Raw genomic sequence first — 57,671 nt, 5'->3', positions numbered from 1 at the left:
ATGACTCCAACTTCGTCGACTTCAAGAACGACTGGGATGCCGCCACCGTGTGCGGCTGGATCGCCGTCGAAGACCAACCCGTGGGCGTGCTTGGCAACAACGGACCGATCACCCCGCGCGGCGCGGCCAAAGCGGCCCAGTTCATTCAATTGTGTGACCAGAGTAATCGGCCGTTGCTGTTTCTGCACAACACCACCGGCTTCATGGTCGGCACCGACGCCGAGCACAACGGCGTGATCAAACACGGATCGAAAATGCTTCAGGCGGTGGCCAATGCCCGGGTGCCGAAAATTTCCATCGTCATCGGCGGCTCCTACGGCGCCGGCAACTACGCCATGTGCGGCCGGGGTCTGGATCCGCGTTTTATTTTCGCCTGGCCCAATTCCCGGGTGGCGGTGATGGGCGGCCAGCAGGCCGGCATGGTGCTGCGCATCGTCGCCGAGGCCAAACAACGGGCCAACGGTATCGAGCCGGATGAGAACGTGCTGGAGATGCTGCAGCAAAGCACCGCGCAGAAACTGGACGCGCAATCCACCGCGCTGTACGGCACCGCCCATCTGTGGGACGACGGCATCATTGACCCACGCGATACCCGCCGGGTGCTGGCCTATGTTCTGGATATCTGCCGTCAGGCCGAACACCGGAAGTTGAATGCCAATACCTTTGGCGTGGCACGACTATGAATGAAGTTGACAGTTGATAGTGGACAGTTGACAGCGAAAGACAAAAACACACAACGACTCAAGAATCAGTCTGGACGTCAGTCAAATCGAATAGAACACGAAGCAGGAGTGTGTCATGAAGTTTACGCAAGAACATGAAGAACTGCGCCGCACGGTACGTCAATTCGTCGACAAGGAAATCAATCCGCATGTGAAGGAATGGGAAGCGGCCGGCCGTTTTCCGATTCATGAGGTGTTCAAGAAAATGGGCGATCTCGGCCTGCTCGGGGTCACCAAGCCGGTGGAGTACGGCGGCATGGGGCTGGACTATTCCTACGGCATGGTGATGAGCGAGGAGATGGGCACGGTGCATTGCGGCGGTGTGCCGCTGGCGGTGGGCGTGCAGACCGACATGGCGACGCCGGCCCTGGCCCGCTTCGGTTCCGACCAGTTGCGCCGGGACTATCTGGCTCCCGCCATCGCCGGTGACATGGTCGCCTCCATCGCCGTTTCCGAGCCACAGGCCGGTTCCGATGTGGCGGCGGTGAAAACCACGGCGAAAAAAGACGGCGACGATTACGTCATCAACGGCACCAAGATGTGGATCACCAATTCGCCCAGCGCCGACTTTTTCTGTCTGCTGGCGAACACCTCCGATGACAAGCCGCACATCAACAAATCCCTGATCGTGGTTCCCAAGGACGCCGCCGGCATCACCGTGGATAAACCGCTCGACAAACTGGGCATGCGCTCCTCGGAAACCGCCCAGGTGTTCTTCGATAACGTGCGCGTGCCGCAACGCAATCTGATCGGCCAGGAAGGCATGGGCTTCATGATGCAGATGATGCAGTTCCAGGAAGAGCGCCTGTTCGCCGCGTCCAACAGCCTCAAGGGCATGGAACACGTGATCAACGAAACCATCGAGTACGCCCGCGAGCGCAAGGTGTTCGGCATGAGTCTGCTGGACAATCAGACCGTGCACTTCCGGCTGGCCGAACTGCAAACCGAAGTGGAAGCGCTGCGCGCCCTCACCTACCGCGCCTGTGACCTCTACATCAACGGCCAGGACGTGTTGCAACTGGCGTCCATGGCGAAACTGAAAGTGGGCCGGCTGGCCCGGGAGGTGGCGGACGCCTGCCTGCAGTTCTGGGGCGGCAACGGCTTCATGTGGGACAACCCGGCCAGCCAGCTCTACCGCGATGGCCGGCTCGGTTCCATCGGCGGCGGCGCCGACGAAATCATGCTCGGTATCATCTGCAAGACCATGAACACGTTGCCGGGCAAGAAACGCTGATAGGGACACGCTGGCACGCCATGCTTATTCAGCGATACACCCGCCTGAAGGGCTTTCTTACTCGGCAAATCAAGTGGGCACTCTCTTTGTTTGGCCGTTTTTTTCGCGTGTTGCGTGTAAGCGTGATGCGTGTAAGCGAATACAATACCGAACGAGACCAACCATGACGCTACCTGAAACCGAAACGATCACTCTCAACCGGGACGGCTCCACCCTCTCCGTCACGCTGAACCGGCCGCAAAGCCGCAACGCCATGAGCCTGACCATGGTTGATGAACTGATGGCGGTCTTCGACTGGGTGGAAGCCAATCCGGATGTCCGTGCCGTGGTGTTGCGTGGCGCCGGCGGCCATTTCTGCGCCGGCGGCGACATCAAGGACATGGCCGGCGCCCGTCAGCAGGCGGCGGCCGGTGACGATCAGGCGTTCTTCACGCTGAACCGGCGTTTCGGCGCCATGGTCAGCCGCGCGGAACGGTTGCCGGCGGTGCTGGTGTGCATGCTGGAAGGCGCGGTGCTCGGCGGCGGTTTTGGTCTGGCCTGCGTCTCCGACGTGGCGCTGGCCGCCGGTGATGCCCGCTTCGGGCTGCCGGAAACCGGCCTGGGCGTGATCCCGGCGCAAATCGCCCCATTCGTGGTGCGCCGCATCGGCCTGACCCAGGCCCGCCGGCTGGCGCTCACCGGTGGCCGCTTCGATGGTCACGGCGCCCAGGCGCTCGGGGTGGTGCACGAGGTGGCCGATTCCACCGAGGAGCTGGAGCAACGGTTGCGGCAGGTGCTGGAACAAATCCGCCGGTGCGCGCCCCACGCCAACCGGGTGACCAAGCAATTGGTACTGAGCGTGGACGAGCAGCCGCTGGATGCGGTGCTCGATCAGGCCGCCCGGGACTTCGCCGACGCCGTCACCAGCGAGGAAGGCCAGGAAGGCACACTGGCCTTCGTACAGAAACGCGCACCGGATTGGACGTGATGCCGGACGAGCGGTTCACAGGGCCTGCAATTCGCTTGCACGCCTACACGCAACACGCTTTCACGCCATACTTGCAGCGAATACGGGCCTGGAAACGACACACTGCTCGGCAGCGCCGGGCAACCACAAGTCTTTGCCCCAGTATGTCTTTTTATGTGTTGCGTGTTGCGTGTTGCGTGCAAGCGAATTACCAGACACCAGCGCTCCTCTCCATACCAGAAAGAACCGCGATGACATAAAGCAAAGGAAACCAACGCCATGAGCTTCGACAAAATTCTGATCGCCAACCGTGGCGAAATCGCCTGCCGCGTCATCGCCAGTGCCCGGGCCCTGGGTTATCGCACGGTGGCGGTGTATTCCGAGGCGGACCGCGATGCCCGCCATGTACGGCTGGCGGATGAAGCACTTTGTATCGGGCCGGCCAATGCCACCGCTTCCTACCTCAACATCGACGCGCTGCTCGACGCCTGCCGCCGCAGCGGCGCCGACGCGGTCCACCCGGGCTACGGTTTCCTTTCCGAAAACGGCGACTTCGCCCAGGCCTGCGAGGACGCCGGCATCACCTTTATCGGCCCGCCAGTGGCCGCGATCCGGCTGATGGGCTCGAAACGGCTGTCGAAAATCGCCATGGAAGAGGCCGGGGTGCCCTGCGTGCCCGGTTATCAGGGCGAGGACCAGAGTGACGACACGCTGCTGCGAGAAGCGCGGCGTATCGGCCTGCCACTGATGATCAAGGCCAGCGCCGGCGGTGGCGGACGCGGCATGCGCGTGGTCACCGACGAGGCGGAGATCCCGGCGCAACTGAACAGCGCCCGTCAGGAAGCCCGTAACAGCTTCGGCAACGACGAGCTGATCCTGGAGCGGGCGGTGAGCACGCCGCGCCACGTGGAAATTCAGGTTTTCGGCGATCACCATGGCAATGTCGTTCACCTCGGCGAGCGGGATTGCTCGGTGCAGCGCCGCCATCAGAAAGTGGTGGAGGAAGCCCCCTCCCCGGCCCTGGATCAGACTCTGCGGCAGCGCATGGGCGAGGCGGCGGTCAACGCCGCCCGGGCCTGCGGCTATGTGGGCGCGGGCACGGTGGAATTCCTGCTCGGCGCCGACGGTGATTTCTATTTTCTGGAGATGAACACCCGTCTGCAGGTGGAACATCCGGTCACCGAGCTGGTCACCGGCCAGGATCTGGTGGCCTGGCAACTGAAAGTGGCCGCCGGCGAAGCGCTGCCGCTGACCCAGGATCAGGTCGCTCTGAACGGCCACGCCATGGAGGTCCGCCTCTATGCGGAGGATCCCGCCCAGGGCTACCTGCCGCAAACCGGCCCGATACGACGCTGGCGCCCGGCCAGCGGAGAAGGGGTCCGGGTGGATCATGGCCTGCGTGAAGGTGACCAGGTGGGCAGCCACTACGACCCGATGCTGGCCAAGATCATTGCCCACGGCGCCACCCGGGACGAGGCCCGGCGCCGGCTGCTGCGCGCGGTGGAGGACACCGTGCTGAGCGGGGTCAACGACAACCGGGCCTTTCTCGCCGCTATTTTACGCCACCCGGTGTTCGCCGCCGGCGACGCCACCACCGCCTTTATTGGCGCCGATTTCGCCGACGCCCCCAGTCTCACGCCGGCGCAACCCGGCGATGCCTTGTGGTCGGTGGCGGCGCTGCTGTTCGCCCGGCAACAGGATCGCCGCCGGAGCGGCCCGGGCCGCGGCTGGCAATCCAGCGCCCTGGGCGCGCAGCCACTGACACTGGGCTGTGGCGAGCACAGCCGGACGCTCACTCTTCAGGGCCCCCGTGTCGGCGGTGACGTACCGGTGGTACTGGAGGATGTGGACGACGACTCCGTCATCGCCGAAGTGGATGGCATCCGCCGCCGCTTTCAATGGTGTCGACATGGTGATCAGCTGTGGCTGCAACACGGCACCGACAAAGCGCTGTTTCAGGACCTGACCCACCAGCCCGCCGCCGGTCGGGACGGCCCCGGTTCCGGTCGGCTGAGCGCGCCCATGGACGGCGCCGTGGTGAGCCTGTCCGCCAGCGTCGGCGAGCAGGTGCGGCGCGGTCAGGTGCTGGCCGTCATGGAGGCGATGAAAATGGAGCATGTGCTCAAGGCCGATTGCGACGGCACCGTGACCGAGGTGGCGGTGGCGGTGGGCGATCAGGTACGGCGCCAGCAGCTGCTGGTGGTGCTGGAAGCGGACGTGGTCCCGACCTGATGGCGTTGCCCCCCGGCGGCCGGGCAAATGCTCTGGCCTTGGGGCTGTGTTTGAATGGCGGCTGGCGTGGGGTTTCATTGCCGGGACCGGCGATGTTTTAACCAATCAAGACGGTGACCGATGGGTCCGTTCGATCACCGCTTGCCCGCCTCCGGGGCGCCGGTTATGGTAGCGCCCATCGGTGGTCAACTTACGATTGTTCGCCGCGAATATTTGGTCATCTCCGGGTCACGACGCGCCCTTCCTCCGTTGTCGGGGGCGGTGGCGGCATGCCTTCGGAGAAGCCCTTTTCAGCCCTTTGCTGGTAGTGGACTCCCGGCGCGACCCGGGTATTTCAAGAACATAGAGAATCAGAGAGTGGAGATGCCATGAGCAGCGCCGACGTCATTACGTTGCCGAAGATTCTGTCGAAGGTTCCCGAGATCGTTGCCAATCTGCCCGGGCTGTTGAAGGGCTCCAAGATGAGCAAGATCACCGACACCACCAAACCGCTGGGTCTGGGTGTCGAATTCGAGGCCGCCACCGCCGCCAACCCCAACGGCATCGCCGTTATCCATCAGGACACCGAACTCACCTACCGGCAATTCAACGCCTGGGCCAACCGCATCGCCGACTACTTCGCCTCCATCGGGCTGAAGAAAGGCGACACCGTGGTGGTGGATATCGAGAACCGCCCGGAACTGGTGGCCACGGTGCTGGCCTGCGCCAAACTGGGTATCTGCGCCGCCCTGGTGAACACCTCCCAGCGTGGCAAAGTGCTCACCCACAGCATCAATCTGGTGGAACCCAAGGCCGCCATCATCGGCGGGGAACTGATCGAAGCCGTCGAGGAAGTCCGCGGCGATCTGGATCTGAAGACCAACTTCTTCTACCTGGCCGACACCGACACACTGCAAAACCCGGGAGAAGCCCCCGAGGGCTACAAGAACCTGGCCACCGAGATCCAGAACTGCTCCAGCGAGAACCCGGCCGGCACCAACCAGAGCCGCCTCAGGGATCCGCTGTTCTACATCTACACCTCCGGCACCACCGGTCTGCCGAAGGCAGTGGTCTTCAACCATGGCCGCTGGCAAAAAGCGTTCGGGGCGTTCGGCTATTCCGCCGTGCGCCTGGACAAGGACGACCGCCTGTATTGCACCCTGCCGTTCTACCATGCCACCGGCATGGTCATCTGCTGGGCCTCGGTGATCGCCGCCCGCGGCGGCCTGGTGCTGGCGCGCCGCTTCTCCGCCAGCCGCTTCTGGGACGATATCCGTCAACATAACTGCACCGCGTTCGGTTATGTCGGCGAGTTGTGCCGTTACCTGCACGAGCAGCCCCGCAAAGCCGACGACGGCAACAACCGCGTGCACACCATCGTTGGCAACGGCCTGCGACCGAGTATCTGGAAGGATTTCAAGGAGCGTTTCGGTATTGAACGCGTGGAAGAGTTCTACGCCTCCTCCGAGGGCAACGTGGCTTTCACCAACGTGTTCAACTTCGACAACACCGTGGGTTTTTCCCCGGTGAGTTACGCCATCGTCAAGTACGACAAGGAAGCGGATCAGCCGGTGCGCGACGCCAAGGGTTTCATGATCAAGGTGAGCAAGGGCGAGTCCGGCCTGATGCTCGGTGAGATCACCGACAAGACCCCGTTCGACGGCTACACCGACAAGGAAAAAACCGAAAAGGCGATCTTCCGCGACGTGTTCAAGAAAGGCGACGCCTGGTTCAACACCGGCGATATGATGCGGGACATTGGCTTCCGTCATGCCCAGTTCGTCGACCGTCTCGGTGACACCTTCCGCTGGAAAGGGGAAAACGTCTCCACCACCGAAGTGGAACAGATCCTGGATGGCGCCGAGGTGGTCGTCGAGTCGGTGGTTTACGGTGTGGAAATCCCCGGCACCAATGGCCGCGCCGGCATGGCCGAGCTGCGCCTGGACCGTCCTCATGATGATGTGGACTTCCAAGCCCTGTTCGACTACCTCAAACGTGAGTTGCCGCCCTACGCCATTCCGGTATTCCTGCGCATCACCGATCACGGCGTGGAAACCACCGGCACCTTCAAGCACCAGAAAAACAAGCTGAAGGACGAGAAATACGATCTCAACAAGCACGACGATCCGGTCTACGTGCTGCTGCCCGGCGAGAGCGGCTACCAGCGTCTCAGCGAAGAAGTGCAGAAGGGCATCGACGGCGGCGAGTATCGTTTCTGAGCGAAATTCGCTTGCAGGGCAAACTCCTACAGCAGCTTCGTAGCATGACCTGTAGGAGCCAGCCCTGCTGGCGAACCCGGTGCAGCAGCCCTACTCCACCTCATCCCGCAACTGCCGTTTCAGTATCTTGCCCACCGGGTTGCGGGGGATCGCATCGACCATGCGCAGCGCCTCCGGCAGCTTGTAGAGGCTCATGCCGGATTCGCGCAGGAAGCCGGTAATATCGTCAAGGGTTGGCGGCGACGCCGGTTCCCGCGCCACCACGCAGACACACACCCGCTCCCCCATCACTTCGTCCGGTTGCGGAATCACCGCCGCGTCCAGCACCGCCGGGTGCGCCTGCACCGCGTTCTCCACTTCCGCGCTGGAAATATTGAAGCCGCCCCGGATCACCATGTCCTTTTTGCGATCATGGAAACCGACATGGGCGTCATCCCGGATCACGAACAAATCACCGGTGCGGAAATAGCCATCGGCGGTGAATGCTTTTTCGGTTAGATCCGGCCGCTTGAAATAGCCGGCGAACAGGCTCGGCGCCCGATAGCACAGTTCGCCGATGTCTCCCGGCCCGCTCACCTCCCGGTCCTCGTCATCGAGCAGCTTGACGCTTACCCCGTCCACACCGGACGGCCAGTGGCAACCGGGCTTGCCCCAGAACGGCAGGTGATCCACCCGCCGCTCCAGTTCCGGCACATCCGCCGGCCCGGCGATCAGACAGGTGCCCTCGTTCTGCCCCCAGATATTGATGATCTCGATACCCCAGCGACGCTTGAATTCTTGTAACGTCCACAGTGACGGCGGCGCCGAACCAGTGGTGATGGCGCGCACCGAGGACAGATCAATCCGATCCACGTCCGGCAGCTTGGCGATCATGTTCAGTACCGCCGGCACCAGAATGGTGAAGTGAATGTCCTGCTCGGAAAGTTGCTCCAACAGCACCGGCATGGTCAGCGGGTGATGCAGAACCAGGGTGCCGGCGGAAACCAGCCAGGATACGTAAGACGCCCAGGGCGGTCATGTTGACCAGCGGCGCCACACACAATTGCCGGTCTCCTTCCCGCAGCCCGGCGGTCCGCATCAGCGGCCCGATATGGGAGAACCAGCTGTTGTGGCTCATCGGGCACCCCTTGGGCCGCGACTCGGTCCCGGAAGTCCAGCACAGAGTGAAGATATCATTGGCGTCCACCGTCACTGGCGGTAACGGCCCCACCGGCCCTTCGGCGATGGCGGTCAGTTCGGCCAGGGACAGACACTGCTCGAAACCCAGCGCCCTGCCCATGGCAATATAGTCAAAGCCCTTGGCGTGATCGGCGGCAATATACAAGCGTGCACCGGTGAGCTCCGCCACATAGCCCACATCGGTGGCTCGCCATTGCAACGGCAGCGCGGTGAGGACACCGCCGGCGCGGGCCACCGCCAGGTAGAGCATGGCCAGTTCCCAGATATTGGGGAGCTGGGCCACCACGATGTCGTCCTTTTCCAACCCGCGCCGGATCAGTTCTGCGGCAGTGGCGTCCACCGCCTGGCCAAACTCCCGATAGCTCAGCGAACGGGCCGGCGTGCCGACCAGATCCGGCCGGTCAGGCGGATCCACCACCGCTTCCCGGTCCGGGTTGGCGTCGCGGTTATGTTCGAACTGGTCCAATAAGGTGCGTTGGCCCCAACGCCCCTCGCCGATGTAGTGATCAATCCACTGCCGGGAATGCAAAATCATGACTTGTCCTTGTTATGGCCTGACCTGCCCCATTAAACCCCTTGCCGGCACCGCTACCATCGTCGGATCGAACGAGCTCCATGGGACAGAACCGTTATCGCGATCCAGCGGCCGGCCCGGAGCGCTTTCATAATCGTCCATTCCGACGACGTTAATTGCCGCCGCCCACCGACAGGATGAAAGACCCATTTCGGGTTATATAAGAAGGAGAACATTCCCATGTCGGTATTTCGTTCACGGGGCGCGGCTTCCCGTCGCGGCCCCGCATTCTCTGTCCTGCTTGCCGCTCTCGCTGCCCTGCTGTTCAACTCCGGGGCCAGCGCGGAACAGCTGCGTTTCGCCACCGGGTCCGCCCCCAACTCCATCGGCGGCCTGTCGGCGGAGCAGTTCGCCAAGTCCCTGAAGGAGCACTCCGGTGGCGACCTCACCGCCAAGGTTTATATGATGTCCCTGCTCAGCTTCGCGGAGATGTCCGGCGGGGTGGAAAAAGGCATGACCGACATCGGCTCCATGATCTATCCCTATTTCCCGTCCGAGTATCCGCGCACCAACCTGGTGGCCGAGTTGACCATGCTCACCGACCTGATGGGCGCTCCGAAATCCCTGTCCAACCTCGCCTACGCCGGCGCGGTCAGCGAGTTCGTGTTCGAGCACTGCCCGGAATGTGTCGCGGAATGGGAAGCACACGACCATGTTTTCAGCGGCGGTTCGGCGGCGTCCCCCTACTATTTTCTCTGCAACAAGCCCGTGGATACGCTCAAGGATCTCAGCGATAAGCGGGTCCGCGTGGGCGGCGCGCAATGGGCCCGGGCCGCCGAAGCGCTGGGCGCCACGCCGGTGACCATGTCGGTGAACGAGATTTACGAGGGCCTGAGCCAGGGCGCCGTCGACTGCACCATGCAGGCCGCCGCCGAACTGATCAGCTTCAACCTGATGGAAGTCACCACCGACATCACGCTGGGCGCCCCTCTTGGCATCTACGGAGGCCTGTCCCTGAGCACCAACCGCAAAGTCTGGCAGGGGCTCACCGAGGCGCAACGCAAAGCGCTGCTGCATGCCGCGGCCGACTCCAACGCGCACACCACCTGGGGTTACCGGATAGATGACGAGCGCGCGCTCAAGGAAGCCAAGGAAAAAGGCATCGCCATGCACGAAGCCGACGACGCCATGGTCACCACCGCCGAGCAGTTCATCGAAAAGGACATGGAGACCATCGCCGCCAACTACCAGAAGAAATACGGCGTGGACGACGCCGCGGAGATGATCGCCACCTTCCGTCCTCTGCTGGAAAAATGGATGACACTGGTCAAGGACGTGGACGGCAGCGAGGCGCTGGCGGACCTGTACTGGAACGAAATCTACTCGAAAGTGGACGTCAGCCAGTACGGGCTGTAACCACCCTTACTGCCCTGCTTCCCCTCGCACGGCCCGCTGAAAGCGGGCCGTGCTTTGTGCGTCCAGGCGCAAGTCGGCGTCGGCGAAGGCATCGTCTTCCGGCAACAACAGCGCCACCCCCGCCCCCTTATCCACGGACACGGTCAGGTCCTCGCCACGCAGGTCCAGCAAATGACCACCCCGGCGCCGCTCCCGGTCAATGAAGTGAAAGTGATAGCCGGCACCGCTGACCGCGGCCAGGTAATCCGGCAACCGGAACCCCACCAGAGTACCCGTCACATCAGCCAGCTCATACACGTTCTGCTCGGCTACCACCTGATCAATGGGCCGATACGGCGGCTTTTGCCGGGGCACGCTGCGTAATTTCAGAGCTTGGAAACGCCCGTCCAGCCGCACGGCGTAAACGCCGTTGGCCGATGGCAGCCGGGCGTCCAGAGCACGGGCCAGGTGCGCCATTCCCCGCACTTGCGACAAAGTGAAACGCTGATCCCGGGTAAACCGCTTGACCGTCAGGAACGGGGTTTGCTCCTGCTCCGCCACCGCCCTGATCCGGCCTTCCAGGTCGGCCTGGTACGCCTTGCCGCCCAACACGATGACCTCGCCGTCCACCGGGCTAAGAGCGCCGAGGCCAAAGTCCCCCAATGCCAGCATCCGGCTGAAGCGAGTGCCGCCCTCCAGGACACCGGCACTCAACGCGGCGGTCGGCGCCAACTGATAGACCAGATCTTCCGGCGCCAATTCCGCCCGGGGGCCCGTTGCCAACCCTATCGACAGTAGAAAAATGCCCGCCGCTTTTCTCATCCGTTTCTCCTCGAGGTTCATGAGCCCCCCAGACTAGGCGGCGGCGGAACCATGAAACAGCCCCGGTGCCTCAAGGCATTCTTGCCGGAGGCTCATCAATCCTGGTGATCACTTCCCCACCGAGGAGGTTACGACGCCGCTGTAGGAGCTTGCCTGCAAGCGAATGGGGCTTCTTTCGGGCTCCAGACATTCGCTTGCAGGGCAAGCTCCTACAGAGGCTGCGTAGCCATTCTTGATTCAAATCCCGAGGATCACAGCAGCATCAGGGCGTCGGCTCGAACCCCACCACCTTGCCGCGCAATGCCAGATCCCAGGACGGCGGCCCCGGCAAGGATTCCGCCAGGAAGTCCACCACCGCCCGCACCTTGCGCGACAGTTGCCGCGCCGACGGGTAAACCGCATGCACCGCCGAGGGCTCGAATTCGTACTCCGGCAAGACCCGCACCAGATCACCGGAGAGCAACGCATCGGCGATCGAGAACGTCACCCCCATGGCGATGCCCAAGCCGGCCTTGGCGGCCTCGGTCAGCACCTCGCCGTTATTACAGACCACGGGCCCCGCCACCGGTACCGACACCGTGCCCTCGGGCCCCTGCAGCCGCCAATGGCGCGGCTTCTCCAGCGCGGTGAAGATCAGGCATTGGTGATCGCTCAGTTCCTTCGGCTCACGGGGCACGCCATAGCGGCGAATATAGGCCGGGCTGGCCACCAGCAACCGTCGGTTGGCGCACAGCCGGCGGGCCACCAGACGGGAATCCTCCAGTGCGCCGATGCGAATGGCCAGGTCCACGCCGCCGTCTATGAGATCGATGAAGCGATCACTCAATTCCAATTCAATCGACAGCTCCGGATAGCGATCACGCAGCGGTTTCAGCAACGGCACGATGTGCTGCCGCCCGAACACCACCGGTGCGTTGACACGAATAACGCCGTTTGGATGCCGGCTGGCGGCGGTAACCTCGCTTTCCGTCTGTTGCAGTTCTTGCAGAACACGCTGGCCGCGCCGGAACAACACGGCACCGGATTCGGTCAGCGACAACCGCCGGGTGGACCGCTGCAACAGGCGCACCGCCAACCGCTCCTCCAGGCGGGATACCACGCGGCTGACGCCGGAAGGGGTCATGCCGTGCTCCTGCGCGGCACGGGCAAAACTGCCCAGTTTGACGACACTGACGAAGACACTGATTTCCATGGTTTCCAGGGACATGAAGACCGCCTTGCCAAGCATGCATTAATGACTCGGAGTCAAAAATACCATGCGATTGGCCCCATTTATCCCCGCTTTGCCGGAGGGCAAGGTGGGGATCACCCTTTTTCACCAGCAGGTGCGCGCCTTTATCGACAAAACACTGGATCACTATGGCCGTCTGGACATGGGCTACAACAACGCCGGCGAGGTGCTGTTCAAACCGCGGCACCAATTGACGCTGGAGGATTGGGAACATACTCATTTGCCTGAGTTACCCACAGCTTCTGTGGATAAGCCGGTGCATAACCGGTGCGAGAAGACTCACATCCCAGACAGTACGCCGGTACCTGTTCGTTGGTGTGATTTTGACCGTCCCAACGGCGGGAAAATCGGGGTCCTGGAACGACCATGCCGGTTTTCCACAGTTCCTGTGGATAACCCTGTTGAGAAAGTGAGGAAAACAACCCATGACAGCTTAATAAGGGGAGGTTGCGCAATTTGACGTTTTTTTGACCAATTAAAGAAAATCTTTATTTTTCAGTTAGTTATGGCGTCAACTTTAAGCAATTTAGACCTTTTGGGAAGTTTTGTTACCGACTTTCACATCCCACCGGGTGCTGTGCACAGTTTCGGGCCGATTTGTCGATGTCAATAGTGAACAGACGCCAAGGTCCGGATTTTGGCCTTCTGCCCTGTTCCAGGTCATTCCTGTGGATGAATAGCGTTATTTTTCATAGTCCGATGCGCCCCTGTGGAGCACGCCGGACGAATCTGTGGATAACTTTGTGAATAAGCTGGCAATAGGCGGGGGAAAAGCAAGGGCGCGGCTGTCCCAGAGTCGTGGGGCAGCCGATTTACACGTCGATTCGCTGCCAAGGCAGCATCCCACGGAAACGGAGCACGATTTATTCCGGGTCCCGGGGTTTGGATTCGGACTCCGGCTCCTCGTCTTCCATCCGTTCCAGGGCATCGGTCAACTCCTGGACCCGGCGTTGCAACGCCTCCACTTCCCGCTTGTTGGGGATACCCAGCCGCGACAGCGCCTTGCTCAGACGGTCATCAAAGGCTTTCTCCATGCGGTCCATGGTCTCGCCGGTGTGATGACGCACCCGTTCCTTGATGTCCTCCACTCGCGGGGCCTTCTCACGGGTGTGCTTTTCCACCTGGCGGCCGGCTTCCACCAGCGCATCGAAGAAACCACTGCCCTCTTCCTCGGCACGGGCAAAAGCGCCAAGCCCCGCCAGCCAGATCTGATGGGTGTACTTGCGCAGATCCCGGGAGGCACCGGTGAGGGTGCGCAAAGGGCCGCGTTCGTCTTTTTTATCCTGGTTATTGTCCTGGGGTTGATCGGACATGATGCTTCTCCCGAAAGCGGGCGCCGTCCTGGTCATCGTCGGCGCGCTGTGAAAAACGCCCTATAGTATAAGGGAAAGCACTTGCAAAGACGGGGGGAATTGTCCTACAGCCGGGCGGGCATCAGGCGTCCGGATCGGCGTCGTCTTCCCGGCCGCGACGCCCCACCACCAGACCGCCCACGCCCCGGGCCAGATCCTTGGCCAGTCCGCTGACGCGACGGCGCAGACGCTCTTCCAGGCGGTCCGCCGCCTGCTCCAGACGGTGGTCGATATGGCGCTCCAGGGCCGGCCAGAGGCGGTACTTCACCGCCAGCCCCACCACGCTCAGAGTGATCAGGGAAGAAATCAGCGCGCAGCCCACCAGCAGCATGGCCAGGGTCGCCGGGGTCAGGCTCAGGGACGCCATGGTCAGGCCACTCCAAACACGAAGATCAGTTGCGCCAGTCCGGCCATGGCGCCGAGGAAGCCCCCCACCAGGATCAGGATCCACTCATCCTCCTGGAAGGCCGGGCGCAACAGGTCCTGGAACTCCAAGGAACTGAGCGCCTGCATGCGGTCGCACATCAGCCGCTCGATAATGGAGCTGCGCTCGCGGTTGAAGTTGTCGTCCTCGAACGGCTCCACCGCCAGATCCACGGCTTTGTCCTCCACCGCGCGCTTGAGATCGGCATAGCCACCCGGCCCCACCGTCAACTGCGCCGCGGTGCGCACCACGCCGCCGCTGAGCAGCGGCTTGAGATGACGCTTGATCAACGCCTTGGTGCGGTCACCACGTGGCCCGTTGACCACCTGATACATAATATTGCGCAGCGTCACCAGTTCTTCCGTGGTGAGCTTGGCGAACGACTCCGCCACATCCTTCTGCCGCTTCAGGAACAGTCCCTGAAACCGGAACGGCCCCACCCGCACCGGGTTCAGCGGCCGGAAGATCACGTTCAGCGCCAGCCAGTTGGTGGCGATACCGACAATAAAACCGAACAGCGGCAACACCCAGTTGCCGGGCACGAAAATAAACACCGGCACCTGGATCAGACCGAACAGAAAACCGAAATAGAAGCCGGAATTGGTGACGAAGCGGAACTCGGGCTCGCCCACCTCCTTGAACATCTGCACCATCAGCGCCTTATCCTCGCGCATGCGGCTGACGATCATGTGCTTCATGTCCACCAGGCTATCCAGGTTGCGGCTGATGTCCTCGACCACATTGTCCATCACCGCCGGAATGGCCCGCCGGGCGCGGCTGTAAACACGGCGGCGCACCACCAGTGGCAGGTTCTCCCAGAGCACGGAATTGCGCTCGGTCATCACCTCATCAACGTATTCCTCCATCCGCGCCTGGATGCTTTTGGTCAGGTGGGCGGCGATTTTCTCCGGTTCCATCTCGCGGAAGAATTCGTCCAGGCTGCCGAGCTTCTGCAGGGTTTTCTCCACCACGATGCCGGCCATCTTTTCCACCTTGGACGGAATGATGCCCTGCCAGCCGAAGATCGGACGGATACCGATGAACTCAAGGGGATAGAAGGTCATCTGCACGGCCGCCCAGTTGGTGACCCAACCGACCGCCCCGGCGATGAACGGAATACTGAATAACTTCCAGAAGTCCGGGTGGGAAAAAAAAGAATCCAGCATCTGGGTAAAGACTCCCCTGGCATCGGTCACCAATGGCACGGCAGGCGCCAGTCTGGAGTACTCTAACGATCAAGCTTCGCGACGAACAGTTTGTGTAACCGCCGCACCGAGTCAAAACAGCCAATGTGATATGCGTAGAGCCCGTTTAGGGTCTCTTAACCTGCCTAGTATAGGCACGAGGGTGGTCCCGGATAACCATCATCGCGTAATTTTTGGCAACTCCACCGGCAAAAGGCCATACTTTGGCGATAGCTTTCCCATTCACACGATCAGGCACACACCACAAGGACAGGCATGCCCGCTTCACCCACCACCACCGGCCTTTCCGGGCTGCTCCTCTACGGCACCCTGGAAACCCTGCTCAATCAGGTGCTCACCGCCCACAGCCGCGGCCGTGATCAGCTGGCGGCGCTGGACGGCACCGTGGTGCGCCTGCGCGGCGATCAGCCGCACTGGGTGTTGTATGTGCTGATCTACGCCGACGGCATCGAGTTGCTCACCGATTACGAAGGCCAGGTGGATGTTCGCATCCGCGCCCCTCTCGGCGCCCTGCTCCACTGGCTGCTGGCCCCCAACAGCAGCAGCGAGGAACTGCGCATCACCGGCCCCGAGGATCTCCTGCTGCGGCTGGAGCAGATGATCAGCGAGTTCAGTCTGTGGCCGCTGGTGCGTAACTGGCTCGATGATCACGTGCGCCTGCACGACCTGCTCGCCCTGCTGCGCCGGGAGGACCCGGCCTGGCTGGAACGCCTGGCCACCCTACCCACCCAGGTTGGCGAACTGGCCACTCAATTGGCGGAGCAGCGGCTGCTACAGGAAGACCTGTTGGGGGAGCTCCGGCAGATGCGCCTGGAATTGCGCCGCTCACGCCGGCTGGACCTGGCTTTTCTGCTGGTCGGCCTGGGCCTGATCAGCGCCGCTTTCATGCGCGTCCAAGGCGACTGGCACGGCCTCTGGCAAACCCTCTCCCACGACTACCTGGCCCTGACCCTGCTCAGCCTGGGCCTGGCGTTGCTGCTGGGAAGACTGTGGACAAGCAAAAGCAGTTGACAGTTGATAGTGGACAGTTGACAGCGCAAACAAAAAAATCGCGGAACAGCCTGATCTTTAGCCGCTGTGGGAAGCGTGCTTGCAAGCGAATGGGGTGGCTCAGGCGTTTAGCAATATTCGCTTGCAAGCACGCTTCCCACAGCAGTTCAGCCCCTTGTTTTCGCTGTCAACTGTCCACTGTCCACTATCAACTGTCTTCATCTTTCTTTCTTGCCAAAGAACTTCCCCAGCCGCTCCCCCACGATCTCGCTGCCGGAGCGGGCCAGGCTGCGACTGGTTTCCTCCAGGATTTCCCGAGTGGGCAGGTTGCGCAGGCCGTCGGCGAGGCCGCGCTTGACCGCCGCTTCCACGCTTTCGCCGATCACCTCGGCGGCCTGGCGCGCCTGTTTTTCCATATCTTTTTCCAGGGTCCGGCGCAGTTTCGGCTGAAAATAGAAATGCCCCCACAGGGACACCACGATCAGCGTCAGGGCGGAACTGGACAACGCAACGACAACAACAGACAACATGGCAACCTCGCACCCCGGGTGAATGGCGCCATGATACTCCTGTGTTCCACCGCTGACATGGCTGCCGGGACGGCCCGGCAGATGCCAACGGTCAGGGCGCGCGGCGGGCGATCATCACCGCCCGGCGCGGTGCCGGCAGCCCCTCGCGGGTGCGGGACGGGTCGTCCGGGTCGAGGAAATCGGGCAGAGACTGAAAGCGCATCCACTCGGTGGCGCGCTGCTCGTCGGTGGTGGTGACGCACTCATCGACACAGCGCACCTGATCGAAGCCGCTGCGTCGCAGCCAGGTCGACAACTGGGCGGTGCTGGGCAGAAAAAACACGTTGCGCATGGCGGCATAGCGGCCTTCGGGGATCAACACGGTGCGCTCATCGCCTTCCACCACCAGGGTTTCCAGCACCAGTTCGCCGCCGGGGCGCAACGCATCACGCAACTCCAGCAGGTGATCCAGTGGCGAGCGGCGGTGGTACAGCACGCCCATGGAGAACACCGTGTCGAAGGCTTCCAGAGCCGCTGGCAATTCCTCCATCCGCAATGGCGCGAACGAGAACGGCGCCGCCGGTGCGTAACGGCGCACCGCCAGATACTGCACCAGGAACAAAATGGTGGGATCGATGCCGAGCACCCAGTCGGCGCCGGCGCCGATCATGCGCCATCCGTGGTAGCCACTGCCACAACCCACATCCAGCACGCGCCGGCCACGCAGATCGCTGAGATGCGGCGCCACCCGTTGCCATTTCCAGTCCGACCGCCATTCGGTGTCGATGTGCTCGCCAAAGAAACAAAAGGGACCTTTGCGCCAGGGGATCAGCCCCGTGAGTCCCTGGCGCAGGGTCTCCGTGTCCCCGGCCGCGCCGGGTGCGCCGATGATCACCGTATCCCTGGCAAAGTCACAGGGCGCCGGCCCCGGCGGCAACCGCTCCAGAGCCGCCAGCCAGCGCGGCAAATCCCCGTGCGGGCGTTCGACCAGACGCTCCCGGCTGAGCGCCCGCATCGGCGCCGCCGCGTCACCAAGGTGCTGCTGCAGGGCCGCGCCCAACGCCGTCAGATAGCGCTCCATCAACGTACCGCCACCAGCGACATGAAGTTGAAGCAGCGGAACCAGACCCGCACCTCGCGGTAGCCGGCCCGGCGCAGCCGGTCCTCATGGGCGGCCAGCGTTTCCGGCAACAGCACTTCCTCGATGGCGCTGCGCTTCTGGCTGATTTCCAGATCCGAATAGCCGTTGTTGCGTTTGAACGCATGATGCCACTCGCTTTGCAGGGCGTTCTCGGCGGCGTCCTCGAAGCGGATTTTCTCCGACAGCACCAGAATGCCGCCCTCGCGGGTGGCATCGGCGAGACGTTGAATCAGCGCGTCGCGTTGTTCCAGGGGAATGAATTGCAGAGTGAAATTGAGCACCGCCACCGAGGTGGGTTCGAAGTCCATCCGTGCCACATCCGCCTGACGCAGAAGGACCCGGTCCTGCAAACCCTCGCCCCGCAACAGATCCCGCGCCTTCTCGATCATCGCCGGGGAGTTGTCCACCGCCACCAGAGTGCCTTTGTCCGGCGGCGTCAGGGCCGCCATGGCCAGAGTCGCGGCCCCCAGGGAACACCCCAGATCATAGAGGCAGGTATCCGGCTGGGCGTAGCGCGCCGCCAGTACCCCGATCATGTCGATGTTGGTGGCGTAACCGGGCACCGAGCGCTTGATCATGTCGGGGAACACACGCACCACCCGCTCATCGAAGGAAAACCGTTCGATGCGTTCGCGCTGCTGGGCGTAGATGTCGTCTCGTTGCTCGGTCATGGGGCGCTCCCGGTTGTGCTCGGCCCGGCCATTCGGGGAGCGCATTATGACGGATCAATGGGGCCGCTCCAATGGCGGATCGGCCCCGCTTTTGGCCCGAGAGGACGCGGCAAAGCCGGCCGCAATGGGCATCATGGGCCCATCGAATCCACCGGAGTCCCGAGATGACCGTGACCCTTGACCAGCCGCTGCCCCTGCCCTGTGGCGCGACCCTGAAGAACCGCCTGGGCAAGTCGGCGATGAGCGAAACCCTGGGCACCCCGGGCAACCGGGTGACGCCGCGCCTGGTACGGCTGTACCGCGAATGGGCCCGGGGCGGCACCGGCCTGCTGGTCACCGGCAACGTCATGGTGGACCGTCGCGCCATCGGCGAGCCCTGCAACGTGGTGCTGGAAAACAACCGTGACAAACGGCTGCTGGAACGTTGGGCACTGGCCGGGCGCGAGCAGAATACGCACATCTGGATGCAGCTCAATCATCCCGGCAAACAGGCCCCGAAGGCGCTCAATCGCGGCGCGGTGGCTCCCTCGGCGGTGCCGTTCAGCGACCCCAAACTGGGTCGTTTCTTCCATCTGCCGCGGGCTTTGACGCAACCCGAAATCGCCGACATCGTGCGCCGCTTTGGCGAATCCGCCGCCCTCGCCCGTGACGCCGGTTTCACTGGCGTGCAGATTCACGGCGCCCACGGTTACCTGGTCAGTCAGTTTCTGTCACCGCTGTCCAATCAGCGTGAAGACGAATACGGCGGCAACGCCGAGAATCGCCGTCGCTTTGTTCTTGAGGTGTACGATGCCATTCGCGCGCGGGTCGGCGACGACTTCCCGGTATCCATCAAGCTCAACTCCGCCGATTTCCAGCAAGGCGGCTTCGAGGAAGGCGAATCGCTGCAAGTGGTGGAGGCGCTGGCACGACAGGGCATGGATCTGATCGAGATTTCCGGCGGCACTTATGAGTCGCCGCGCATGGCCGGTCAGGGCGTGAAGGAGTCCACCCGCCGCCGCGAGGCCTATTTCCTCGATTACGCCGAACAGGTGCGGCAACGGGTGACGGTGCCGCTGATGGTCACCGGCGGTTTCCGCACGCTGGAGGGAATGAACAGCGCCCTGGCCGACGGCGCCACCGACATGGTCGGGCTGGCCCGCCCTCTGGTGGTGGAACCGGATTTGAGCCGGCGCCTGCTGGATGGCCGCGCCCGCGACTGCCGGGTGAAGCCGATCCGCACCGGTGTACGCATGGTGGACGAAGCGGCCATGATGGAAGTGTCCTGGTACACCCTGCAACTGGGGCGTATCGCCCGTGGCAAGGCGCCGCTGCCAGACGCCGGCGGCCTCAGTTCGCTGCTGAAAGTGGCCGGCGTGGTAGGCTGGCGCCGACTGCGAATGGGGCGGCTTAGAGCCTGAGCATCGATTCGCTGGCCGAACTACGAAGCCGCTGTGGGAAGCTTGCCTGCAAGCGAATGTCCCGCGTCGGGTGCCAATTCGCCAGCAGGCTGGCTCCCACAGATCATGCTACGAAGCCCCTGTGGGAGCTTCGTAGTGCCCAGGCTCACGAGCCGCGATACCGGCGTCAAGGCCGGTCTGTCAGGCCGGAAGACACACCACCCAGGTAGTGTTGTAATGCCGATTGTAGCGCGCTCAACGTCAGCGGTTTGATCAGCTGGCCGTCCATGCCGGCGTCCCGCAGCCGGTCCGCGTATTCCGGCAGAATATGGGCGCTCAGCGCCAGGATCACCGTTGGCGGCCAGCCTTGTTCCCGTTCCAGCTCCCGCATCCGGCGGGCACTGGTGAAGCCGTCCATCACCGGCATGTCCAGGTCCATCAATACCAGCCGGAAGCCGCCGGCGGCGGTGGTGAAGGCCTGCAACGCCTGGGCACCGTCATCGGCCAGATGCGGCGCCGGCACGCCCAGCCGCTGCAGATAGCCCCGCGTCACCATCTGATTGACCGGATTGTCCTCCGCCACCAGCACCCGCAGCCCCCGCCCTTCCTCTCCGGACGCACGGGATGACAAGGGTGCCGCCGCACCATCCCGATCACACAGCAGCTCCTGCAGCTCACTGACACTGAGCACCGAGCGGCGCACCAGGGTTACGTCGTCCCGCATGCTGAGATCATCGCTTTGCCGCATGCCGCACAACACCACCACCTGGAGACCGGCACCGCTGCGCCGGATCGCCTGCAGAGCACTGTCCAGTTGCGCGCTGTCGCGTACCCCGTTGATCAGCAGCGGTGTGTCCCTATCCACCGGCAATGCCGACAACGACGCCAGCGAATCCAGTATCCGTACCGACTGGAAGCGCGGGTCCCCTTTCAACAGCGCCGCCAGATTCCCGCTGCGATCCCACATCAGCGCCGGCCGCATGGGGATTTCCGCCATTGGCACCGGCAGCGCCGAGATCGGCAGGCGGATGCGAAAGCGGAACCGGGAGCCCTTGCCCAGAGCACTGCGCACATGAATCTCGCCGCCCATCAGCCGTACCAGTTCCTGGCTGATGGAAAGCCCCAGGCCGGTGCCGCCGAATTGTCGCGTCACCGCAGCGCTGGCCTGGGAAAAGTGCCGGAATAACCGCTTCTGCTCCTCGCGGCTCATGCCCATGCCACTGTCGCTGACGGCGAATTCCAGCAACACTTGGTCATCACCGTGCTCGAGACAGCGGGCGGAGACGCGGATCCAGCCCTGGCGGGTAAATTTGACCGCGTTGGACAGCAGATTGGTGAATACCTGACGCAACCGGGGCGCATCCCCGATCACCAGGGAGGGCATGGCCGGGTCCACGTCCACCAGAATCAGATTGCCGTTGTCACTGGCCGGTAGACTGAACATACGCGCGCAATCGCTCAGTTCCGCCGCCGGGTCGAACGGCCCCGGTTCCAGCTCCAGCTTGCCGGCTTCCAGTTTGGCGTAGTCGAGCACGTCGTTGATCAGCGTGGTCAAGGTGCGGCCGGCGTTCTCGATCAGGCCAATGTACTCCCGTTGGCGTGGCGACGGATTGGTCTCCCGCAACAGTTCCGCCAATCCGAGCACACCGTTGAGCGGCGTGCGGATTTCGTGACTCATGCGTGCCAGAAACCGGCTTTTGGCGCGCAGCTCCGCCCGCCCGCGGATGGCCCTGGTGGTGAAATGCAGAAATACCCCGCTCAACAACAGCACCACCAGATACAGCAGGGCGATGCCGCCCATGGTCCAGAGCGTGTCGTAACGGGCGTTTCGGTGAGCCTGCAATACCAGCCGGCGGGCCAGATCCACGGTGAGCCCGGCGAATTCATGCACCTGCCGCTGCCGCTCGCCGCCCTGCTCCAGAGCTTCACGCCAAGGCACGGTGACGCGGGGCGTGGCCACCAGTTGTTGATCCACCCACTGTAAATAGCTCATCAAGGAATCGCGTAGCGGCCGCCACTGCTGCCGTAACGCGGCGTCCTCGGCACGGGCCGCCAGCGCCTGTACCTGCCCGTCCAGCAACAGAATCTGTTCTTCCAGTTTGAGGCGGGCGGATTCCAGGCGAAGCGCATCAGCGCCGCTCAGATAGCCGCCGCGCAAACTGGTGTACATGGCGATGGAGCGGATCAGACCGACGTGCAGTGTCAATTCACGCAAGCCGTTGAGCGGCAGCGATAACGCTTCGCTGGGTTGCGGCCGGGTGCCGGTGGACAGATCAGACATATACAGCACCGCCGCCAGGGTGGCGTACAGGCGCTCATTGATGTGCTCGACATTATCGAAAGGCCCGGCCACATCTTCCACCGACATGCCGGTGCGCACCGGCGAGTCGCGCCATTCCCGGCGCAATATGCCGCCCTGATCCAACAGCCCCGGCGACGGCAGCGCCACCAGCGCATCCAAGAACGCGGTGATCCGCTGATCGGTCCGCTCGCGGGCGCCGCGGTAGCGAATGTTCAACTCGGCGGATTCCAGATGGACCATGCCCACCGCCAGATCCCGGACTTCCTCCAATACCGGCGCCACCGCCAGACCGGCCTCGAAAGCGCGAAGATCACCGAGCATGCGTTGGTAGTTATCGTGTACCGCCAGGCGGTGTTGCAGAATCAACAGCGCCAACAACACGAATGGCACCGTGATCAACGCCGCCATCAACGCAATAGCGGGAAAGGCTGTTCTTTTACTGGCCAACCGCTTCTCCCATCCAGGGCCAACCGGTGCTCCGCTCTTCCCGAGCCGTTCCATTGTGCCATCCATCACCGGCGATGACGACGCATCGCCGCACACTGTGCGCCCGCGGGCAGTCGCGGCGGGAACGACTATGTCATCATAGGCGCTTCAGCCATAACGACGGAACCACCGTGCCCGTGAGGATTCTTTTTTTTACTTTCCTGTTGTTCGGCCTGGGATTGAGCGGTTGCCAGAACATTACCCGCACTTCGTCGCCACCCCGTTTGCTGGCCGACGACCCGAACTGGGACGTGCACCGCTTCCACACGCCGGACACCCTGGCCGGCCTGGAAGCCGATGGCGAGATTACCGCGCCACGGCGGCGCCAGTGGCGTTACCGTCTGCCGGCCCCGGCCCGCGAACGCGTTACCGTGGCGGTGGCGCCGATGCCGGGAGGCTGGGAGCGGATGTCGCCACAACGGGCAGTGTCCGGCCGCTACGGTCAACTGCGGCAACGGCGCCTGGACCACCTGATGCAACGCCCGGATCTGTCGCTCACCGTGGATGAGGAACGGCTGTTCGATCTGGAAGGCCATGCCACCGCCAGCAGCCGCTGGCATTGGCTGGACAACAACGGCAACCGTCGTGACCAGGCGCTGCTGCTGATGCACATGGGCGACCACTTTTTGCTGTTCGAGGGCTATTCGCGGGACCAGAACAGCCGCTGGCTGTTGTTATTGCTGAAGCGGGCTCAGGCGGAATTTCGCGCCGCGCAGAGCAGCGAACGGGATTAACCCATCGCCACCATCAATAACAACGGCAGAGTCACGAATGATAACGCAGTGGAACACATGACCATGGCCGCCACCTGTTCCGGGCCCTGGCGGTACGTCTGCGCCAATAGGTAATTGAACACCGCCACCGGCATGGTGGATTGGATCAACACGACGCCGCGCACCATGCCTTCGGTGCCAGTCACTTCACAGATCAGCCAGCCCAGCGCAAATCCTGTTCCCAGTCGTAATACGGCAAAAGCGGCGCCGGGGCCAAGGTCGTTGACTCGCAGTTGCGACAGGGACACGCCCAGCGTGATCAACATCATCGGAATCACCAGATCGCCAATCAGACTGACGCTGTTGAACAGCCACTCCGGTAAGTGGATGCGAAAAATCACCATGATCAGAGCGATCACCACTGATATCAGAATCGGGTGCATGAACAGCTTGCGCGATATCCCCTGGCCGCTGACCACCGCCAGCCCGAAAGAGAATTGCAGTACCGACGACAGCATCATCCAGGCCAGCGCCAGGGCCAGACCATGGTCACCAAAAGCCAGCAAACACAGCGGCAGCCCCATATTGCCAGTGTTGGGAAATAACATTGCCGGCAGGAACACCCGTGGCGAGCGGCCACTGATACGAATCACCGCCAGGGCGATCAGCGCGGTACCGATGAACACCGCCGCGTAGAGCCCGGCCATTTCCATCAGCGCCGTCAGCGACAGTCCGGTTTTACCCAACGTAGCGACGATCAAGCACGGCGTGGCCACGGTGGTCACCAGCGTGCTGACCATGGCAATGTCGTAGGGACGTCCGCTACGCCCCCAGAAATAACCGACGCCGGCACAGGCCACCACCGGTGCCATTACTGACCAGATCAAAGCTATCTCCCGAGTTCAAAAATCAGCGAAAAAACGCGTTACGCAGTCACTGTAGGAGCTTGCCCTGCAAGCGAATCTTTTGGCGGAGAGCCCATTCGCTTGCAGGGCAAGCTCCTACAGCGGCTTCGTAGTCCGGTCCGTGGGAAGCGGCTTTAGCAGCGAATGACGTACTAGCGCCCCGTACACGGCAAACGCCAGACCCGCATCGTGATAAACTCGCCGGCGCCATCGAAAGCCCAATTCTGAGGAGAGCCTCCGCCCATGTCCAACGGCGAATCCGACCGTGACTTCGAACCCCTGCAACCAGCCCGGCTGGATTGGCAGGCGGACACGCCGGTGGCGACGGATTTCGATGATCCGTACTTCTCCCGTCAGGACGGCATGGCGGAAAGCGACTATGTGTTCCTGCAAGGCAACCGCCTGCAGGAGCGCTTCCGGGCGCTGCGTCCCGGGCAGCATTTCGTCATCGGTGAAACCGGTTTCGGTACCGGCCTGAACATGCTGTTGGCGACGCGCCAGTTCCTGCGGCTGGCGCCGGAAGACACCCTGCTGGATCTGCTGTCGGTGGAAAAGCATCCCCTGCACGCTGAGGATCTGGCTCGCGCCCTGGCCCACTGGCCGGAGCTGGCCGATCTGGCGGCGCCCTTGCAGCGGCAGTACCCACCACCCTGCCCCGGCTATCATCGCCTGCAACTGCATCCGCGGGTGCGCCTCACGCTGATGTACGGCGAGGCCACCGCTCAGTGGCGGCATTGCCACAGTGCCGTGGACGCCTGGTTCCTGGACGGCTTCGCGCCGTCCCGCAATCCGGATATGTGGCAGCCGGAGCTGTTCCGGCAATTGGCCCGGCTGAGCCGCCCCGGCGCCACTTTCGCCACCTTCACCGCCGCCGGTGAGGTGCGTCGCGGTTTGCAGGAAGCGGGCTTTCGGGTACGCCGCATCGACGGCTTCGGCCATAAACGCCACATGGCGGTGGGCGAATTCGGCGACCACAACTGGACCGCCCGGCATTGGCAGCGTGGCCACGCGGTGATCGCCGGGGCCGGCCTGGCCGGCGCCAGCAGCGCCCGGGCACTGGCCGAACGGGGCTGGCGGGTAACGGTGCTGGACCCGGCCGGCATCGCCCAGGGCGCTTCCGGCAATCTGGCCGGCGTGGTCTACTCAACGCCCAGTGCTCATCCGACACCGCAGAACCGCTTCTACCAGATGAGTTACGTGCACGCGCTGCGCTGGCTGACCCGGTTTGAGTTTCCCGGGCCGGAACAGGGCCGCTTGAACGGCGTGGTGCAGTATCCGGTGGATCAACGTCAGCAGGACAAATTGGACGGGGCCCTGGAAAGCGGAGCCTGGCCCGATACCCTGCTGCTGCCCCGGGACGATGGCGGCATGCTGCTCGCCGGCGGCGGCTATCTGCGCCCGGGTGCCTGGTGCGAGACACTGCTGGATCACCCGGCCATCGAAGTGCGCCGGGACAAGGTCACCGGTTATGTGGCCGGCGACCCGGTGCGCGTGTCCCTGCAGAGCGGCGATGAACTGGAAGGCGACACGCTGATACTGGCCACCGCCGCCCAGGCCCGCCGCTTCGACGATCTGCACTGGCTGCCGCTCAAAATCATTCGCGGGCAGGTCAGCTACTGCCGGGCCACCGAGGCCAGCGCCAAGTGGCAACAGGCCCGCTGTCATGGCGGCTATCTAACACCGGCGGTGGACGGCCTGCATTGCGTCGGCGCCACCTTCCATCTGCACGATGACAACCCTCAGCCCAGTGACCATCACGATCAGGTGAATCTCTTGCAGTTGAAGCAGTATCTGCCGGAAGCGTGGCGGGAACTGGGCGGCGAGCACATCGAGGTGGTGGATCGGCGGGTGGCGTTCCGCTGCCAGAGCAACGACTTCCTGCCACTGTGCGGCCCGCAGCCGCGGGTGCTGGGACCGATTCTGGATGAAGCGCCCGGCGTCTGGCTGAATCTGGCCCACGGCAGCCGGGGCATCACCGGCACGCCCCTGTGCGCGGATCTGCTGGCGGACCGGCTCAGCGATCTGCCGCTGCCGGTGGACGACATGCTGGCGAAAGCGTTGGCGCCGGTGCGGTTTCTGCACCGTCAGCGACGCAAGAAACGGCCACGGTGAGCTATAACACCGCTGTAGGAGCCAGCCCTGCTGGCGAATGGATCGTTTCCCAACAGTGGAAGAATTCGCCAGCAGGGCTGGCTCCTACAGTGGATTACACCATCACCAGGTCCACGGACTCGGTGGCTTCATCGAACATCAGTCGGCACTCGCCGCGCTCCAGCATGCGGCGCACCTGCTCCACCTTGGTGACCAGCGACACTTCCTGCTCACCGTAGTCGGTGCCGTCACGGGTCACGTATTCCTCGATCAGATTGGTGAGGGTCTCGGCACTCACTTCCCGCCAGGGCACTTCGATCGGCATTTCCCCTCCTCAACGCCCGCAACGGGCCATTTGCGCCCGGTACTGATCGGCCATGGCCGCGGCCCGGCGGGCGGATCGCTGCATGTAGGGTTTGTTTTTCCATACACCTCGTGAGTAACCGCCATGGCCGGCGTAATAAGCCAGGTACAGGTGGTAGGCGTCGTTCAACGCGATGCCGTTACGCACGTGGCTCTGGTAGTGGTACCAGCCGACGAAGTGCACCGCGTCGGCGAAATCGGAGCGCTTGGCCCCCCGGCGGCCGGTTTCCTTCTGATACCAGGCCCAGGTGCCGTCCAGCGCCTGCGGATAGCCATAGGCGCTGGAAGGGCGTTTCCAGGGGATGATCCACAACAATTTGGTGCGCGGCGGTTTGATCCGGGCCTGGAAGCCGGATTCCTTGTAGATCGTCGCCATCAGGATCGGTACCGGCACACCGAATTCCTTCTCGGTACGCTTGGCGGCCTTGTACCAGTTATTGAACCACCCCCCTTTCTGATCGAACACGGCGCAAACGTTTTCGGTCTGGGTCGGGGTGGACGCGCAGCCCGCCAGTCCGACCAGCAACAGCGCCAACAACAGGGCTCGCATGGGTAACCTCGGAATTCTGGTTTGCGACATGGTAGCGGCTGGCCTCCGGAAAGGGAAAACGGGAATCGAGAGTGCCCCCCAGGCCGAGCCATGAAACCGCCGTAGGAGCCAGCCTTGCTGGCGAATGGGTTCCTGGCCAAGATTCGCCAGCAGGGCTGGCTCCCACAGCGGCCTTGTTGTGGTCTCTGGAGTCACTTCACAAGGTGATGCCGTGGCCGGCGAGAAAGTCGACGAAGGTGTCTTCGTCCATCACTTCCACCTCCAGCTTTTCCGCATCGGAGAGCTTGGAGCCGGCGGCCTCGCCGGCCACCACGCAATGGGTTTTCTTCGATACGCTGCCGGCCACCTTGGCGCCCAGGCTTTGCAGATGCGCCTTGGCCTGATCACGGGTCAGCCGGGACAAGGTGCCGGTCAGCACCCAGGTCTGCCCTTCCAGGGCCTGCTCCGCCGTTTCCCGCGGCGCCTTTTCGGACAACTCGGAAGCCAGCGCCTCGGCCTGTTCCAGCCGCTGCCGCCAATCGTCCTGTCCCAGCGCCTTGTGAACCTGCTCCAGCATGGCCGGGCGTACCGGCGCGTCATCGGCATCGGCCTCGGCGAGAGCCGCCACGGTCTTGTAGTGACCGCCCAGGGTTTCCAGGGACTTTTCCCCGACGCCGTCCAGCGCCATGCCGAGGCGCTTGGCCGCCTTGAGGAAGTACCCCAGAGTCAGCTCCCGCACGAAGGCCGCGGAGGGATGGCCATTGGCGCGCGGCTGGACGCCTTCGGCCAGCAGACCGTCGATGACGTCCTCGTTATGTTGCTCGCGGAAGAAAGCATGAATCGCCTTGGCCACTTCCAGTCCCACATCCGGCACCGCCAGGAACAACAGCAATGGCGCCCGCCGGATCGTCTCCAGGTCACCGAAACAATCCGCCAGCGCCTTAGCGGTTTCTTCGCCGATCTGCAGGATGCCGAGGGCGAACAGGAAGCGCTCCAGGCTCACGGTCCTGGAGTGCGCCAGCGCCTCGATCAGGTTGGCGGCGGACTTCTCGCCCATCCGTTCCAGGTCGGCGATGTCCTCGGCCTTGAGGCGATAGAGGTCGGCCACGTTACTAACCAGCCCCTGGTCCACCAGCAGGTCCACCCGTTTTATGCTCAGGCCCTCGATGTCCATGGCGCGCCGCGAAGCGAAATGCTTGATCGCCTCGCGCTGCTGGGCGCCGCAGATCAGGCCACCGGTGCAACGATAAGCGACCTCGCCACGCTTGCGGATCACCTGGCTGTCGCAGACCGGGCAATGGCGCGGCGCCTGAGGGGCGCGTTGATCCGCGTAACGCGGGCTCAGCCAGCACTCACGAGGGATCCTGACGAAGGGCCCGACCTGGCGGATAGCGGCCGACTCTCCGCCCTTGAAAACCTGAGGGTCCGCAGGACTGCGCTCCTGGACCTTGCCCACCACCTTCGGGATGACATCGCCGGCGCGATAAATGATCACGCTGTCGCCAATGCGAATGCCAAGACGGCGGATCTCGTCCAGATTGTGCAGGGTGGCATTGCTGACGGTGACCCCGCCCACCTGCACCGGCTCCAGCTTCGCCACCGGCGTCAGCGCCCCGGTGCGGCCCACCTGCCAATCCACCTCGTTGAGAACGGTGATCTCTTCCTGGGCCGGGAACTTGTGCGCGATGGCCCAGCGCGGCGCGCGACTAACGAAGCCCAGGTCACGCTGCCAGTCGAGCCGGTCCACTTTGTAGACCACGCCGTCGATGTCGTAGTCCAACTGATCCCGACGCGCCAGGATGTCCTGGTAAAACGCCAGCAAGGCGTCCACGCCATCACAAAGCTTCACTTCCGGATTCACCCGCAGTCCCCATTGGCGCAACCGCTCGAGGATGGCGGAGTGGCGATCCGGCCAGTTCTCCCCTTCCAGTTGCGCCAGGGAGTAAGCGTAGAACTCCAGCGGCCGCTGGGCGGTAATGCGGGAATCCAGTTGCCGCAGGCTGCCGGCGGCGGCGTTGCGGGGGTTGGCGAAGGTTTTCTGCTCCGCCTCGGCTTGGCGCCGGTTCAGCTCGGCGAAGCCATGGTGGGTCATCACCACCTCGCCGCGCACTTCCATCAGGGCCGGCGGCTTGTCGCCACGCAGGCGCAGCGGGATGGACTTGATGGTGCGCACGTTGGCGGTAATGTCCTCGCCGGTTTCACCGTCGCCACGGGTGGCGCCGCGCACCAACTCGCCGTTCTCATAGACCAGCGACACCGCCAGGCCATCGAGCTTGGGCTCGGCGACATAGTCGATGCTGCCGCTCACATCCAGACGCTCGCGGACGCGCTGGTCGAAGTCACGCAGCTCCTCGTCATTGAAGGCATTGCCCAGGCTCAGCATGGGCACGGCATGACGCACTTCGTTGAAGCCGTCCAGCGGCACGTCCCCTACCCGCTGCGTTGGCGAATCCGGGCTGATCAGGTCGGGACGCTCGCTTTCCAGCACTTGCAACTGACGGAACAGGCGGTCGTATTCGGGGTCGGGAACGGCGGGATCGTCCAGCACGTAGTATCGGTAAGACCAGTCGTTGAGCTGGTCCCGCAGTTGTTTGATTTGCTCGGCGGGAGACGGGGTTTTCGGCGATGTCACGGTGGGGTGAGTCCTTGCTTTCTACAGGCGCTGGGGGGCGGTTTTAACCCGAATTCGCCAGCAAGGCTGGCTCCTACAGATTTTGCTACGGAGCCGCTGTGGGAGCTTGCCTTGCAAGCGAATCGGCCTCTGCGCAACAGATTCGCTTGCAAGGCAAGCTCCTACAGTGGTCTTGAGGCCTCCGAGCTCAGCTATGAGATACGCGCTGGCGCCGTTCGAACTCCTGCACGCGCTGGCGCAGGTGTTCCATGGTCTGCGGCGTCAAAACGCTGTGCTGCTCGTCACGCAGGTCGCCGTACAGCCCTTCGGCCATGCGCCGGCCGGTGGTGAGCATGCGATCCAGCGCCGCCAGCGGATCCTGCGGCCCCGGCAACTGCATGAAGAACGTAATGCCGGCGAATTCCTGCTCTTCCATGGTCTGGATATCGAAGGTGCCCGGTTCCACCGCGTTGGCCACGGAGAATTCCGGATACTCGTCGCCTTGCCGATGACAATGGAAGATGTTCATCTCGCCGAAGCGCAGGCCGCATTCCAGCAGATAACGGAGCATCGCCTCGCCGTCGAAACGGTCCGGGCGGCGCGCGATCAGATGGAACACGATCACTTCCTGCACCTGCCGTTCCGGCGGTGGCGCATCGCGACGGGGCTGGCGGGCTTCGGCGCGGGGCCGGGGGGCCTCACGAGCCGGTTGCGGTTCCAGCTCGTCCTCCGGCAAATCCCGGCTGGCGCGCATGGACGGCAGTGACTCTTCCGGCTCCGACTCCGGCTCGGCCTCATCATCGAACAGATTCTGCTGTTCCGCCCGCCGTCCGGCCATGTCGTCCGGCGATTCATCTTCTTCCATCATGATCGGCGGATCCTCACGGTCCTCCGGCAACGGTTCGCCGTCGGCGCCGCGACGGATCACCCGGGGGCGACCGATCACTTCCGGGTTGCTGTCAAGAAAGTCATCTTCTTCATCATCGCCACCGGTGGCACGACGGAAACGGCGATCGATGCGCATACGCAAGCGCCCGTGCCGTTCGCGGATCATTCTTCGCACACCGTCGGCCAGAATCAGCAGAATCAGAATAACCAGAATGCCGATCAGTGTTTCCAAATTCAGGCCCATTTGCCCCTTCCTTAGCGTGTGCCCCCAAGCGGACACCACATTAGGGTTATACGTCAGTTCAGATAATCATTCGCTACACGCCCGCCGCTGTCAAAGCGCTATCCGCATGGAAGCCGGGCGATTCACGCTGATAAGGTAAAACTTCTTAAGAGCGTGTCCTGGTTACATAAAACTATAAGCAGTTTAACGGCCCGGCGGCCCCGGGCCTGTTTGTCTCTTGTTACATCATCGCGGTTACATGGCCGCCATTTCAGCGGCCTCTTCCACGTCCACGGAGACCAGACGCGAGGTGCCGGGTTCGTGCATGGTCACGCCCATCAGAGCGTGGGCCATTTCCATGGCGATCTTGTTGTGGGTGATATAAATGAACTGCACCCGGGACGACATCTCCTGCACCAGATTACAGAAACGGCCCACATTGGCATCGTCCAGAGGCGCGTCCACCTCATCCAACAGACAGAACGGTGCCGGGTTGAGTTCAAAAATACTGAACACCAGCGACAAGGCGGTGAGGGCCTTTTCGCCCCCGGACAGCAGGTGAATGGTGCTGTTGCGCTTGCCCGGTGGCCGCGCCATGATCGCCACGCCGGTATCCAGCAGATCCTCGCCGGTCAGCTCCAGGTAAGCGTGCCCGCCGCCGAACACCTTCGGGAACAGCGCCTGCAGCCCTTTGTTGATGCGATCGAAGTACTCCTTGAAGCGGGTCCGGGTCTCGCGATCGATCTTGCGAATGGCATTGTCCAGGGTACGCAGCGCGTCTTCCAGATCCTCGTTCTGCCGATCCAGATACTGCTTGCGCTCGGACTGTTGCTGATATTCGTCGATGGCGGCCAGGTTGATCTGACCGAGCCGGGCGATGCGCTGGGCGATCTGCTCCAGGTCCTGGTTCCAGGCCTGCTCGTCGGCGTCCTCCGGCAGATTGGCGAGCACCGTTTCCAGATCGAAGTGCTGCTCGCTGAGTTGTTCGGCCACGGTCTGCCGGCGGGTGCTCAACTCCTGCCATAGCATGCGCTTCTGGCCGATGGCGTCACGCACTTCCTGGGCCTGACGCTCGAACTGGCCACGGCGGCCTTCCAGATCGCGCATCTGGTGTTCCACGTCTTCCAGCTTCCGGCGGGCGTCGGCCAGCTTCTGCTCCGCCTCCAGGCGCAGCTCCAGTTTTTCGTCCAGCTGCTGTTGCAGCTCCAGGCCGAGGTCGTCGCCGCCCTCACTGAGCTGGCTTTCCAGCAGTGCCTTGCGCTCGGCCAGGCTGGCCACCTGGCCTTCCAGACGGGCCAGGTTCTGACGCAGGGCATCCGCCTGGGTACGGGCCCCCTGGGCCTCCATGGCCAGTTGATGGGCCTGATCACGATGCTGCCGCGCCTGTTGCCGCGCTTCGTCCAGACGCAGGCGGTAATCGTCACGCCGCGACAGCAGCGCCTCGCGCTCGCCGGAGTCCTGCTCCATGGCGTCCAGGGCTTCCGCCAGCACCGTCCGCGCTTCCTTGATTTGTTCCTGTTCCTGCTCGAGCTGACCGCGGGTTTCCTCCAGCTCGCGGCCGAGCCGTTCCTGGCGCATGGTGATCTGCTCCAGGCGCACCTGGCGGGCACTGACCTGGGCGTTGACCTCCCCCAGCTCCCGGCTCAGCCGGCTGCCCTGGCGCTGGGTTTCCTCGCGTTCTTCCTCCAACGCCGCCACCTGCTCGCGGTTTTCTTCCAGCCGCGCCTTGAGGTCTTCCACCGTGGCGGTCAGGGTTTCGATCTGCTCTTCCAGCGCTTCCAACTGCCGGCGGCGTTCCAGGATGCCCGCTTCCTGATCCTGTTCCCGCACCACACGCAGCCAATCCGGCCCCAGCCAGATGCCGTCGCGGGTGACCACCGACTCACCGGGGCTCAACTGACCCCGCAGGGACAGCGCCCCAGGCAGATCTTCCACCGCGTAAACCCCGGCCAGCAGCCCTTCCGGAGCCTTGCCGGAGACCTTGTCCCGTAACGGCGTGCCTGTTTTTCCGCTATGGCCGCCGGCACCGTCCGAACCCGGCTGGACCATGGCGACACGGCCGTGGGTCAGGTCCGCCAGCCAGTCGCCGACCTGGTCCAACCCCTCCACGGCCACCGCCTGCAGGGCATCGCCGAGCACCGCTTCCACCGCTTTTTCCCAGCCCTCGGCCACGTTGATACGGTCCGCCAGGCGCGGATGGTCGTCCAGTTCGTGGCGGGTGAGCCATTCGCTCACCGCGCCGTCATCGCCCATGGCCGCCTTCTGCAGCGCCTCCAGGGAGGTATGGCGGCCGCGCAGGGTTTGCAGCCGCTCGCGGGCGTCATCCAGCTCACGGCCACGATCGCCGTTCTGGCGGCGCAGCTGGTTGATCTCATCCTGCAGCCGTTCGCTGCTCATCTCGCTCTCTTCACGCTGCATCTGCAGCTCGGCCACCTGCTCCTGAAACTCACGCATCTCGGTGGCCAGCGGGCCGGAGTCCAGGGACTCCTGCTCCTTGTCGAGCCGTCCCATGCGATCACGCAGGCGCTCGATGGATTTTTCCAGATGCTGGATGCGGGACTGTTCCACCTCCGCCTGGCGGCGTGACTCGCCGGCCCGGTTATTGAAGGTCTCCCACTCCTGCTGCCACTCCTGCATGGCCTCCTCGGCCAGGGTCAGCGTCTCGGTGGCACTATCCTGCAGCTCGCTGCTTTCTTCCAGCCGCGGCTCCAACTCCGCCAACTGCTCCTCCAGCATGGCCAGCTTTTCGCCGTCCAGCCGCTGGTGCTCATCGGCCTCTTTCCAGCTGGCCCGGACCTGCTCGAACTCTTCGTGCAACTGCTGATGACGCTCGCGCTGGTGCTGGATGCTCTGCTCCAGCCGCGCCACCTCGGCGCCGAGCGCGTAAAAGTGCTGCTGGACCTGATTGAAATGCTCCTGCGCTTCGTTATGCCCTTCGCGCAGCCGCTCGATCTCGGCGTCCACGTGGCGCTGCTCGGCCACCTTGGCCTCCATGCTCACGTCCAGCTCGCCGATCACGTGGTCCAACTGCTTGACCTGGTGATCCAGGCCCTGCCAGCGCAAGGCTTTGAGCTGAGCGCTCTTGTGGCGCTCCTCTTCCTTGTACTGCTTGTATTTCTCCGCCGCGGCGGCCTGGCGGCTGAGGCGCTCCAGTTGCCGTTCCAGTTCCTCGCGAATGTCGGTCAGGCGCTCCAGGTTCTCCCGGGTACGGCGCATGCGGTTCTCGGTCTCACGGCGACGGGCCTTGTACTTGGAGATGCCGGCGGCCTCCTCGATGTACACCCGCAACTCTTCCGGCTTCGCCTCGATCAACCGGGAGATCATGCCCTGCTCGATAATGGCGTAACTGCGGGGGCCGAGACCGGTGCCCATGAAGATATCGGAGATGTCCTTGCGGCGGCACTTGGCGCCGTTGAGGAAGTAATTGGACTGGCCGTCCCGGGTCACCAGGCGCCGCACCGAGATTTCACTGAACTTGCCGTACTCGCCCTGGATCTTGCCCTCGGCGTTATCGAACACCAGCTCGATAGAGGCCTGCGCCACCGGTTTGCGGGAGTTGGAGCCGTTGAAGATCACGTCCGCCATGGACTCGCCGCGCAAATGCTTGGCGGAGGATTCCCCCATCACCCAGCGCACGGCGTCGATGATATTGGACTTGCCACAGCCATTGGGCCCCACCACGGCGGTGAGGTTATCCGGGAACAGGGCCGTCGTGGGATCCACGAACGACTTGAACCCCGCCAGCTTGATGCTTTTCAGTCTCATAGAGTGCGCTACTCGCTTCCCGCGAACCGTCCCTGCCCGGCCACGCCATCGCCGGCCACGGACAAACCGTTTAAACCGGTTAGTCTAGCGACATGCCGCCCTGAATTCATCACACAAAGGGCGTAGGGGACGGGATGAGCTCCCAAGTCTCTCTTTGTGCACAAAAACACATATCCATAAAGGTATGGCTTACCCCTTCTCGCGTGCCTGACCTACAGACCTTTCCGATTTAGCCGACAGACCCGCCGGCCCCCACTCTTCGATACTGAAAGCTGGACCACGTCAGCGAGCATTTGCCATGAACGGCCCCCACTCCTCCGGTTCCCCTGGTGGGAAACCCTCTTCCGATTCCGAACCTTCCAGCCTTGACAGCCGTATCCAAAAGGATACAATTCGGACTTATACCGTACTGGACACTCAGGCGTTTCGCCTCTGGCTGTCCAGAGTGAGGGACCCCGTTGGCAAGGCCGCGTTGCTCCGCCGGCTGGACCGCTTGCGCAACGGGCAGATCGGCGATCACAACACCATAGCGAGGTGACCACCATGAACCGCCCTGACAACACACTGAAAGACCTCGGCATCCAACCTTTTGACCTCGCTCGCCATCTGGACAGCGAGGCCACCATTGCCGAATACCTGTCCCAGGTCCTGGCCAGTGGCGACCACAATGAATTGATTGATGCCATCGGCCACGTGGCCCGTGCCAAGGGCATGAGTGAAATCGCCCGCGCCTCGGGACTGGGCCGGGAGAGCCTGTACAAGGCCCTCAGCCCCGGCGCCAAGCCGCGGTTCGACACTGTGGTGCGGGTATTAAAAGCGCTGGGAGTGGAGTTGAAGATTTCCGTGTGAGGGAGTCTTACAAGGCCCCTGCCTATTGGTAACCGCAAGCCTCCAGCACCGGAGCAAACGCCTCTTCCGCGCCGGCCAGGGCGAAATTCAGTTCCATTGGTGAGCCGTCGGAGCTGTGCATCCGCAAGGCCACGTCATCCGCCTTTTCCAGAGCTTTCATGAACCGATACGCCTGATCCTGACGCAACCCCGTGGATCTCCCCTCGAACAGGTCCGGCCAGGCGGCTTTATGGGCCTCACCACCATCGAAGCTGTAGGCCACCTCGATATCGCCACTGTCGCTCACCGCGAAGGCACTCGGCCCTTTTCCCATACCTGATGCGTGGGTCACCACGAAGGCCAGTTTCCCGTCCGTGCACTCGGCCTCGAACCGAGTGTGATCATGCTCGCGCATGAGCAGGGATTTATTAGCGGCGCTCTTCAGGGAGTCGATGTTGCTGTATGCCGCCCCGCTATCGCCGTAGGCCCACCAGCCCATCATTTCCTTGAACCCGTTTTCGCTGGCCAGCATGCCGTAGGTACCGCCGTAATCGATCTCCGGGTAATCCGGATCCGCCCATTCAGGAGCGGCCTTGGCACCAAGCGGGGCAAGCGAGATCAGGCAGGCAAGCGGAAGCAGGAAGGTCCGTTTCGATAACATCAGCGCTCCATCGATACAATCGGCAAGGCGCGCATCCTAACATCGCGCCACCGGATTGGGGACCGCCGGCACCGTATCGCTGGCCGACGCCCCGGTCCCGAGCAGAATCCGCTACAGCTCGCTCAGCCCGTCCAACAGAGCCTTGTGAAACGTCTCCGGCGCCTGAATCTGCGGAGAATGGCCCAGCTCCGGGAACTCCACCAAAGTGGCATCGGGAATCCGCTCGGCGGCCTGCTCCCCCAGCACCTCATAGCGGCCCAGTTCCTTTTTAACTTCTTCGCTGGCCAGCCCTTTGCCGATCGCCGTGTTGTCCTGCTCGCCGATCAACAGCAGAGTCGGAACCCGCAACTGACTGAACTCATAAACCACCGGCTGCGTGAACACCATGTCGGAGGTCAGCGCCTGATTCCACGCCACCCGTTCCCGGTCCTTGCCGCGATACATCCCGGCCTGCATCTCCACCCAACGGTCATAACGTGGCTCCCAATGGCCGGCGTAATAAGTGGATTGCTGATACGCCCGGATGCCCTCCGCGCTCTTCTTCAATTCCGACTGGTAGGCCTGGTCGATGCCCTGATACGGCACGCCTTTGGCTTTCCAATCCTCCAACCCGATAGGATTGGCCAGCACCAACTGCTCCACCCCATCCGGGTACATCAGCGCATAACGGGTGGCCAGCATGCCGCCCATGGAATGCCCCATCACCGTAACCTTGTGGATATCGAGATTCGCGAGCAAGGAGTGAGTGTTGGCCGCCAACTGATGAAAGCTGAAATGATAATTCTCGGGCTTGGTGGATTTGCAAAAGCCGATCTGATCCGGCGCCACCACCCGGTACCCAGCCTCGGAGAGCGCTTCAATGGTGCCCTCCCACGTGCCCGCGCAGAAATTCTTGCCGTGCATCAGCACCACCGTGCGCCCGTTCGGCGTCTCCGGCGCGACATCCAGATAAGCCATCCGCACCGGCACACCTTGAGAAGTAAATTCGAACCGGTTCACCGGATAAGCGTAGTCAAAACCGGACAGCTCACCGTCATAAACGGCCTTTTCCGGCTGCCCTTCCGACGCCCAGGCGCCGGCAGTGGACAAAATCGAAGCGAACATAGCGAATCCCGTGGCTACGAATCGGGCCCCCATGGACATGACACTCTCCTCCCAGATGAAAAATGTATAGAAGGTAAACACGGCATTTCCTTCCTCACCTCGTTGGAGGCGTTCCTTTGCCGGGAGTTCCGTGCTCTCTCATTGCCTGTCCAGATTGATCGACTTACCCTCGTGCCATAGCCATCGGCATTACCCCCTGCCGCGCTGACACCATCGTCAGTGACGGCCCGGACCTCGGGAGGGAAAGTCATGTTGCTTCACGGTTCCTGCCACTGCGGCGCGGTACATTTCAGCGTCGAGTCACCACACCCCTATCCCTATCAACGCTGCTATTGTTCCATCTGCCGCAAAACCGCCGGCGGCGGCGGCTATGCCATCAACCTCAGCGGTCGCGCCGAAACGCTCTCCGTGGAAGGCGCCGAGCATAAGAGCATCTACCATGCCGTCATCGATGGTGAACCCAGTCCTGGCGAACGGCACTTCTGCCGGCATTGCGCCAGCGCCCTGTGGGTATTCGATCCGCGCTGGCCGGAACTGGTCCACCCGTTCGCCTCGGCCATCGACACCGACCTGCCGATCCCGCCCGAACGGGTGCATCTGCTACTGGACAGCAAAGCCAACTGGGTGGAAGTGGAAGCCGGAAAGAACGACAAATGCTTTGACGGCTATCCGGAGGAGAGTATTGCCGAGTGGCATCGGAGGTTGGGGTTGGCGGATAAGGAGGGCCCTGCCCCCCAGCGCCTCTAATCCAGACTATCCAGCGCTGGCATATCCAGAATGACACCAAAGCTGGGCTTGTTATTGGTCCCCCCGACAAGCCTGGCTTTGACGCCGACTTTGGAGTATTTGTCCAGGTCTAGCAGTTTGATCAGTTCCTTGAATTCCTTTGCGTTCTGGCGTCGTAGGTACCCTACCTTGAGATCATGTATGTAGATCGCGCAGGCATTTTTGTCATGTGGATTGTCAGGCTCGGGCACGACCCAGGCTTGCAGGTCATCATCCCGTCCACGACCGCTCTCAGAGGCCACTATTTCCAGATTGTCTTGGTAGTGAGACTCCCCAACTACATCAATGTCAAATTCTCCGCCCGCTCTGATCTGGGCTTCATGGTAAATTTTCTTGGCCTTTTTGCGGAACAGCATGATTATCCAGTTGGTGAAAAAGACTAGAGCTAAAATCAAGACCATTGCTAAAATCAAGGCGATCCATTCCATAAGCATCTTCTATCCTGAAAAGTGGTAGTGGCAGAGTTGCCCGCCCCGGGGTCAGGTCTGAATGGCACTTACTTAGTCGATAAGGCCTTGATCCAGAAACAAAAAAGCTGATCCAATGGCGGCGTGTTTATCTCGCCAAAGAATCGCACCCCGCCAAGGATCAGCTCCTATGGATGCTAAACAGAATCGATTTCAGCAGCAAGCGATCAAACGACAGTTGTCCCGCCAGGATGCCATCCGTTTTTTCAATCTGCTCACCTCTGCAGAACTCTTTGATGTACTGGAATCCTCATTGCCCGAGCACCGCGAGCGCCTCTTCCCGCCAACGGAAACCCTGGCGATGTTTCTGAGCCAGGTGATGCAAGCGGATCGCTCCTGTCAGCGAGTGGTCAATGAGGCTGCGGTGGCACGCTGGCTGGGAGGGCGCAAGGCGTGCAGTACGTCTACAGGCGGCTATTGCAAAGCTCGGCAGCGTTTACCACTGGAGCTGGTCTCATCTCTGGCACGCGCTACAGGATCGTTGAGCAACGAGAAAGTACCTGACAGCTGGCACTGGCAGGGGCGACCTGTTCGCATCGTTGACGGCACCACCGTGACTCTGCCGGATACACCCGCCAATCAAGCGGTTTATCCCCAGCAGCGCTCGCAGAAGCCCGGTCTGGGCTTCCCTCTCTGCCGCATTGTCGCCGTCACCTGTCTGGCCAGCGGTGCCGTACTGAATGCGGCAATGGGGCCTTATGCGGGTAAAGGCGCCAGCGAACACACCCTGTTCCGTTCGTTGCTGCCTGGCTTCAACGCTGGCGATATCCTCCTGGGGGATGGACTGTATGGCAGCTACGTGATTCTGGCGGACTGTCTGGCTCGTGGTGTGGATGTCGTGTTCGCACAAAATGGTGCTCGTAAGCTGACAACGGACTTCCGTAAGGGAAAGCGCCTGGGCCACAAGGATCATCTGATCCGAATTAGCAAACCTTGCCAGCGTCCGGACTGGATGAGTCTGGCGCACTATCAGGCACTGCCCGACGATATCGCCTTGCGTGAAGTGGCGCTGGGTGGAAAAGTGCTGATCACCACCTTGTATGATCCGGCGCGGGCGCCACGTCAGGCGCTGAAAGCGTTATATCGAAGCCGCTGGCAGGTAGAGCTGGATATCCGGCACATCAAAACCACTCTGGGGATGGAAGCCTTGAGCTGTAAAACACCGGAGATGGCGGAAAAGGAACTGTGGGTGTACCTTCTGGCCTATAATCTGGTCCGGCTTCTGATGGTGCCGTCCGCCGTGTTGGCGAAGGTATTGCCTCGTACGCTGAGCTTCAAACATGCTCTGCAATGCTGGCAGGCTTGGTACCAACAACTGCTCGCTTGCCATACCAGTGACGATTTAACGGAACTCTTTCGTCTGATTGGCCAGCAGCGGGTGGGGAACCGCCCAGGACGTATTGAACCCAGAGCGGTCAAGCGACGACCGAAACCGCTCCCGCTGTTAACGCGTCCCCGGCATGAGGCGCAGGCGTGGATACGTCGGCATGGGCATCCACCAAAGCAACGCCCATGGAATAAAGCAGGCTCCGGCGGGCAAAAGGCGGGGGTTAAGTAAGTGCCATTCGGGTCAGGTCTTGCCCGGTGCCTCGCAGTCACTCTTTCCAGCCAAGAAAGGCAAAGGGCAAGACCTGACCCCCACGGAAAAGGGTGTTACACGCCCAGGCTGCCGACCGCCAACATGGCCACGAACGCCAGCAAGACCATTATGGCTATCGCCAGGATTACAGTGAGTACCGTCCTGATCACGGCTCTGGGGGTCAGGTCTTGCCATTTGCCTTTCCAATGATTCGACTGATCCGGGAATAGTGCAGTCCGAAAAATTGACCGATCTCCTTCATGCTATGCCCTCCGCTTGCATACGCTCTGACTATAGCTTCATCTCGAGAACCTTCCGTCTCAGCATAGAACATCAAGGAACGTGCCGTAGGGCGGCGCTGCGCGGCAGGCACTTCAGTCAGTTCATCCGGCCTTTCGATATGGCTCTGCATCTCATTCACGAACGACTCGCTACCAAGATAGACCTGATTCTTCAGCTCTCCCCAAGGTGAGGGCTGATTCCTGCCTTCTGATACAAAGCGCTCATATCGTCGTACTGCTGCTCGCCGGGTTCCACCAAATACCGCCAAAACAGCATCTGCATGGAGCGTCTTCAGCTTAGACTTATAGCCCAGAGTTGCCCGATAGCTACTCCATGGCCAGTCCAGCGCGTCCCGAACCAGGCCCGCTCGAACCGGGTTGAGCACGATGTAACGTGCCAGTTCCAGAAGATACTCCTCCCTATCCACCAGGATCGCCTTATAACGCCCCTGGAACACATGCCCCACACGGCGATGATGGCGGTTAAAAACCTGCGTATAAACACCGTTAAGATGACGCATTCCCTTCGAAAGATTACCGTCCGGTGTTTCAATCAGAAGGTGATAGTGATTTCCCATCAGACAATAGGCGTGACACACCCAATTAAAGGTTTCGTCCACATCATCAAGAACAGCAAGAAAGGCGTGTCGATCTTCGTCCGCTTCATAAATCAGATCGCGCCGGTTTCCACGCGAAGTCACATGATATAAAGCGCCTGCAAACTCCAAGCGCAGCGGTCTGGCCATCCTTGGCTCCTCCACTCATTGCTTTATCTATACGAAAACTCCAGCAGCATCCCTTCTTCGGAAGGCAAACAAGACCCTGCCCCGAGTTGACCGAGCCCGCTATCTTAACATCAACTCCGTCGCGTCACTGCAATTACCATTGTGAGAGAAGGGAGTAACTTCCCTTTCAGACACATAAGCAGTCAATGCCATGGCCCTAATTCCGTTCAGCCGTTGTTGATCCAGAGTGCTTTTATAAACAATCCACCCTTTGTGCTCGGTCTCAGGATGTGCGCTCTGCGCCTCTGAATAATCAATTTTTATCATAAAATCATTGGTATCCCACCCGCCTTCAATTACCGACACAATCTTACCTCTTCCACATATTCCCCCCATAGCCGGAAAAGAGGCAAATGCAAGAAGGATACTCAGTCCGAAAATTAAAAATTTAGTTACAGACAACCCAGCTCCTAATCTCATAATTCACTCCGCATTTCCCTGAAAGGCAAAAAAATGACTAGCCCCCCCTGAGCCCCTTCAGACCTGACCCTCAAGTCCTAATTTGACAAACGAAATCTAGATCCAGTAGCAAAAACGTCCTTACACTGCCCATCATACTCGAAGTCAACCACATTACTTGTGCTTTTAGCCGTCAAGGCAATGGATATCATCGCCTTGCAAAAATCATCGCTTATCTCACATGCCACAGCGTTATAGTTTTTCGGATCACATACAGGCCGATTTGTAATTTCCTTGCTGGATGCATCGATCCAAACAATACCAAGATCCTTAGTGACATCGACCTGTGACACTTTAAAATTTTCATTGCTGAGAGAAAGCGCTTGACCGGAAATCAAAGCCCCCCCCAAAAAACGAAAATCCATTTTTTGTTAATCATCAATAGCTCCTAAGTTAGATACTGATTTACGTCCCCCGCAGATCTTGCCCGCCATTCGGGTCAGGTCTTGCCCGGTGCCTCACCGCCACTCTTTCCAGTCAAGAAAGGCACAGGGCAAGACCTGACCCCCAGAGCCACTCGCACCCAGACCCCCACCCCACTCTAAAAAGAGCTTCCAGGCTTATAACCTCACACAAGCTCTCGGAATAAACTGGAATCTGAAGGGTTTGGCCAATCCGCCCCCCCTAAAGCCACCCCCTCTAACTCCAAATCATACTCCCCGATCACAACACACATATACGAGCCACCGTAAGGAAAATCTGGGTGAGAAAAATTGTATTCCCACATCCTAACATCAGGAACTTTTGATAAGGGGCGCCCAAGTTTTATCTTAGAATAGAAACCAACGCCAGTTTCTTCCCAGTCAACACTATGAGCGCCTTCAATTCTTTCTTTAATTTCCTCACTTAAGAAATCCGCACCTCTAAATATGAGTTCAAGCGCAATAACCTCCTGATTTCTCAACACATTAGAACTCCTTCTTCGCAATGGAGGATATCCTGAAAATCCCGTCAACAACCCTTCCTTTTATGCTAACTGGGGTATCAGCCACTTTTACAGTGACCCACGAACCTGTCTGATAGTTCTTATTGGCGATTGACTGGGCTGACATTTGCAGTTTCCTCAATGCAGCTTCAGGAGATCCGTACTTCTCCAATAACCGTGTAGGAGCGCCTCCTCCCCTTCCAAATAAATGATGAATATCGTTTTTTGTGTATTGTGCAAGAGCGTCACCAATCTTTCCTGATGGGCGCCCTAAGACTCTTGCCATACCATTAACAACCCAAGCCGACACCCCTTCGATAGCCGCCAACGGCGCAAGAGATATTCCGGCCAGCAGCGCATCAGAGCTATTTAGCTCGGAATCATAACTCCAACTATCAAACCCGGTAGGATCGGCCTCATGAGCCATCTGATTAAAAATATACCCCATAGCCCCGGTAGCAGCCCCCACCATGAACTTGCCCCCCGTGGCTTCGGATACTGCGCCACTTACCAATCCTGCCAGCACGGTCCCAGAGCCCCGTTCACCTTCGGTCCATCCCTTGATTCTGCTTCCGATCATCCCTTCAGTCATACCACCTATAACGCCGGACCTGACGTCAGCACCTCGCAGGCGGGCGAAGGCCGCGCCGCGGGCGCCGTGGGCGAGGCCGCTGCCTGCCCAGCCCAGCCTCAAGTCACCGATGGCACCGGCGACACCGGCATCGGCGTAGGCCAAGGCGGCGGACTTCGCGCCGGCCAGCAGGGCTTTCTCGATAGGTGCGCCGCTGCCGTAGGCCACGGCCCCGGCCGCCCAGGACTGATAGGCGCTGAGGCAGCCCGCCGCTCCGGTTCCACCAGTAAATACCCCGCAACCCGCCATGCCAACAATCCCAAACACTTCCCCCGCAAACTTGTTCCTCGCAGCAAACCGGGCCATTTCCTTGCCGGCATAGCGAGACGTGACTTCCGCGATGGCCATTTGCGGGTTGAACACCGCCAGTACAATCCCCATCCGCTTCTTAATCGAGTTCCGCAGCTTCTTCCAGGTCTTGCTCAGCCAGGAATAGCCGCTGGGGTCGGTGATGCTCATGGGGTTGTTGAGGGCGTAGCTGTAGCGGTTGTAGCTTTCCACCTGGTCCAGGCCCTTGATCACCGGGTCGGCGCTGAGGAAGCGGCCGATGGTGGGGTCGTAGATGCGGCCGCCCATGTGGATGATGCCCACGTCGTCGAGCATCTCGTGGCCGGTGTAACCTTTGCTGGTGGCCTTTTCCGCCCGTTCCATGCCGAACCAGGCGGCGTCGCTGATCGCTGTCCAGTCCACGTCTTTGCGTGGCCGGCCCCAGGGGTCGTAGCGGTAGCGTTCGGTGACGCCGCCGAGGCCATGGGCCACGGCCACCACGGAGCCCATGCCGTCCATGAACAGGTGCTCTTCGTTGGGCGAGGTGGCGTCACCGTTTTCGAAGGACACCACCACGTCCCCGGTGATCCGGAAGCGTTCCTTGATGGTGGTCTGCCCGTTCTTCTGGATATCCAGGTACTCGTACCCACCCAGAGAGATCTTGCTGGTGGTTTTCTCGGAGGTGGTGGTGACCTGTTTCAGGATGGCGCGGTCCGGGCCATAAACGAAGTCGACCGTCGCACTGGCGCCTTGAATCCGGTCCGGCTTGTTGAAAGCGGTGTAGGAGATGGTCTTGCCACCGCCAGAAAGCATGTTGCCACCACTGTCATAGCAGTAGCTGCTATTGCGTACTCCGGAAACGCTGGTAACGGCATGCGGCCCCGGGGTGTACTGGGTACCACCCACTTCACAGCTTTCGCCATACTGGTACTGGCCGACGTCATTGCGCTGCAGGATGTTACCGTTGACGTCATAGTCGATGGACTGCTCGAACGAATTGCCCGGGGTGGTCATGTTGGCCACCGTGGCTTGCACCAGGCGGTCCACCACATCGTATGCGAAGGTTTCCTCCATTTGTTCCAGGTTACCCACCGCCTGCTGGGTACGCTTGCGCATCAGCCCTTTGGCGTCGAAGTCGTAGAACTCGTTCTGGATATTCCAGCCGGCGTCGAACATCATCTTGGAGCGGATCTGGGTCAGGAAACCGGACGCCGAATCATGGTCGTACAGTTTGCGGATGATGCCGTTACCCTGGTACACATCCTTGATCTGACCCCGCACGGTCTTGGCATTGGCCCGCCAGTAATAGTCTTCCTCACCGGGCTTGCCGATCTCATAGAGTTCGCCCTGGGCGTTGTAGCGGTACTCCACGCTCAGGCTCGGGCCGTTGATCCGGTGCGGCAGCGTCTCCTGCATCAGGCGGCCGGTGTCATTGTCGAACTGGTTTGAACGGGTGAACTGGCGCCCCTCGAAGCGGGTGTCCACCTGCACCACCCGGCCAATCCCATCGTAGAAAGGCTCTTCCCGATAACCATTGTTGGCGGTCACCAGTGCCAGGCGCCCCACTCCTTTGGCCGAGGCGTCATAACTCCAGCTATGGGTCGCGGTCTGCCCCGCGCAGCCGTTCAAGGCCGCCTGCGACGCCTGGACCCAGCTCAGGGACGGCCGATAATCATCGGTGCGGGAAATCAGCCGCCCGAGCTCGTCATAGGCCGAACAGGTCCGGGCGCCACTGCCGTTCTGTTGCAGAACGATCTGGTCGAAATCGTCATAGGCGTACTGCCATTGACCAATGTTCGGGTCCTGGGAGCCGACTTTGCGGCCCAGGGCATCGTAAGTGTTAACCAGCTCCACCTGGTCCGGAAGCACCACCTTCAGCAACTTGCCGGAGGCATCGTATTGGTAGGTAAGCTGCCGATTGGCCGCGTCCACCACCCGGCGCAAACGGTCCTGAACATCGTTGGTGTGAACGGTCACCTGGGTGGTCTGACCGCCACCCACCGGGTCGCTCCAGGACACCGTTTGTTGGGTGGTGAGTCCGTTGTACTGATGGTTGGACGTCAAACCGGAAGCGGACCGCTCCACCAGAGGACGCCCCAGCACATCACGGGACACCACCTGATTCCAGTACACGGCTCCGCCCTGCTCGTGCGGCTCGGAGGTGCGGGTCACGTCGCCGTTGGCGTCATATTCCGTCTTCGCCACGATGGTTTCGCCAGAGAAGCCGGTGGCCCGGGTTTCAATGGTGCGGCCCAGCAAGTCCGTGTATTCCCGGGTCGGGCCGCTGATCGGCGTGCCGTTACGGCTGGCCAGCCAGCTTTCGGTGTAGTACACCGCGTTGGCCGGGCAATTGCTTATGCAGGCTTTAATGCGGGTCTCCCGGCTCTGTCCATCCGCGCTGATTTCGGTCAGCGGACGTCCGAGAGAGTCGTAATTCCAACGGGTGGTGACGTTATTCGGGTCACTTTCCGTCAGCTTGACACCCAGCACCGGGTCATAGGTCGCTTTCGAGGTGTGCCCCAGCGTATTGCGGGTCTCCACCACGAAGCGGCCGGTGGGATCATAGGTGAATTGCGTGCTTCGTTCCGCGCCGCCAGCGCCCTTCTCCACCCGTGTTTCCGTAAGCCCATAGGCGTTGTAGGTATAATGGGTCTCCTTACGTAGTCCTGGCAGATCCGGTTCGACGATCTCGGATTTCAACATGCCGCCGATACCGGGCTGCGACGCTGAATAGTAGGTCCAGGCCGACGTTCTGGTAATGGCGGGCGCCGCCTGCCCTTGATAAGAGCCAGAGTAAGTGGCTTCGGAGCGGGACTGCCGGCCGAGTATCCAGTAGGTCAGGTTATTGGTCAGGTATTGGTTGACCAGTCGTTTGGTGAACGTCTGCCCGGTCCCGGAGGTAGTGACTTCCTGTGTCAGCAAGTCGCCGGTGTTTTTGTAGGTATTGCTGGACGCCACCGTCTTGATCAGGCTGCCGTCGAGCTCATACTCCTTGCTGACGCTGCCTTTGAGCAAAGACCGGTAACGCAGGGAGATACCGGAACGGTTCCATATATTGGAAGCGGACTGCAACGGGAACCCCTGGCCCCGATAAATCTGAGTCTGCCACTCATTTTCTTCGCTGGAGACCAACTGAAACCCGCCACCGACCTTGTAATAGGTCTCGGAGTGATCCACCTGACCGACGGTATGATTGCGAACGTCTTGATTGAACCAGATGTCATGGCGTTTTCTGCCGTTCTCCGAGGTCACCCTGAGCATCTCGAAGCCGACGCCACCGAACTCATTAGGGTAGTAGCCGTAGTTCCGGTAGAAATATTGCTGGGTGTTGTAACCGCCGATGCCGTCGGAGGCCTCCAGTTCCGACACCACGTTCATGCCTTTGGTCAGGAAGACCTGGCCGTGACTGCCGGTGGGGTCTCCATAGGCGTACACCGACGGATCAGCGATATCTTTGTAGGTAACACCGTATTCCAACCCAAACCCGTTGGTGACGCCGGTGAGCAGGTCTCCTTGCTCCGGCACCTGGGGACCGAAGCAGGCCATGCCGCGATTTCGGGGGACTAGAGACTTCCAATACAGGGCGCAATAGGCATCGTGGCCATCACCATTGATGTCCGCCCAGCCCCGATTGATGTCCCGCATACCGCGAATGTTTGATCCAAGATAGGGCAGACGATACTTCACCGGAGACGTACCGAATCCGTCTGGCGTGGAAATAAAACAGGTCAGGTGTGTATCTGTATAGGCGGTGGGAAGGCTGTTTTCCACACACCAGTCCATGCGGCCGTCCTGGTTGACGTCCATGAATTGAGTGGCTTCCGGCATCGACTCCATGTCACCGTCAAACCTCTGATGGACCGGTAGGAAAGCGGAGACAATTTCATTGCCCCAACTGTCTCCAAGAGATTCCAGGCAGGACGCGCGATAACCATCATTTCCGCCTTCCTTGGTCCAATAGATGCGGCAGAAATCGGAAAAACCGTTGCCCGTGAAGTCGGTAAACAGGGCGCTGAAATACCGGGTAGAGCTGCCTTTGTAGGGCCAGTCCTGTTCATCGGTTTGAAAATGGGCTCCGGTCTTGGCCCAAGTTCCACCATCCAGGCTCTGGCCTTGATGATTGGTATGACAAGTGACTTTGGTTTTGGTGGTAATACAGTAGTCCGGCAGCCCATCACCGTTGACATCGGCCCAGTAGCCGGCCATATCGGTGATTTCCTTGGTGAAGGCCTCCGAGAACGTGAACCCGTTGACTGACTGCACCAGACAGCGAATGTACTTCTTGTCGCCTTTCAAATAGGTATAGCAATAGTCGATCTTGCCATTACCGTTGAAGTCCATCCAGGAACGGGGGCCAACATACAGCTTCTCGACGGGGCGCGAAATATCGTGGGTAATAAGCTCCTTGAAGGCATTCTGAAGATTGGGTTTATTCAACCGGCACGTCAGCCGGTCATTACCGCCCTGCAGTGTGGAGTAGCAAAGGTCCACCAAACCATCGTCGTTGATGTCAATCCAGGAGGGATCCACGTTCCAGTTATGCCAATTCCAGTCCTTGACGGGATATTCTGTATCCACAGCCAAACGGGTACCCACCAATCCCGCGTCAATTTTTATCTGGGAATTAAACGATCCGCTGCCGTTATTCAGATAGCAGATAATTTCAACCGGAGCCGTGGAGGTACTGTTGAGACCCGATATACGGCAATAGTCATCCTTTTTATCCCTATTGATATCCACCCAGCGTGCAAAACCGGGGTAATGCAACCCCTCCTCAAAGACATGCTCATTGGTGGGCGAACCGGGGAAACGGGTATAGGTCGCCTTGGAAAAGTCCGGCTGACGCTCTTTTTTCCAGTTCAAGGCGATCGGTTTGAAACAACGCACCGAGGCATCGCATTCAAAGAAGCGCGTCAATAGCGAGCGTTTGGTGGCCTGGCTGGTTTCATAGCGGAAGTGATACTGTCTCGCCACGGAGCCATGACTCCGAGAGGTGACACGAGCCAGACGAAGCCCGACTTTATACACCTTGCCCAGCACCGCGATACGCCAGCCATAGGGATCCGGCTCATAGGTGAATTCCACCTCGGCATCGCCGCTACCGGCCTGGCCGTCCTTGACCGTATATTCGATCTTCTTGGGGAAATAGCCAGCGGAGCCGGGCTGGTACGTCACCCGATATCCATACCCCAAGCGGTCTTCCACGCCATCCAACGCCCAGCGGCCAACCGCGTTGCCGGACAGACGGCCAGTGATACGACTATCCGCCCGGCTGCCGTAATACAGAACATCGCCGTTCTTCTCATGGACGGTAAAGCCACCCTGGCTGTAGACGATCTTACGATCCGATTCCGCCTCGGTCTGATAGATTGAGCCGTTACCCCAGTACTGGCCGGAGACGAGGATCAATCGATTGCCGTCGAGGCAAAGCAAGTCGCCATTGTTTCCTTTTACTCCCGATACAGCACCATCCCGTTCGAAACTATAACCACAGCGCTCGATGGCGGAAACGCCGGCAATACTGAACCCCATGCCCGCCTGGCCGTATCCGGAACCGCTGGAGTAATGGATCGAGAACGAGGGGTCGACACCGGCACCGCCTTTGGGGACCTGGATGGGCAGGCTGAACTCAGCCTGGCCGAGATCAACGGAGAAGGAGGATGCGGAGGAACCGATCAGGGAAGTATTAAGATCGACGCTTCTGGGTTCGGAGAAGCTGCTGCCATTCCACTGCGAGTAACGGGAATCATCAAGAAACAAGACTTTCCCGCTATCGTGGGGATTGTCCCTGATCGAGACCTCACCACCTCCAGATACCCAGTGATCTCCAATCTTCAGGAACTGGTCTTTCAGAGACAGCGTGCCATCGCTGTTATTGCTCAGAAAGAGGCTATTTATATTGGGGTCTTTTGACTGCAGGAAAAGGTCGGCAATGCCGTCCCCATCCAAATCACCGATCAATCCATCAAACAAATTGGAAGGTTGGGCAGGGATGGCCGCGCCCTGTGTCATGGTGCAGGGTACGAAGTCGCCACTGCTGGTGCCACAGAGAAGAATATCTTGGTAGCCGGAATCAAACGGAACGGGGAACGAAATTCCCACGGTCAGCATGATGAACTGCTGGCGTGCTCGAAGGAGAATATCCAGATGCCCATCCAGCCCGTACTCCACACTGTCTATATCGCCATAATAGACGTGATATAAAGGCTTATTCAGAGAAATCGATGCGGATGCCGAACCGGCCATGCACATTAAAAGTGCAAAAAAAATCCCCAAAGCCTTCCTGTATCTAGACATACCCTATCCCTTCTTCTCTTTATTGGTGCCCCAAAAATCACACTTTAGTCTTTAAGAGTGACCCATCTAAAGCTTAAGAAATCGCCAAAGCAGGTATCCCCCACGCCGCCGAACAACACCTTCATGTTATTCACTTTCGCATTCATGATGATGGATAAGGCGGCATATGCATGTTCTCCTGAAGATCCCCAGCGCAGCCCAGCAGAGCTATCGTTACTACATTTAGAAACGTCCATAACAGGAGAATCAAGAACAACAAAACACTCGTCCTTATCTATATGGCAACCTACTCGGTCGACGGTCCCTTCCAGGAACTCGGCCCGCGCACCAGCACAAACCAGGAGAAGCAAAAAAACCACAGTAAATATCCTTTATTAATTTTCATACTAAGCCTCATTGGCGGTGCATAAACACACTTCCTACATAAGGTGCAGTAGGTGCACCTACCCAATGTAGAGGCTCACAACGAGGTACCCAGACGGACAAAGGTTTTCCAAATGAGAGAGATGATAAAACAACGGAAATCATCTCAGCCCTCAGTGTTGAATCATCACTAGGGATGATAAGAACATCCTTCTTATCGCAATCATCAATGTTTTGGAGGCCGGCCGCTGTATCAGGTGCGACACGGATATAAACATAATCAGGTGCAATTTCTATATCCTTCGGCATAAACGCCCCGGTTCCTCCTGGAGTCGCCATAGCCACCATGGGTGCCCCACCGAAAGAAGCAACACCCGCAAAAACAAGCCCTAAACCCCATTTCTTGAACATGTCTTTTTCCCCAATTTAGATCCATGGTTCTGATAATCGAGAAACAGATCTCAATCCGATAAGTGATCTTATATAACTATTCATCATATTTTTGTGTAAGCCCTTTCATACATTTCCTGTAGGATATTCACCCTTTTTCATGTAAGCCTCAGCCTACAACCATTCACAAACAACCTCGCCTTTCCTTCCCGCCCATCCAGATCCACCATTGGCACCCCACCCCCACCCCGTTAGACTCCGCGGTGTTTCCGTAGCCGAAGACAGGGTGGACCGTGCAGCAGATCAGTCGTGCGTTTTCCTATTTGAGTCAGGCCTTCAGTCTGGCGCGCAGCCCGGGCCTGCGTTGGTATGTCATGGTGCCGATGGCCTTTAACGTGCTGGTGTTCGGGGTGCTGTACTGGCTCTCCGCGACCTGGATCGGGGGCTGGATTTCGGCGGTGACGGCGGGCTGGGCGCTGGATGGCGGATTGAGCTTCCTCAACGGGCTGATCCAGTTTCTGGCCAACGCCGCGGTGGTGCTGGTGTGGATTCTGTTGTTGGGGGTGTTCGCCAGCGTCTTCACCCTGGGCGTACAGCTGATCGCCGCGCCATTCATGGGTTTTCTGGCGGAGAAGGTGGATATCCAGGTCACCAACCGGCCGATGCCGGATGAGTCCATCGGCGCGATGATCTGGCGGACCTTCAAGCGGGAGATCCGCAAGACCCTGTACTGGCTGTCACGCGCACTACTGGTGCTGTTCGTGGTGGTGGTGCTTTATTTTATTCCGGTGGTCAATGTCTTCGCGTCGGCGGTGTGGTTCCTGTGGTCCGGCTGGCTGCTGGGCATGCAGTACATCGACTATGGCGCGGATAACCGCCAAGTGTCGTTCGAGGAGATGCTGGTGCGGCTCAAGCGCAAGCGCTGGCTGGTGCTGACGTTCGGCTCGCTGGTGATGGGGCTGACCATGCTGCCGCTGGTGAATCTGTTCATTATGCCGGTGGCGGTGATCGCCGGGACTCTGATCTGGGTGAAGGAGTTGAGCCCGGAGGTGATGCCGGAGGTGGTGTAGCAGGAGTGCGTTGGCGATTATTCGCCAGCGAGCTGGCTTCCCACAGCGGTCGACGAAAAACCATTCGCCTGCAGGGCAGGCTCCTACAGGGGGCGAAACCAACGGCGTGGGCCACTGGCCATGGCTTACCGCATGAAGCCCTCTTCCCGCAGGCGATGGACGCGGTCGCGCAGGGCCGCGGCCTGCTCGAACTCCAGGTTCTTGGCGTGCTCCATCATCTTCGCTTCCAACTGATCGATTTCCTTGGCCACCTCCGCCGGTGAGCGGGCCATGTACTCCTCGCGGTCGTCCGCCACCTTGCGGGTACGCTTGCGCTCCGGCTGACCGGCGCCGGTGGCATAGGCGTCATCCATGATATCCCGCACCTGCTTGATCAGACCTTGCGGGGTGATGCCCATTGCCTTGTTGTGTTCGATCTGCTTGTTCCGGCGGCGCTCGGTTTCGTCCATGGCCCGGCGCATGGAGCCGGTGACCTGGTCGGCGTAGAGAATGGCCCGCCCCTGGATGTTGCGCGCCGCCCGGCCGATGGTCTGGATCAGGGAACGGTCGGAACGCAGGAAGCCTTCCTTGTCAGCGTCAAGAATGGCGACCAGCGCCACTTCCGGCATGTCCAGGCCCTCCCGCAGCAGGTTGATCCCCACCAGCACATCGAACTTGCCCAGACGCAGGTCGCGGATGATTTCCACCCGTTCCACGGTGTCGATGTCGGAGTGCAGGTAGCGCACCTTGATGCCGTTTTCGTTCAGGTACTCGGTGAGGTCTTCCGCCATCCGTTTGGTCAGCGTGGTCACCAGCACCCGCTCGCCCTTGGCGATGCATTCCCGGGCCTCGCCCACCAGGTCGTCCACCTGGCTGCCGGCGGGACGGATTTCGATGGCCGGGTCCACCAGCCCGGTGGGCCGTACCACCTGCTCCACCACTTGGCCGGCGTGCTTTTCCTCGTAGGAGCCCGGCGTGGCGGAGACAAATACCATTTGCGGCGCCAGCCGCTCCCATTCCTCGAACTTGAGAGGCCGGTTATCCAGCGCCGAGGGCAGCCGGAAGCCGTATTCCACCAGGGTTTCCTTGCGGGAGCGGTCGCCTTTGTACATGGCGCCCAGTTGCGGCACGGTGACGTGGGACTCATCCATGATCAGCAACGAGTCCTGCGGCAGATAATCAAACAGCGTCGGCGGCGCTTCACCAGGCTGGCGGCCGGAAAACAGCCGCGAGTAGTTCTCCACACCGTTGCAATAGCCCAGTTCCTGAAGCATCTCGATGTCGAAACGGGTGCGCTGCTCCAACCGCTGCGCCTCCACCAGCTTGTTGTTGTCCCGCAGCAGCTTGAGGCGGTCGGCCAGCTCCTCCTTGATCATCTCGATGGCCTTGAGCACGGTTTCCCGGGGCGTCACATAGTGGCTCTTGGGGTAAATGGTGACGCGCCCCACCCGCTTGATCACTTCGCCGGTGAGCGGATCGAAGATACTGATGTCCTCAATCTCATCATCGAACAGCTCCAGACGTACCGCCTTGCTCTCCTCTTCCGCCGGGAAGATGTCGATCACGTCACCGCGCACCCGGTAGGTGGCACGGCGGAAGTCCATCTCGTTGCGGGTGTACTGCAACTCCGCCAGACGCCGCAGCAGGTCGCGCTGATCGATATGATCGCCACGCACCAGATGCAGCACCATGGCGTGGTAGCTGGCCGGATCACCCAGACCGTAAATGGCCGACACCGTGGCGACGATGATGGTGTCCGGGCGCTCGATAATGGCCTTGGTGGCGGACAGGCGCATTTGCTCGATGTGCTCGTTCACCGAGGAGTCCTTGTCGATAAAGGTGTCCGAGCTGGGTACGTAGGCTTCCGGCTGGTAGTAGTCGTAGTAGGAAACGAAGTACTCCACCGCGTTTTCCGGGAAAAACGCCTTGAACTCCCCATACAACTGAGCGGCCAGGGTCTTGTTGTGCGCCATCACCAGGGTCGGGCGCTGCACCTGCTGGATCACATTGGCCATGGTGAACGTCTTCCCCGACCCGGTCACCCCGAGCAGGGTCTGATGGCCGAGTCCATCCTCGAGCCCTTCCACCAATTGCGCGATGGCCGTGGGCTGATCCCCGGCGGGCTGGTAATCCGAGTGCAATTTAAACGCGGTGTCTGCCATGGTGTGTCGCTGTCCTGCTGTGGGGTGAGAGCGGCTCGGCCACCCTATGAGATCCGGGCCGGATGCGGTAATATTGCGTGCCCCGGTCTGTGCCAAAACCGGGTTCCAATCATCATCCGATAGATGAGGAGTGCATGTCCGATATCAACCTTTCCGACCGCGTCCAACGCATCAAACCTTCCCCGACCCTGGCGGTGACCTCCAAGGCCGCCGAGCTGCGAGCTCAGGGCAAGGACATTATTGGACTGGGCGCCGGCGAGCCGGATTTCGATACCCCGGATCATATCAAACAGGCCGCCATCGAGGCGATCAATGCCGGCAAAACCAAATACACCGCGGTGGACGGCACTCCCGGCCTGAAACAGGCCATCGTCGACAAGTTCAAGCGTGAGAACGACCTGAGCTACGAACCAGCCCAGGTGCTGGTCTCCAGCGGCGGCAAGCAGAGCTTCTTCAACATGGCGCTGGCTCTGTTCAACGACGGTGACGAAGCGATTATCCCCGCCCCCTACTGGGTCAGCTACCCGGATATGGTGAAAGTGGCCGGCGGCGTACCGGTGATCCTGGAAACCACCCTGGAAACCCGCTTCAAGATCACCCCGGAACAGCTGGCCGCGGCGATCACGCCGAAAACCCGCCTGTTCGTGATCAACAGCCCGTCCAACCCGTCCGGCATGGCCTACACCAAGGAAGAGCTGGCGGCGCTGGGTGAAGTGCTCAAGCAGCACCCGGACATCGTGGTCGCCACCGACGACATGTACGAGCACATCCTGTGGACCGGCCAGCCGTTCGTGAACATCGTCAACGCCTGCCCGGACCTGTACGACCGCACCGTGGTCATGAACGGCGTCTCCAAGGCCTACTCCATGACCGGCTGGCGGATCGGCTACGCCGCCGGCCCGCAGAAGCTGATCGGCGCCATGAAGAAGGTGCAGAGCCAAAGCACCTCCAACCCGGCCTCCATCAGCCAGGCCGCCGCCGAAGCGGCCCTGGCCGGCGATCAGCAATGCGTGGCGGACATGGTCAAAGCATTCAAGGAGCGTCATGACTATGTGGTGGAAGCCCTGAACGCCCTGCCCGGCGTCAGTTGCGCTCCCGGTGACGGCACGTTCTACGCCTTCCCGGACTTCTCCGGCGCCATCGCCGAAATGGACGACGTCTCCAGCTGCACCGAGCTTGCCACCAAGCTGCTCGACACCGCCGGCGTTGCCCTGGTACCGGGTTCCGCCTTCGGCGCCCCGGGTTGCATGCGCCTGTCCTTCGCCGTCGGCCTCGACACCCTGAAGGAAGCCGTGCGCCGAATCGAGAAGGTATTGAACAAATAAGCAACAAACGGACTCGGGGGTGTTGACGCCCCCGAAAGCCGCCACTAATATACGCGGCCTCAAGACATTCCGCCTTAGCTCAGTTGGTAGAGCAGCTGACTGTTAATCAGCGGGTCGCTGGTTCGAGCCCAGCAGGCGGAGCCAAACAGAAAAGGGTCTATCCATCGGGTAGACCCTTTTTCTTTGTCCGCTGATTGAGCGGCCAAGGCCGCTTGTTAATCAGCGCGCGAATCCAGTGAATTCGCCTAGTTCGAGCCCAGCAGGCGGAGCCAAATAGAAAAGGGTCTATCCATCGGGTAGACCCTTTTTCTTTGCCCGCTCCCCCCTCCCCAACAACGGACTCCCGCCTTCTTTCCAATTGCTGTGGGAAGTCTGCTTGCAGACGAATTCCTTTCCCTTCCTCCATCCCTTTGTTGTCCCCTTTCCCTGTTTTGCAAAGGAGTTGACCCGAATTCGCAAAGGAGCCGGCCCGATATGACCAACCGGCCAGACATCATCCCGTAAAACCATGCTAAAATTGTCGTTTTTGGGGCAATGGACTACGCCTCGAATACCAGAGAATGGCCAAATTGAACTGGCGGCACTCCCGCCGGGGGGGCAGGCTTCAGTCATTCGCTGAGATGGAACGAGGGTAAGAGCGGTATGAGTCAGGGTGATGCACTACATCAGCTTGAATCACAACAGAATCATCTGTTGGAACCCAAGCGGCACCAGCGATGGTACGAACGTATCCTGCTGAACGCGCCGCTCTGGCAGTCTATTTCATTTGCGTTGGTGCTGCTTGTTCCATTTTGGCTTGCATACCGGCAATGGCTGCCCAGCGACGCGAACCAGACAATGACCTCATTTGTCCTGGCCGCCACCTTCATCACCAATCTGCTACTCTCCCGCGCACTGGGCCAATATCCCGGGGGCAACCTCTTGCCCTATCAGTTGAGCGTCACGGGAATCACCATCAGCTTGGCAATCTTCGCCGTTATAGCCCTGCGGTTAGGTTACTCGCGCCTACCCTTGTTCATCGGCTTCGTCCTGATCCTTGCCCACCAGGGCCTGGCATTGGCGGTAAAAGCCCGCTTCCGTTACACCAAACTGGCCTTCGTGCCCGGCACCCGTTTCGAGGAACCCGAACGGGAGCACGAACAATATCGCTTCTGCTACCTGACCGACCCCAACGATAAGCGGCGTTTCGATGTTCTGGTGGTGGACATGGACACCAAATTGAACGACGACTGGGTCCGCTTCATCGCCCGCCATCACTCCCGGCGCATCCCGGTACTAAATGGTCGTTCCCTGCTGGAAGCGATGACGGGCAGTGTGAACCTTGATACTTTAAACAACTCCGACTTCCAGGCCTTCCAGCCTAACCCTCTTTATCTTCTTGGAAAGCGGGTACTGGATATTCTCGGAGTTCTGCTTCTCACGCCCATCGCGCTGCCTCTGTGCCTGGCCACTGCTTGCTTGATTCGTTGGGAAACCCCAGGTCCCGCCCTGTTCATCCAGGAACGGATGGGCGCCGGAAACCGTCCCTTCCGCATGCTGAAGTTCCGCTCCATGAGCATGGACGACCGTCCGGAAGGCGCACGTTTCGTGATCGATGATGAACACCGCATCACCCGCTTCGGCCGCCTTATTCGGCGCAGCCGCCTGGACGAACTTCCTCAGTTATGGAATGTACTGGTGGGGGATATGAGTCTGATTGGGCCTCGCCCTGAACAGCCGGAATTTGCCGAGGCCTTCGAGCGAGACGTCCCCTTCTACAGCTACCGCCATATCATCAAACCGGGTATTTCAGGCTGGGCTCAGGTCCAGCAAGGATATGTAGCCGGGCTGGCGGAAACTCGCAAGAAGGTCGAGCACGACTTTTACTACATCAAGCATTTGTCGTTGTCGTTGGACTTGTTGATCATTATGAAGACGATCAGGACAATTCTGACGGGGTTCGGAGCCCGCTAAGGGTTTCAAAACAACCTATACATACTTAAATCCCATAATTCAAATTTAGTCCATGGCTAAATTGCGGAGTCGCATGTGCAGGTCACAACATCCATTCCAGGCCAAGACGATCTTATCGAGGAAGCCCTCACAAGCCTCCCGTCAAAAGGCTGCATTATTGATATTGGAACCGGCTCGGGGCTCGCCGCCCGGCGCTTCCTGGAAGTTGGCTGGGTGGTTACAGCCACCGGCTTCGATATGGATGCCTACCAGAAAAACGATGAAGCCCTACCGAAAGAACTCCATATCGTCTCCGACCTTGATATCTGCAACATGGACGCGATTGACGACGCCTCAATG

Annotated in this window: 46 protein-coding genes and 1 tRNA gene (2 of these 47 cut by a window edge); 19 read left to right on the top strand and 28 right to left on the bottom strand. The window is 60.8% G+C overall.

Annotated elements, in window-relative coordinates:
* The 5 genes from B5T_RS08820 to B5T_RS08800 form a co-directional block, all read left to right on the top strand.
* A protein-coding gene (locus B5T_RS08820) for an acyl-CoA carboxylase subunit beta (RefSeq protein ID WP_014994147.1) crosses the window boundary here: on the top strand, positions 1 to 683 show its 3' end. It extends 928 nt beyond the left edge of the window; only the last 683 of its 1,611 coding nucleotides appear in the window; its start codon lies beyond the left edge, outside the window; the stop codon is at positions 681 to 683.
* Positions 684 to 798: 115 nt separating this feature from the next.
* Complete coding sequence (locus tag B5T_RS08815; RefSeq protein ID WP_014994146.1) at positions 799 to 1,956, top strand: acyl-CoA dehydrogenase family protein; 1,158 nt, start codon at positions 799 to 801, stop codon at positions 1,954 to 1,956.
* A 163-nt stretch (positions 1,957 to 2,119) separates the two neighbouring features.
* Positions 2,120 to 2,923, top strand: coding sequence for an enoyl-CoA hydratase/isomerase family protein (locus B5T_RS08810; protein WP_014994145.1), 804 nt, complete (start codon positions 2,120 to 2,122; stop codon positions 2,921 to 2,923).
* Positions 2,924 to 3,181: 258 nt separating this feature from the next.
* Entirely contained in the window at positions 3,182 to 5,134 is a 1,953-nt protein-coding gene (locus B5T_RS08805) for an acetyl/propionyl/methylcrotonyl-CoA carboxylase subunit alpha (RefSeq protein WP_014994144.1), read from the top strand.
* 368 nt (positions 5,135 to 5,502) lie between these two features.
* Complete coding sequence (locus B5T_RS08800) at positions 5,503 to 7,332, top strand: long-chain-acyl-CoA synthetase (RefSeq protein WP_041716955.1); 1,830 nt, start codon at positions 5,503 to 5,505, stop codon at positions 7,330 to 7,332.
* Positions 7,333 to 7,422: 90 nt separating this feature from the next.
* On the opposite strand, the gene B5T_RS23745 is transcribed toward B5T_RS08800, so the two are convergent.
* Positions 7,423 to 8,277 carry a class I adenylate-forming enzyme family protein gene (locus B5T_RS23745; RefSeq protein ID WP_268237313.1) on the bottom strand — a complete coding sequence of 285 codons (855 nt, stop codon included), beginning with the start codon at positions 8,275 to 8,277 and terminating at the stop codon, positions 7,423 to 7,425.
* Positions 8,171 to 9,046, bottom strand: coding sequence for an AMP-binding protein (locus B5T_RS08795; RefSeq protein WP_014994143.1), 876 nt, complete (start codon positions 9,044 to 9,046; stop codon positions 8,171 to 8,173). The genes B5T_RS23745 and B5T_RS08795 overlap by 107 nt, the downstream gene beginning before the upstream one ends.
* A gap of 219 nt (positions 9,047 to 9,265) precedes the next feature.
* On the opposite strand from B5T_RS08795, the gene B5T_RS08790 reads away from it, so the two are divergent.
* Positions 9,266 to 10,441: a C4-dicarboxylate TRAP transporter substrate-binding protein gene (locus B5T_RS08790; protein ID WP_014994142.1), complete on the top strand. Its 1,176-nt coding sequence runs from the start codon at positions 9,266 to 9,268 to the stop codon at positions 10,439 to 10,441.
* 6 nt (positions 10,442 to 10,447) lie between these two features.
* On the opposite strand, the gene budA is transcribed toward B5T_RS08790, so the two are convergent.
* Positions 10,448 to 11,242: an acetolactate decarboxylase gene (gene budA / locus B5T_RS08785; RefSeq protein ID WP_014994141.1), complete on the bottom strand. Its 795-nt coding sequence runs from the start codon at positions 11,240 to 11,242 to the stop codon at positions 10,448 to 10,450.
* Positions 11,243 to 11,504: 262 nt separating this feature from the next.
* Complete coding sequence (locus B5T_RS08780; protein ID WP_014994140.1) at positions 11,505 to 12,449, bottom strand: LysR family transcriptional regulator; 945 nt, start codon at positions 12,447 to 12,449, stop codon at positions 11,505 to 11,507.
* A gap of 49 nt (positions 12,450 to 12,498) precedes the next feature.
* On the opposite strand from B5T_RS08780, the gene B5T_RS23055 reads away from it, so the two are divergent.
* A complete protein-coding gene (locus B5T_RS23055; RefSeq protein ID WP_014994139.1) occupies positions 12,499 to 12,933 on the top strand; it encodes a short-chain dehydrogenase in 435 nt (144 codons plus the stop codon).
* A 403-nt stretch (positions 12,934 to 13,336) separates the two neighbouring features.
* On the opposite strand, the gene B5T_RS08775 is transcribed toward B5T_RS23055, so the two are convergent.
* The 3 genes from B5T_RS08775 to B5T_RS08765 all read right to left on the bottom strand — a co-directional run bounded on the left by B5T_RS08775 (position 13,337) and on the right by B5T_RS08765 (position 15,415).
* Positions 13,337 to 13,786, bottom strand: a complete 450-nt coding sequence (locus B5T_RS08775; protein WP_014994138.1) for a phasin family protein — start codon at positions 13,784 to 13,786, stop codon at positions 13,337 to 13,339.
* Positions 13,787 to 13,907: 121 nt separating this feature from the next.
* Complete coding sequence (locus B5T_RS08770) at positions 13,908 to 14,192, bottom strand: hypothetical protein (protein WP_014994137.1); 285 nt, start codon at positions 14,190 to 14,192, stop codon at positions 13,908 to 13,910.
* A gap of 2 nt (positions 14,193 to 14,194) precedes the next feature.
* Positions 14,195 to 15,415 carry a hypothetical protein gene (locus B5T_RS08765; protein WP_014994136.1) on the bottom strand — a complete coding sequence of 407 codons (1,221 nt, stop codon included), beginning with the start codon at positions 15,413 to 15,415 and terminating at the stop codon, positions 14,195 to 14,197.
* Positions 15,416 to 15,709: 294 nt separating this feature from the next.
* On the opposite strand from B5T_RS08765, the gene B5T_RS08760 reads away from it, so the two are divergent.
* Positions 15,710 to 16,465: an SCP2 sterol-binding domain-containing protein gene (locus B5T_RS08760; RefSeq protein WP_014994135.1), complete on the top strand. Its 756-nt coding sequence runs from the start codon at positions 15,710 to 15,712 to the stop codon at positions 16,463 to 16,465.
* Between the two features lie 197 nt (positions 16,466 to 16,662).
* On the opposite strand, the gene B5T_RS08755 is transcribed toward B5T_RS08760, so the two are convergent.
* The 3 genes from B5T_RS08755 to cmoA form a co-directional block, all read right to left on the bottom strand.
* Positions 16,663 to 16,974: a hypothetical protein gene (locus B5T_RS08755; RefSeq protein WP_014994134.1), complete on the bottom strand. Its 312-nt coding sequence runs from the start codon at positions 16,972 to 16,974 to the stop codon at positions 16,663 to 16,665.
* A gap of 91 nt (positions 16,975 to 17,065) precedes the next feature.
* Positions 17,066 to 18,034, bottom strand: coding sequence for a tRNA 5-methoxyuridine(34)/uridine 5-oxyacetic acid(34) synthase CmoB (gene cmoB / locus B5T_RS08750; RefSeq protein WP_014994133.1), 969 nt, complete (start codon positions 18,032 to 18,034; stop codon positions 17,066 to 17,068).
* Positions 18,034 to 18,765 (bottom strand): carboxy-S-adenosyl-L-methionine synthase CmoA, encoded by a 732-nt coding sequence (gene cmoA / locus B5T_RS08745; RefSeq protein ID WP_041716954.1) that lies wholly within the window; start codon positions 18,763 to 18,765, stop codon positions 18,034 to 18,036. The genes cmoB and cmoA overlap by 1 nt, the downstream gene beginning before the upstream one ends.
* A gap of 164 nt (positions 18,766 to 18,929) precedes the next feature.
* Here cmoA and B5T_RS08740 point away from each other — a divergent pair, with 164 nt between their 5' ends.
* Positions 18,930 to 20,165 (top strand): NADH:flavin oxidoreductase/NADH oxidase family protein, encoded by a 1,236-nt coding sequence (locus tag B5T_RS08740; RefSeq protein ID WP_014994131.1) that lies wholly within the window; start codon positions 18,930 to 18,932, stop codon positions 20,163 to 20,165.
* Positions 20,166 to 20,331: 166 nt separating this feature from the next.
* Here B5T_RS08740 and B5T_RS08735 read toward each other — a convergent pair whose 3' ends face one another.
* A complete protein-coding gene (locus B5T_RS08735; RefSeq protein ID WP_167321209.1) occupies positions 20,332 to 22,893 on the bottom strand; it encodes a hybrid sensor histidine kinase/response regulator in 2,562 nt (853 codons plus the stop codon).
* Positions 22,894 to 23,069: 176 nt separating this feature from the next.
* On the opposite strand from B5T_RS08735, the gene B5T_RS08730 reads away from it, so the two are divergent.
* Positions 23,070 to 23,666 carry a hypothetical protein gene (locus tag B5T_RS08730; RefSeq protein WP_014994129.1) on the top strand — a complete coding sequence of 199 codons (597 nt, stop codon included), beginning with the start codon at positions 23,070 to 23,072 and terminating at the stop codon, positions 23,664 to 23,666.
* Here the strand turns inward: B5T_RS08730 and B5T_RS08725 are convergent.
* Positions 23,663 to 24,532, bottom strand: coding sequence for an AEC family transporter (locus tag B5T_RS08725; protein ID WP_014994128.1), 870 nt, complete (start codon positions 24,530 to 24,532; stop codon positions 23,663 to 23,665). The two genes, B5T_RS08730 and B5T_RS08725, sit on opposite strands and share 4 nt — an antisense overlap.
* A gap of 261 nt (positions 24,533 to 24,793) precedes the next feature.
* Between B5T_RS08725 and mnmC the strand changes: the two genes are divergently transcribed.
* Positions 24,794 to 26,662 (top strand): bifunctional tRNA (5-methylaminomethyl-2-thiouridine)(34)-methyltransferase MnmD/FAD-dependent 5-carboxymethylaminomethyl-2-thiouridine(34) oxidoreductase MnmC, encoded by a 1,869-nt coding sequence (mnmC, locus tag B5T_RS08720; RefSeq protein ID WP_014994127.1) that lies wholly within the window; start codon positions 24,794 to 24,796, stop codon positions 26,660 to 26,662.
* 94 nt (positions 26,663 to 26,756) lie between these two features.
* On the opposite strand, the gene B5T_RS08715 is transcribed toward mnmC, so the two are convergent.
* From B5T_RS08715 to smc, 5 genes are all read right to left on the bottom strand, one after another.
* Positions 26,757 to 26,966, bottom strand: a complete 210-nt coding sequence (locus B5T_RS08715; RefSeq protein ID WP_014994126.1) for a YheU family protein — start codon at positions 26,964 to 26,966, stop codon at positions 26,757 to 26,759.
* 9 nt (positions 26,967 to 26,975) lie between these two features.
* Positions 26,976 to 27,554 carry a transglycosylase SLT domain-containing protein gene (locus tag B5T_RS08710; protein WP_014994125.1) on the bottom strand — a complete coding sequence of 193 codons (579 nt, stop codon included), beginning with the start codon at positions 27,552 to 27,554 and terminating at the stop codon, positions 26,976 to 26,978.
* A 196-nt stretch (positions 27,555 to 27,750) separates the two neighbouring features.
* Entirely contained in the window at positions 27,751 to 30,165 is a 2,415-nt protein-coding gene (gene ligA, locus B5T_RS08705) for an NAD-dependent DNA ligase LigA (protein ID WP_014994124.1), read from the bottom strand.
* A gap of 187 nt (positions 30,166 to 30,352) precedes the next feature.
* Positions 30,353 to 31,276, bottom strand: a complete 924-nt coding sequence (gene zipA, locus B5T_RS08700) for a cell division protein ZipA (RefSeq protein ID WP_014994123.1) — start codon at positions 31,274 to 31,276, stop codon at positions 30,353 to 30,355.
* A 234-nt stretch (positions 31,277 to 31,510) separates the two neighbouring features.
* Positions 31,511 to 35,020: a chromosome segregation protein SMC gene (gene smc / locus B5T_RS08695; protein WP_014994122.1), complete on the bottom strand. Its 3,510-nt coding sequence runs from the start codon at positions 35,018 to 35,020 to the stop codon at positions 31,511 to 31,513.
* A gap of 543 nt (positions 35,021 to 35,563) precedes the next feature.
* On the opposite strand from smc, the gene B5T_RS08690 reads away from it, so the two are divergent.
* Positions 35,564 to 35,869 carry an addiction module antidote protein gene (locus B5T_RS08690; RefSeq protein ID WP_014994121.1) on the top strand — a complete coding sequence of 102 codons (306 nt, stop codon included), beginning with the start codon at positions 35,564 to 35,566 and terminating at the stop codon, positions 35,867 to 35,869.
* 22 nt (positions 35,870 to 35,891) lie between these two features.
* On the opposite strand, the gene B5T_RS08685 is transcribed toward B5T_RS08690, so the two are convergent.
* Positions 35,892 to 36,509, bottom strand: a complete 618-nt coding sequence (locus tag B5T_RS08685; RefSeq protein ID WP_014994120.1) for a hypothetical protein — start codon at positions 36,507 to 36,509, stop codon at positions 35,892 to 35,894.
* A 111-nt stretch (positions 36,510 to 36,620) separates the two neighbouring features.
* Entirely contained in the window at positions 36,621 to 37,613 is a 993-nt protein-coding gene (locus B5T_RS08680; RefSeq protein WP_085942857.1) for an alpha/beta fold hydrolase, read from the bottom strand.
* A gap of 249 nt (positions 37,614 to 37,862) precedes the next feature.
* On the opposite strand from B5T_RS08680, the gene B5T_RS08675 reads away from it, so the two are divergent.
* Positions 37,863 to 38,360, top strand: coding sequence for a GFA family protein (locus B5T_RS08675; RefSeq protein ID WP_014994118.1), 498 nt, complete (start codon positions 37,863 to 37,865; stop codon positions 38,358 to 38,360).
* On the opposite strand, the gene B5T_RS08670 is transcribed toward B5T_RS08675, so the two are convergent.
* Complete coding sequence (locus B5T_RS08670; protein ID WP_148279241.1) at positions 38,357 to 38,827, bottom strand: HIRAN domain-containing protein; 471 nt, start codon at positions 38,825 to 38,827, stop codon at positions 38,357 to 38,359. The genes B5T_RS08675 and B5T_RS08670 overlap by 4 nt on opposite strands.
* A gap of 169 nt (positions 38,828 to 38,996) precedes the next feature.
* On the opposite strand from B5T_RS08670, the gene B5T_RS08665 reads away from it, so the two are divergent.
* Complete coding sequence (locus tag B5T_RS08665) at positions 38,997 to 40,424, top strand: IS4 family transposase (RefSeq protein ID WP_014992672.1); 1,428 nt, start codon at positions 38,997 to 38,999, stop codon at positions 40,422 to 40,424.
* A gap of 202 nt (positions 40,425 to 40,626) precedes the next feature.
* On the opposite strand, the gene B5T_RS22540 is transcribed toward B5T_RS08665, so the two are convergent.
* The 7 genes from B5T_RS22540 to B5T_RS23030 form a co-directional block, all read right to left on the bottom strand.
* A complete protein-coding gene (locus B5T_RS22540) occupies positions 40,627 to 41,472 on the bottom strand; it encodes an REP-associated tyrosine transposase (protein WP_014994116.1) in 846 nt (281 codons plus the stop codon).
* A gap of 99 nt (positions 41,473 to 41,571) precedes the next feature.
* Positions 41,572 to 41,931: a hypothetical protein gene (locus B5T_RS23050; RefSeq protein WP_148279240.1), complete on the bottom strand. Its 360-nt coding sequence runs from the start codon at positions 41,929 to 41,931 to the stop codon at positions 41,572 to 41,574.
* Between the two features lie 77 nt (positions 41,932 to 42,008).
* Positions 42,009 to 42,335 carry a hypothetical protein gene (locus B5T_RS23045; protein WP_148279239.1) on the bottom strand — a complete coding sequence of 109 codons (327 nt, stop codon included), beginning with the start codon at positions 42,333 to 42,335 and terminating at the stop codon, positions 42,009 to 42,011.
* 203 nt (positions 42,336 to 42,538) lie between these two features.
* Positions 42,539 to 42,877: a hypothetical protein gene (locus B5T_RS23040; RefSeq protein ID WP_148279238.1), complete on the bottom strand. Its 339-nt coding sequence runs from the start codon at positions 42,875 to 42,877 to the stop codon at positions 42,539 to 42,541.
* 1 nt (position 42,878) lies between these two features.
* Positions 42,879 to 49,904: an RHS repeat-associated core domain-containing protein gene (locus B5T_RS08655; RefSeq protein ID WP_167321208.1), complete on the bottom strand. Its 7,026-nt coding sequence runs from the start codon at positions 49,902 to 49,904 to the stop codon at positions 42,879 to 42,881.
* Between the two features lie 230 nt (positions 49,905 to 50,134).
* On the bottom strand, positions 50,135 to 50,449 hold the full coding sequence (locus tag B5T_RS23035; protein ID WP_148279236.1) for a hypothetical protein: 315 nt from the start codon (positions 50,447 to 50,449) through the stop codon (positions 50,135 to 50,137).
* 34 nt (positions 50,450 to 50,483) lie between these two features.
* Positions 50,484 to 50,864 carry a hypothetical protein gene (locus B5T_RS23030; protein WP_148279235.1) on the bottom strand — a complete coding sequence of 127 codons (381 nt, stop codon included), beginning with the start codon at positions 50,862 to 50,864 and terminating at the stop codon, positions 50,484 to 50,486.
* Positions 50,865 to 51,136: 272 nt separating this feature from the next.
* Between B5T_RS23030 and cysZ the strand changes: the two genes are divergently transcribed.
* Positions 51,137 to 51,913: a sulfate transporter CysZ gene (gene cysZ / locus B5T_RS08650; protein WP_014994113.1), complete on the top strand. Its 777-nt coding sequence runs from the start codon at positions 51,137 to 51,139 to the stop codon at positions 51,911 to 51,913.
* Positions 51,914 to 52,038: 125 nt separating this feature from the next.
* On the opposite strand, the gene uvrB is transcribed toward cysZ, so the two are convergent.
* Positions 52,039 to 54,054: an excinuclease ABC subunit UvrB gene (gene uvrB, locus B5T_RS08645; RefSeq protein WP_014994112.1), complete on the bottom strand. Its 2,016-nt coding sequence runs from the start codon at positions 54,052 to 54,054 to the stop codon at positions 52,039 to 52,041.
* A gap of 134 nt (positions 54,055 to 54,188) precedes the next feature.
* Here uvrB and B5T_RS08640 point away from each other — a divergent pair, with 134 nt between their 5' ends.
* The 4 genes from B5T_RS08640 to B5T_RS08625 all read left to right on the top strand — a co-directional run.
* On the top strand, positions 54,189 to 55,379 hold the full coding sequence (locus B5T_RS08640; protein WP_014994111.1) for a pyridoxal phosphate-dependent aminotransferase: 1,191 nt from the start codon (positions 54,189 to 54,191) through the stop codon (positions 55,377 to 55,379).
* 68 nt (positions 55,380 to 55,447) lie between these two features.
* Positions 55,448 to 55,523, top strand: a tRNA-Asn gene (locus B5T_RS08635).
* A 498-nt stretch (positions 55,524 to 56,021) separates the two neighbouring features.
* On the top strand, positions 56,022 to 57,332 hold the full coding sequence (locus B5T_RS08630) for an exopolysaccharide biosynthesis polyprenyl glycosylphosphotransferase (RefSeq protein ID WP_014994110.1): 1,311 nt from the start codon (positions 56,022 to 56,024) through the stop codon (positions 57,330 to 57,332).
* Positions 57,333 to 57,407: 75 nt separating this feature from the next.
* Positions 57,408 to 57,671, top strand: the beginning of a protein-coding gene (locus tag B5T_RS08625; protein ID WP_014994109.1) for a glycosyltransferase. The gene runs 1,653 nt beyond the window's last position; only the first 264 of its 1,917 coding nucleotides appear in the window; its start codon is at positions 57,408 to 57,410; its stop codon lies beyond the right edge, outside the window.

This window comes from Alloalcanivorax dieselolei B5, assembly GCF_000300005.1.
In the GTDB taxonomy this organism is placed as follows: Bacteria; Pseudomonadota; Gammaproteobacteria; order Pseudomonadales; family Alcanivoracaceae; genus Alloalcanivorax; species Alloalcanivorax dieselolei.
Note: the sequence above shows the minus strand (reverse complement) of the source record. Positions and strands in the feature narration are given on the sequence as shown.

Excerpts from the sequence above, each read along its gene's own strand:
- B5T_RS08710 (WP_014994125.1), bottom strand. The coding sequence starts at position 27,554 with ATGCGAGCCCTGTTGTTGGCGCTGTTGCTGGTCGGACTGGCGGGCTGC.
- B5T_RS08670 (WP_148279241.1), bottom strand. The coding sequence starts at position 38,827 with ATGGAATGGATCGCCTTGATTTTAGCAATGGTCTTGATTTTAGCTCTA.
- uvrB (WP_014994112.1), bottom strand. The coding sequence starts at position 54,054 with ATGGCAGACACCGCGTTTAAATTGCACTCGGATTACCAGCCCGCCGGG.
- cmoB (WP_014994133.1), bottom strand. The coding sequence starts at position 18,034 with ATGGAGCGCTATCTGACGGCGTTGGGCGCGGCCCTGCAGCAGCACCTT.
- B5T_RS23030 (WP_148279235.1), bottom strand. The coding sequence starts at position 50,864 with ATGTTCAAGAAATGGGGTTTAGGGCTTGTTTTTGCGGGTGTTGCTTCT.
- B5T_RS08715 (WP_014994126.1), bottom strand. The coding sequence starts at position 26,966 with ATGCCGATCGAAGTGCCCTGGCGGGAAGTGAGTGCCGAGACCCTCACC.
- B5T_RS08775 (WP_014994138.1), bottom strand. The coding sequence starts at position 13,786 with ATGTCCGATCAACCCCAGGACAATAACCAGGATAAAAAAGACGAACGC.
- B5T_RS23045 (WP_148279239.1), bottom strand. The coding sequence starts at position 42,335 with ATGGATTTTCGTTTTTTGGGGGGGGCTTTGATTTCCGGTCAAGCGCTT.
- B5T_RS08815 (WP_014994146.1), top strand. The coding sequence starts at position 799 with ATGAAGTTTACGCAAGAACATGAAGAACTGCGCCGCACGGTACGTCAA.
- B5T_RS08790 (WP_014994142.1), top strand. The coding sequence starts at position 9,266 with ATGTCGGTATTTCGTTCACGGGGCGCGGCTTCCCGTCGCGGCCCCGCA.
- B5T_RS08685 (WP_014994120.1), bottom strand. The coding sequence starts at position 36,509 with ATGTTATCGAAACGGACCTTCCTGCTTCCGCTTGCCTGCCTGATCTCG.
- zipA (WP_014994123.1), bottom strand. The coding sequence starts at position 31,276 with ATGGGCCTGAATTTGGAAACACTGATCGGCATTCTGGTTATTCTGATT.
- smc (WP_014994122.1), bottom strand. The coding sequence starts at position 35,020 with ATGAGACTGAAAAGCATCAAGCTGGCGGGGTTCAAGTCGTTCGTGGAT.
- B5T_RS08805 (WP_014994144.1), top strand. The coding sequence starts at position 3,182 with ATGAGCTTCGACAAAATTCTGATCGCCAACCGTGGCGAAATCGCCTGC.
- cmoA (WP_041716954.1), bottom strand. The coding sequence starts at position 18,765 with ATGACCGAGCAACGAGACGACATCTACGCCCAGCAGCGCGAACGCATC.
- B5T_RS08655 (WP_167321208.1), bottom strand. The coding sequence starts at position 49,904 with ATGCTGACCGTGGGAATTTCGTTCCCCGTTCCGTTTGATTCCGGCTAC.
- B5T_RS08755 (WP_014994134.1), bottom strand. The coding sequence starts at position 16,974 with ATGTTGTCTGTTGTTGTCGTTGCGTTGTCCAGTTCCGCCCTGACGCTG.
- B5T_RS08740 (WP_014994131.1), top strand. The coding sequence starts at position 18,930 with ATGACCGTGACCCTTGACCAGCCGCTGCCCCTGCCCTGTGGCGCGACC.
- B5T_RS08795 (WP_014994143.1), bottom strand. The coding sequence starts at position 9,046 with ATGATTTTGCATTCCCGGCAGTGGATTGATCACTACATCGGCGAGGGG.
- B5T_RS23745 (WP_268237313.1), bottom strand. The coding sequence starts at position 8,277 with ATGCCGGTGCTGTTGGAGCAACTTTCCGAGCAGGACATTCACTTCACC.
- B5T_RS22540 (WP_014994116.1), bottom strand. The coding sequence starts at position 41,472 with ATGGCCAGACCGCTGCGCTTGGAGTTTGCAGGCGCTTTATATCATGTG.
- B5T_RS23055 (WP_014994139.1), top strand. The coding sequence starts at position 12,499 with ATGCGATTGGCCCCATTTATCCCCGCTTTGCCGGAGGGCAAGGTGGGG.
- B5T_RS08780 (WP_014994140.1), bottom strand. The coding sequence starts at position 12,449 with ATGTCCCTGGAAACCATGGAAATCAGTGTCTTCGTCAGTGTCGTCAAA.
- B5T_RS08810 (WP_014994145.1), top strand. The coding sequence starts at position 2,120 with ATGACGCTACCTGAAACCGAAACGATCACTCTCAACCGGGACGGCTCC.
- B5T_RS08680 (WP_085942857.1), bottom strand. The coding sequence starts at position 37,613 with ATGTTCGCTTCGATTTTGTCCACTGCCGGCGCCTGGGCGTCGGAAGGG.
- B5T_RS08665 (WP_014992672.1), top strand. The coding sequence starts at position 38,997 with ATGGATGCTAAACAGAATCGATTTCAGCAGCAAGCGATCAAACGACAG.
- B5T_RS08765 (WP_014994136.1), bottom strand. The coding sequence starts at position 15,415 with ATGCTGGATTCTTTTTTTTCCCACCCGGACTTCTGGAAGTTATTCAGT.
- budA (WP_014994141.1), bottom strand. The coding sequence starts at position 11,242 with ATGAGAAAAGCGGCGGGCATTTTTCTACTGTCGATAGGGTTGGCAACG.
- B5T_RS08640 (WP_014994111.1), top strand. The coding sequence starts at position 54,189 with ATGTCCGATATCAACCTTTCCGACCGCGTCCAACGCATCAAACCTTCC.
- B5T_RS08690 (WP_014994121.1), top strand. The coding sequence starts at position 35,564 with ATGAACCGCCCTGACAACACACTGAAAGACCTCGGCATCCAACCTTTT.
- B5T_RS23050 (WP_148279240.1), bottom strand. The coding sequence starts at position 41,931 with ATGAGATTAGGAGCTGGGTTGTCTGTAACTAAATTTTTAATTTTCGGA.
- B5T_RS08630 (WP_014994110.1), top strand. The coding sequence starts at position 56,022 with ATGAGTCAGGGTGATGCACTACATCAGCTTGAATCACAACAGAATCAT.
- mnmC (WP_014994127.1), top strand. The coding sequence starts at position 24,794 with ATGTCCAACGGCGAATCCGACCGTGACTTCGAACCCCTGCAACCAGCC.
- B5T_RS08770 (WP_014994137.1), bottom strand. The coding sequence starts at position 14,192 with ATGGCGTCCCTGAGCCTGACCCCGGCGACCCTGGCCATGCTGCTGGTG.
- B5T_RS08800 (WP_041716955.1), top strand. The coding sequence starts at position 5,503 with ATGAGCAGCGCCGACGTCATTACGTTGCCGAAGATTCTGTCGAAGGTT.
- B5T_RS08675 (WP_014994118.1), top strand. The coding sequence starts at position 37,863 with ATGTTGCTTCACGGTTCCTGCCACTGCGGCGCGGTACATTTCAGCGTC.
- B5T_RS08760 (WP_014994135.1), top strand. The coding sequence starts at position 15,710 with ATGCCCGCTTCACCCACCACCACCGGCCTTTCCGGGCTGCTCCTCTAC.